Origin of the sequence: Paenibacillus athensensis (assembly GCF_004514475.2) — a bacterium.
In the GTDB taxonomy this organism is placed as follows: Bacteria; Bacillota; Bacilli; order Paenibacillales; family NBRC-103111; genus Paenibacillus_AL; species Paenibacillus_AL athensensis.
Map to the genome: position 1 here is coordinate 288,358 of NZ_MYFO02000005.1, position 57,671 is coordinate 346,028.

The window sequence follows — 57,671 nt, forward strand, 5'->3', positions numbered from 1 at the left end:
CATAAACAGGCGCAACAGCGACAAATTCCTGAACATCCATATTTTTGAGCGTCATATTGTCCACAAACAGATAATCTCTTGCATACGACGTTGCATCCGTATTGCTTCCTTTGATCATGTGAATGCGAACATAAGCGGTATCCGCTGTAGTTGTAAAAGAGATCGTTTTGTGCTGCACACTGTTGCTGGTATTCACGTCTGACGACCCGAACCCTCCGCCTTGCCAGCCATAGCCGCTGCTGTATAAGTCAAGAGAGAAATAACCCGCACATCGATGACAGCTCATATCCGCTTCAAACTTATAGTGCGTGTTGGGCTTCACCGGAATGTCCTTCCAGTATCCACCCGTTGTTCCAGAGCTGGCCAAGCTGGTCACTTCAAATGAATATACGCCCGAAATGACCCACATATCTTTCGTTCTTGAGGTGAATATCATATTGGAAGAAGTACCGGACTGCACCCAAGTATTCCACCCCGCTACTGTTGTATCTTCATTGACAATCTCGGCGTCGGGATTGGGAATAATATTTTGCCTGTATGCGGGATCAAGGACTCTCTCATACTCAGCCACACCCTCTTGCCGATTCCCTCCAATGAACTTCGTTTCCGGCGTTCGCTGATCCAACTGACCGGGAAGTGAAATCACCATCGCATTTTCAACTGAGACCGGATCATGAATCACGATATCGTTGACTTTGTTGTGCAGCGGAGAATAGGTGCTGGTGAAAGATTGACCGACTTGTTGGTACTCAGGATCAACTGCCGTTGAATAGGGAAAAGGATCGCCATTTTTATTAACGGGAGTAAACATCAGTTTGTAAAATACACTGGATACTCCGGTTTGATATTGTCCGTTCTTGAGATTGTCCGGTATGTCTTTTCCCGTTTCTTGGAGCCTGAAGGCTAAAGACGGTCTGGGCGTTCGATTCAACCCTGCGGGCTTACTGTCAAATATCGTCGATACGGTGCCGCCCCCAGCCCCCGAATATTTGATTGCGGGAGAGCTATATTGGCCATTATAGGAACCGACCTTAATGGTTTCCCGCTGATCCCATTTTGCAGCAGACAGCGGATTGTTGGTCCACATCGTATTAAAGTCAGATACCGGAACATCCAGTTGATCCGTCGTTTTGGCCGTATTCGACGGTTTCTCAAAATACATCACGGACTGATCGCCAGATGACGTTTGCAGAATCAGAAAGTCAGATACTGCCGTCACATTGCCTGTCGTTTCACGTCTTTGTTTGAAGATTTCTTTCTCCTTGACCGTACCGCTGACGTCGGAATTCGTATGACAGTTGTCCGAATCGCCTTCCTTCCAATAAACAGCATCGTGCTGATCAGGCTCTACCGAATACCGCAAACGGCCGGCGGCACTCGTATCGGCCCCTGCCACATTCATAAAATAAGTAGGGTCTCCCTGCGTGATGGAAGCGGTAATTTCATCAGTGCCCACAAGCCTTTGCATGCCGTTTACTTTGGACTTCTCCAATTTCCAGACCGCTACCTTATTAATCTTCATATAGTCAAATGTCACAGTCTGGGTCCAACTATCCGAATATCCGCCTACGGGACCATCAGAATGTCCTTCTTGCTTCCATCCATACCTGGTTTCATAAATGGTATTGCCGTTCTTGTCCGTACCAATGGCATATTGCCCGCTGGTTGAAGATACGTTTTCTGTATATGTTGCCCCGCAAGCGTCTGTCACTTTACGGGCTGCAGGCTTTGGAGGCGCTGTTTTGGACTGGGGTCCATCAATGACAGGTAGCGCCCATCCGTCTTTAACGGAAAAAAATTCCGATTTATAGGTTCGCGTTTGTGTAACCTTGGGCACATATTCTACTTGAATATCGACAATAAACTCCGAGCCGCCGGAAGCGAAATATAAATTACGGGTAGTCGGCATACCCGACATAGCGTCGAAGGTTTCATTCGAGCTGGTTCCAAACGGCTGCGGCGAGCCTTCTTTAATTTCTGAAAAATACTTAGGAATACTAAAAAAGCTGCCTACATCTTTTTTGGGTTTCTTGGGCCGAAACCACTTCAGCTCCGTGGATGCTGTATCCGACGAACACTGTACAGTTACCCAGTTTCCAGTGCTATCCTTAGCTCGTATCCAAACGGAAGCGTTGTATCGGAAACTAACCTTCCCCCCTTCCGGAATCGGATATCCCATTAGATTGTCATTATAAAGCGCTTTGCTTGGTGAGCCGCCATCCAGCATATCGATAAGCTGTCCAGAGTCGGTCAGATCATTCCAAACCTCGGGCGAATCCCCGCCTTGTGGTGATGGAGCTTTCCCCACCGCTTCCCAAATGGCCGGCTGGCCGGTATTGTTCAGCCCTGTATCTGTTCGCCATAACCTGATCCTCATTTGGAAATTGCTCTTGCCCTTCACCCATTTTTTCCAGTTGTTCACCTCGGGATCTGACTGCTGTAGATCCACTTGTACTGGAACCTTCTTCCCTATCTTGGTGTTATCGACGGGAACTTCTCCCTCGTAATCAGACTTGTTCGGTACGGTTGCCGCCTGCTTGCAATGACATTCTATTTTATCTACTGGCGTGTATAGTGCAATGACATAGGTTCCCCCTATGTAGACCTGCGGGTTGCGTATCGGAAAATTATCGAATTTCACCCATTCCGGTCCCTCAGTTTCTGAAGAACAATCTTTGGCTACAGGGTCCGTTACTCTTGTTATGTAAGAGCACTTCAGAATAAAAGTTTTCCCGCCGCTTACGATCTCTGGGTCAAGGACAATGCCCGTCCCTCCTTGGGTGTTTGCTTTATCATACTTACCGGCAGGCCATTTCCCATTTTCATAGTCAGGGTCGGGTTTAGTATTGATAATTTCCCTGGTAGCAGGAGAACCAATTCCTGTCCTTGTATCTTCTCGAAGCGTTTGTACATAGATCGGATATGAGCCTTTGAATACGATAGGCATGTCATACCTGGAGAGAAAATTGCAAGGAGCCCTACCTGAATTTTTACATCCCCACGTTTCCGCATCATATATGCCCTTTTTTCCATCAGCGCTGTCAAGATGCTGATAATACTTTTTTCCGTTATTAGCTGTACTACCATATACTTCGTAGATCGCACTAAGGTAAACTATGTCTCCATCTTTGTAATTCTTAAATGTAGGGTTACCGCTCATCAAGGTGGTGATAGTACTCTTTTTAGCCTCATATTTAGATACTAAAACTTCATCGGGATCTCCAGGTAGCGTACAGCGGGTTTCTTTCGCAATATCAGGCAAACTCTTTGAATTATATTTGTGATTGTTATTTTGGATATATAAGCATTCGTTTACGCTATCTAAAGCTTCGATCCCATTAGACCCTTTCTCAATAAACATGTAATCATTTGGCGTCCCTTTCAAAGGAGTACACTGATTCCCCTCACAAGTCGGGTCTTGTCTCATAATAAATCCAGCTGTTCGATACTTAATGCCTGTAGTAGCTTTCTTGTCCCAAGTAACAAAAACATACTTACCATCCGAAAACCATGAACCTGTTTCGTAAGCTTTATCACTTATTGTCGATGTAAAAGCATCTGCGTGCTGAATTGGAATATATATAGGAATTCCCATTACCAGCAATATGAAAGCTAAAACAATTCTAAAAAGTTGTTTCACGTAGATACCTCCTTCGTCTGCAGTTGATTATTCATCCAAATATATTTTGAAAAATAGACAGGCAAGCACCTGTTAGATCCTTACCTGCCTTTATATTATTTGCTAGTTACAATATTGTAAAAATACTCACCTGATCTAAACATATTCTCCGGATGACGAATACCATAGGAAGTGCCATATATACTATTTGCCACGTTGGTATTCATACTAATGGAAGAATATCCTTCGTACCACACTCCCTTTTGGAGCTTGAAAGAATCAGCAGCTGGAGATACCTCCCAATTATCTAGGAACGTTTGTGCAGTATCTTCAGCAGAAAGGATCATAAACTTAAAATGAGTAGGTACCCAGTTCATGTCTCCTCCTCTATAGACTGTAGAAAGCTCTGGGTCCGCATAGCCTTTTGCGATAACTTTATTTTCTTTAACCCAAGCTACATATTTTTTTAAACCTTCCGTCATTTGTGCTTTCTCGTACCATTGTTGAACGGCGCCATTCGCATTATCCATAAAAGCCTTGACGAAAACATCTTCATTAATGGTTCTGTAATCGACATTTAATTGTGCGGCATACCAGTTACGAATCTTGCTCCCCCAGGCATCGGCCAGAAATTTATAGTCATACTGAGAAGCAGCTGTCTCTATGAAATTCCTGCTTTGAGTGGTCCCGTAAAACTCATAAAACCCCGTACCCTCCAAATCCGTCAACTTCATCCAATCCGCATCCCAATTCTTGCTGTACTCCCGTCCCCAAGGGTCCAGCGCCACCTCGCCGGCGTCGATCTTGGCCTGATATTGCGCATCGGTCACCTTGACCGAATGGGCTTCGTCGTCCCATTCCACCTTCGATGCCAGCACCTCGCTGACAAAACGCAGCGGCACCATTGTACGGCCGTCCGTAAATTCCGCCGCGGTATCCAGTTCCGTCGCCTTGCCGTCCACCGTCACCGTACGCGAGCCAATCGGCATGCGAATCGATTTGCTTCCATAGGTAATGACCGCTGTCTTCGTATCGGCTTCCCAAGCGACATTCGCTCCCAGCTTCTCCGAAACAAACCGGACCGGCACCATCGTTCGGCCGTCTGTGTTGATATACGGCTCCGTATCCGGAAATTTGACCTTCTGGCCGTTCACGATCACCGGCACCATTCGCAAATCGCTGCCCGGAGCGGCATCCGCTTTTGTGAAGCTCAATCCGGTTAACGCTACCGCTGCTGCCGCCGACACGGCGAGAGCTTTCCTAAACACAACTGACCATCTCCCTTATATGCCCCGCAGGGCTATTTCACCATGCATGGATACGAATTCCCGGCTAACGTGCACTTGCAGCAGCAGAGGCGCAGCTACGATCCCAAACATTCTGCTGTAATCGTTATACGACACCTCTGCAGCCTGAACAACTGCACATACGCGAACCCGCCCAAAGAACAATATTTTTGACACGCAACCGATTCTTACATTGTACCTGAATTTGTAAAAAAAGAGAAGTCTTTTCCGCAAACGATCTCCCGCATTTCCTTCCGGAATTGTACGGATTATTGGGCCTGTGGACAAGTCCATGTCGAATCATTTTTACTTACAAAAGATGCGGGCTGCACGCATATCGTTGTTTTTTCGGGCTGACCTGTGACTAGCCGCCACATTCTCCGACCGTTCGACGCGCTTTGCAAAAGCAATTCCGACAACGGCCCCGACGCTTGTTGAAAAGGCTTTCTAACATTTTTTTTATACACAGCTTTATCCACATACTAACGCAGCAGTATTGGCCCTGTTATCAACGGGTTTACCGTTTTTCCACAAACTTGCCCACAATGTCCACAATACGCTGTGAAAAAGTTATCCTGTTTTCTCCAGTTCGATAACTGCACGCCTATCAGGCTTTTCAGGGTTTATACACATTGTACACAGGATATGTGGATAACTTTACTCACAGCGCTGGTTCCCCCTCCAAAATGCGGCAAAATGTCGCAACGCAGCTCCGTTTTTCGACACGATCGCCCTAGCTCCTTCCCTCATTCGCCAAGAAGCAGCGTTATCCATGCCTTCGAGCTATTGTCTGCAGCAGCGTGATAGACAGCGGATGGCACGGCCATGTGGATAAAAGAAAGCCGGCGGATATCTACGCCTCCACCGGCTTATTGCTTGCTGCCCGTTTGTCATTTTGCGGCCTATCGGGCCGACTCGGCTTGCAACTGAGTGCGCGCTCCGCCGTTTGTCTTTATCGGAGTGACAGCTGCTCTGGATCCATCACCCCATTGTCTATTGAAAGCCCTGCTCCTACACGCGTGCCCGCATCTGCTCCGACTCCCGCGCTGCCGCGTGTTTCGACGCCTCCGGCTCGCCCGGCACAGCTACTGAAGAATCTGTATGGAAGCGGCGCGCTGCCTGATTGCAAGCTGACATATAGGCTTTGGCCACGGCGACCAGCACATCCTGATCCATGCCGGCATTTTTGAACGTTTCGCCGTTCACGGCAATCGTGACCTCGGCTTCGCCGGTCGCTTTGGCTCCCATTGCCAGCGAATGCAGCTCCAGATCAACAAACTCCACTTCCATCGGCACGGCCTGCTTCAAACCATTGACGATCGCTTCGATCGGTCCTTCGCCTGTGCCCGAGTAGACACGCTCGATTCCGCTGCGATTATCGCGAACCGCTACCGAGGCCATACGGCTGCGGTCGCTGCTGCTCACTGCTTGCACATGGGTCAGCGTAAACGGCTCGCTTGGCCCGTCGACGGTGGCTCCGACCAGCCCCATCAGCTGATCGTCGGTGACGACCTTCAGCTCGTCGGCTTTTTCCTTGAAGCGCGTGTACACCGATTCCAGTTCCTCGGCATTCAGCTGCACGCCGAACTGGCCAATCCGATGCTTCAGCGCATGACGGCCGGAGTGTTTGCCCAGAATAATCATGGAGCGCGGAATGCCCAGCTTGTCGGGGTCCATGATTTCGTAGGTGCTGCGGTTTTTCAGCAGACCGTCCTGATGGATGCCAGCCTCGTGCTGAAAGGCGTTGCGGCCGACGATCGGCTTGTTGTAGGCAATCGGGAAACCCATGATGCGGCTGACCATTTTGCTCGTGTTATACACCTCGCCGGTCACAATGCCGGTTTCGACGCCCATCGTCGCCTTGCGCGTTTCAATCGCCATGACCAGCTCCTCCAGCGAGCAGTTGCCGGCCCGTTCCCCGACGCCGTTCACAGTTACCTCCACGTGCGTAACACCGGCAGCAATCGCCGCCAGGCTGTTGGCGACCGCCAGCCCCAGATCGTTATGACAGTGCGCGCTGTACTCGACGGTATCGCCGCCGCGCACGCTTTGCCGCACCCGCCGGAACATAGCCCCGTACTCTTCCGGCAGCGCATAGCCGACGGTATCCGGGATGTTCAGGATCGTGGCGCCTTCGGCAATGACCGCTTCCAGCACCTCGAACAGAAATTCATCTCCCGTGCGCGTCGCATCCATCGGTGAGAATTCAACGCGATCGACGAACCGCTTGGCGTAAGCTACCATCGAGCGGGCCATCTCCACAACCTGTTGACGCGATTTGCGCAGCTGGAAGTCCAGATGAATGTCGGACGAAGAGAGAAACATGTGAATCCGCCGGAAAGCCGCGTCCTGCGTCGCTTGGACGGCAGCGTCGATATCTTCCCGGACCGCGCGGGCGAAGCCGCAAATCTCAATCCCTTGCAGCTCGCGGGAAATGTGCTGAACCGCTTGAAAATCGCCAGGGCTGGAGATCGGAAAGCCCGGCTCAATCGTATCGACGCCCATGCGGGCCAGTTGGCGGGCAATGCGGATTTTTTCCTCGGGATACAGCGAAGCGCCGGGCGCTTGCTCGCCATCGCGCAGGGTTGTGTCAAAAATACGGATACGGCGATTCGATGTGCTATTGTTCATGGTCATGGAAATAACCTCCTGAAAGTGAATTTTGGGATAAAAAGCAGCTGCAGCTCCGGCGCATAAGGGCGCGGTGCGTGCGTTGCGGGTACAGGCTGCGGCAGCAGGCGGACGCTTTTAGCGGATCAAGCACGCTGCGCGAACGCGCGGCAACAACAAAAAACCCGCCGTCTCGCTAAGAGACGACGGGTTTAAGCCATCGCGGTACCACTCTTGTTGGCTCCCGCAGGAGCCCACCTTGAGGCGCGGCCGATTGAATCCGACCGACGCCGCCCGATCACGGGGGCTACCCGTCGCTGCCTATCGGCCCGTTCAGGCCGCTCAGCTTCGCCGCTTCCAAGCGAGTTCGGGGCAGGTTACGGTCTGCGTCGCATCGTCCCGCAGCTTTCTGTACCGGCTGTTGCCCTTACTACTCTTGTTCATCGCGTTTGCTCTATAAATTTCGCTTGTCAAATGTACGTCGTACATGGATAGAAGTGTCAGTCGGACCGGGAAGCTGTTTGGTATCGGCATGCGCGTTTTGGCGCCTTACGACGCGCACGATCCGCCCAATCATCAAAAAAAGCCCGCCGTCTCTGCAAATAAGAGACGACAGGCTGTAGCCTTCCGCGGTACCACTCTTGTTGATCCGAGCCAACGCCCGAATCCCCTCAACACCCGATCACGGTGGTGAACCGTCAAAGCCTGCTGCCTGCTGCCGCAAAAATGCGAACTGCTGCGATCGGCTTCGCCGCTCCCGGGTGAGTTCAGGCGTCCTTTCGGCTGCGTCGCACCAACCCGCAGCTCTCTGAGCGAAATGGATCTTCCTTACTGGTCCCGTTCATTGCGTTTGAGATATTGATGCTGATTATAATATGCGCTTCAAGCGAAGTCAATGCATGTTGGAGAAAATTTTTTTGCGTTATGCATCACTTCCATATGGCGCATAACCGGCAATCCGCGGCAGCAGACGTGCGGCTTTCCGCACTGCGCGCGACTCCCGGAGCGCGGTGCCGGACGTACGGCGGTTGTCAGACCCGTGCGCTTACCATTCCTCCAGCTTGAGCAGCGGCTCGGCCTTCAGGTCCAAATCGGCAAATTCCCGCTTGTCCCACTTGAGAAAGGCAGCGGCCGCAATCATTGCCGCATTGTCCGTACACAAGCTCAGCGGCGGCACGAGCAGCGGCACGCCCAGCTCCTGACAACGCGCGGCCAGACGGCTGCGCAGACCGCGGTTGGCGGCAACGCCGCCGGCCAGCAGCAGCTGCTTTGCACCGAATTCACGAACGGCGCGGCTGGCTTTTTCAACGAGCACATCGATGACCGACTCTTGAAAGCCTTTGGCGATTTGAGCGGTTTGCAGCGCTTCGCCGCGCATTTTGGACTGGTTGACGACGTTCAGCACAGCAGACTTCAGCCCGCTGAAGCTGAAATCGTAAGAATCGGGCTCCAGCCACGCCCGGGGCATGACGATTTCGTGCTCCGCCTCCTGCGCCAATCGGTCGACATGCGGACCGCCCGGATAAGGCAGGCCCATCGCGCGCGCCACCTTATCATAGGCTTCGCCGGCAGCGTCGTCACGGGTACGTCCGATGATGCGAAAAGAACCCGGGCCCTCCATATGCACAAGCTCGGTATGGCCGCCGGATACGACGAGCGCGATCAGCGGGTATTCGAGCGGATGCTCCAGCTGATTGGCATAAATATGCCCGGCAATGTGGTGTACGCCGATCAGCGGCAGCTCCAGCGCGCACGCCAGCGCTTTGCCGGCAACGACGCCGACGAGCAGCGAGCCGACCAGACCCGGCCCTTGCGTCACAGCGACGGCAGACAGCTCACCCAAGCCGATCCCCGCCTCCTCTACAGCCTCCTGCAGTATCCAGGTGATCGACTCCACATGCTTGCGCGATGCGACCTCCGGTACAACGCCGCCGAAGCGCTGATGCGTTTCGATCTGGCTGGAGACGACATTGGCGCGGATCGCTCCGCCGTTCTCGACAATCGCCACCGACGTTTCGTCGCAGCTGGTTTCAATCGCCATTATATAAATCGGCCGATCGCCGGCCGGAAGGTGATGCGCTTCAAGATCATGTAACGGTTTGGTCATGGCGTCTTTCACGTCACGAAGATTCGTGACTGCTCCTTGTTCGTTTCGGCAGCTCGGCCCACATAATGATTGCATCCTCGCGGTTATCGGTATAATAGCCGCGGCGCACGCCGACCGAGCGGAAGCCCATTTTTTCATACAGGTTTTGCGCGATATAGTTAGAGGCCCGTACCTCCAGTGTCATGCGGATTGCGCCCAAAAATACCGCGGTGCGCATCAGCTCGCGTATCAGCCGCTCGCCAAGCTTGCGGCCGCGATAAGGAGCGCGAATGGCAATATTCGTCACATGCGCCTCTTCCATGATCAGCCACATGCCGCCGTATCCGGCAATGCTGCTGCCGCTTTCCAGCACGATGTAGTGGGCAAACTGGTTGTTCGTCAATTCATTGCGAAAAGCGCCTTCGGTCCAAGGCGTCGTGAAGGCTTCTTCTTCGATTTCGCATATCGCCGGGATGTCGTCGAGCCGCATCGAACGAAATTCCATCGGGGGCTCGTCCTGTGGCAAAGCTTGCTGCCGATTGTCCACGGTTCAGTCGTCCCCCTTTTGCGCCTTGGCCAGCAGCTTGACCTCGGCTTCTGGCAGCTGCGCGTAGTTCGGCACGAAGCCGTGCACGTCCTCGCGCTCGCCGCCGGCGAGGCGCGGCCAGGCGAACAGGCCGAGGGCGCTCGCCTGCAGCGCATGCGGCAGCGCGACTACGGCGCAGCCCGCCTGCGCGGCGACGCGGGCGATCGGCTCGGCAAAGCCGGCCGTCTCGCCCGCGAAGACGATGCGGCGCGGCCGCGCCGCATCGGCGGCATCCGCGAGGGCGTCCGGGGCCGCGAGCTGCGCCAGCAGCTCGTCGGCCCAGTCGCCCATCAGGCGGATGCCGTCAGCGCGCACACGCCGCCAGGCCGGCGGCGTGGTGCCGGTACCGGCCGCGGCGAAGACGGCCGTGAAGGCCTGCGTGCGCCGGGCGTCCATCAGCGGCACGATCCACGTCGTGCCGCTGTCGCCTGCGTGCGGCACCGCCAGGGCGCCGGCTGCGCTGCCGCTGCCGGATTCCGCCCGGCCGCCGTGCGGCCCTTCCGCGGCTGCGCCTGCGCTCGCTGCCTCAAGCGCTGCACGCGCCGAGCCCTCTGCGGCGGATGCCCCCGTCGAGCCTGCTCCCGCAGCAGCTTGCGCCGCCGACGCAGCGACACTCCCGCCCGCCTCGGCGCGTGCCGCCGCGCGATCAGCCAGCGCAGCGCCATACGCCAGCGCCTCCAGGCTCGATACGCCCAGCAGCGGAATGCCCAGCGCCCACGCAAACGTCTTGGCCGTCGACACGCCGATGCGGACTCCCGTATAGGAGCCCGGTCCTTGCCCGACAGCAACGGCCTCCAGATCGCGCGGCTTCAGGCCCAGCTCGCCGAGCAGTTGGCGAATATTCGGCAGCAGCCCGATCGAATGGTTGCGCTCCGCCACCGTATTCAGCTCGCCGAGCACGCGTCCCTGCTCCAGCACGGCAATCGTCAGCGACGCCGTTGAGGTATCCAAGGCCAGAAAACGGCCCGTTTGTATGTCTGCACTACCTGATCTCGAATCCGTCATGATAAGCTCCCGTTCTCTTTCATCGTCAGACAGCCGCGCTCATAGACGGCTCCCTGCGGCGTCAGCCGAAACAGCCGCCCGCTTCCGCCCGCTATTTCAATCGCGATGCCGAGCCGCTCCGGCGGCAGCAAATCGCCAATCAGCGACGCCCACTCCACGAGCGTAACGCCGCTGCCGTAAAAATATTCGTCCAGCCCCAGCTCGTCCGCTTCCTCCTGCGAAATGCGGTACATGTCCATATGATAAAAGGGCAGACGTTCCCCTTCGTATTCCTTGACAATCGTAAACGTCGGGCTGTTGACCACCTCGGTCACGCCCAGCGCGCGCGCGAATCCTTGGGAAAAGCGGGTTTTGCCCGCTCCGAGGTCACCGTCCAGCGTCAGCACCGCGCCTGCAGGCAGCCACGCCGCCAGCGCCGCGGCCAGCGCGTCGGTTTCCTTTTCGCTTTCTGATCGATATGTATAAACCGCTTGCTGCACAAGCGTCCACCTTTCTTGCGCCGGGATGGCAGTATGCTGCCTTTTATTATAGCCCTGCCCATCTATAAAGAAAAGCCCGCTCCGCAAAATCGGAGGGGCTTGCAAGGACCGGCACCGCGCTCCGGGAGTCCCGCACGGTGCAGGAAAGATGGCTGACGGCGTGCCCGCAGTCCAACTGCGACCGCACGATGGAGCGCGCCGTCTTGGCGATTTTTTTTGCCGGACGGTTCTGCCACAAGGTCTTGCTTACATCATGGCGGCCCTCGAAAGCTTCCGCCTTACTTCACTTCCTGCAGCTCTTGCGCCTCGACTGTGCGCGTATCGGCCGGATTGTCTTCGGCATGCACCTTGACCTGCTGGCTGTCGGTATCGACACTGTCGATCCATACCGCTACGCCGTTCAGCTCGACGTTGATTTTGCGCTCATCGGCCAAAATTTCCTGCGCCCGAAACAGCTCCATAACGCTTCCTCCTCTCTTTGCCTGATCCCGCCGCGAACGGTCCTTCAGCCGTTGCCGAGGCCCGCTTGCAGCCAGGTGGCCGGACGGCGCCTACTCCTGCACCGATTCCGGATGATCCATCGTATCGGTCGTCGATTCTTCAATCAGGCCGTTGTGCAGGGTCACGTTGCCGCCGCCCAGGCCCTCATTGATCATGCGGTCGATATCCATGAAATATTCTTTTTTCCCCTGATGGTCGGTGTCCTTTTCATGTGCGCTCATCACACAGCCTCCTTTTTTTCAGCTACAAAAATACGAGATTAGGTTGCCCCGAAGCGCAGCGGGACATGCCTTGCCCGGCGCTGCCGTATAAAGGATTTGCCGCCGGACCATACTGGTAGAATCGGCCATATTTTTGGAGAAAGGGCGGATGCCTGATGCATACGGTGTGGAAAGGCGCGATCAGCTTCGGACTGGTGCACGTGCCGGTCAAAATGTTTTCGGCCACCGAGGACAAGGATATTGCGATGCGTTATATTCATAAAACCTGCATTACGCCGTTATCCTATGTGCGCAAGTGCGCGACCTGCGAGACGGAAGTAGACTGGGAGGAAATCGCCAAGGGCTACGAATACGAGCCGGGGCGTTTTGTGCTGTTCGACAAGGAGGAGCTGGAGGAGCTTTCGGGAGAAGCAAGCAAGGAAATCAAGATTCTCGATTTCGTCGATTTGACGGACATTGATCCGGTTTATTTTCAAAAAACGTACTATCTCGCCCCGGCTGAAACCGGCGCTGGCGCTTATACGCTGCTGCTGGAATCGATGCTGCAAACGGGCAAAATCGGCGTAGCCAAGGTTTCAATTCGCTCCAAAAGCTCGCTCGCGGCGATCCGCGTGATCGATCGTTGTTTGGCGATGGAGACGATTTTTTATCCGGACGAGATCCGGCCGATCAGCCAGGTGCCGAATTTGCCGGAGGGCAGGGAAGTCAACGAACGCGAGCTGGAGATGGCGAAAATGCTGATCGGCCAGCTATCGGGCCCCTTCGAGCCGGCGAAGTACAAGGACGAGCACCGCAGCAGGGTGCTGGAAGCGATTGAGCGCAAGGTGGCCGGCGAAGAGGTGCAGGCTGCGCCGGAGCCCAAGCGGGCGAGCGTCGTCGATTTGATGGCGGCGCTGCAAGCGAGCCTGGACGCGATGAAGCCGCTGGAGGTGGACGCGCAGGCGGAGGTGAAGCCGCCCAAGGCGCGCGGGCGCAAGAGCGCCGCGCAGGCGGCTGCGCAGGCAGGCGCGGGTGCGGGCGCAGCGACGTCGGGCGCGCTTGCTAGCGGTGCGGCTGAGGCGGCACGGGCGGGCGGCGCGGAGGCGGCGGATGAGCAGGCGCAGCCCGCAAGCGGCCAGCGGAGCCGCAGCAGCGGAAGCGCGGCCAAGAGCGGCGTTGCGGGAGCAGGCCGCACGGCGAAGGCCCGCGGACGCACAGCCGCTTCCGGCGCAGCCGCTCCCGCGACCGGCGAGAGCGCTCTCCCTCCCGCAGCAGGAGCAACGTCCCCGTCGGAACCCGCGCTATCCGCAGGCGCACGCAAAAAAGAAAACGCCGGCGAACCGGCAAACCAATAACAGCCGGCCCGAAGATTTGTGCACACCGCGAATAGTTCGCAAAGCGTCCCGCTTCGCACAGCCGGAAGCAAAGAAAACGGAGCCGCATCAAGCTGTCGGAGTTAGATCACCGGCAGCTTTTTCATGCTTGATGGTCCGGATTGCAACCAATCAATCCAATAAGCATCCATTAATCTTGGAAATTTAATGAGATTAACTTTCGTGTCCATTGATCATTCAGGCGATTTATGAAATCTGCATCAGGTTCATGCTGTTAATCCATCATCACTCTCGAAAGTCAATTAACTTGACTAAATAAAAAGGCGGCTTTATACTCGTGTATATAGTCAATTAAATTGACTAATTACCCGTATATTTGAAGGAGGATTTTCCATGTCCATGCATTCATCCGCTTCTCAGCCTGCCGTGACAGATCCGAAGCGTCTCGTTGCCGATTTTATCGAAAGCTTTTGGAACGGCCGCGATATATCCTGCACAGAACATTTTCTTCATGCCGATTATATCGACCACGCCTATCAGCCTGCCACTGCCGAAGGTCTGAAGACCATGCTGGGCCAACTTAGCTCCGCTTTTCCCGATCATCGGCAAACCGTAGAGCAGCTTGTTTGCGAGGGCGATTTCGTTATGGCGCGACTTACGCTGCACGGAACGCATCAAGGTGAATTCCGCGGCACCTCGCCGACCGGGCTCGCCGTAACGGCTCCGATGTATCGCACCTTCCGCCTGGCCGACGGCCGAATCGCCGAGCATTGGGCTTTGTTCGACTTGGCCGGATTGCTGCGGCAAATCGGCGGCACGCTCGACGATCACACCGCTTGCCGCATCCGGTAACAACGCTCGAACACCGCACGGCCTCTCAGCCGCCGTACGGCCGGCACCGCGCTCCGGGAGTCGCGCGGTGCGGAACGATTTTCTCGCTCCCGTATCCTTTTCCGCACTGGTGTCTGTCCGCTTTCGCACCGGAGCCCATTTCTGCCCTGGCATTCACAACGGCCCCAACCGGCTTTCTATCCGCCTTCTGTCAAGCGTTCCCGGCGTTGTACCGCCCGCTCCGCTACCAGACCGGCCGGAAGGAAGCCGGTTTGCCGTCGTTCAGCATTTGCAGAATACGCCGCTGGTCCAGCTGCAGCTCCCCGGCCCGCTGCGCGCCCAGCAGCTCAACGATCTGCCGCTGGATCTCATGGAAATGCCGCTCCGTCTCACGTATGCAGCCCCAGCCCCGCTCAGACAGCTCCACCAGTTTGGCCCGGCTGTCGGCTGGATGAGGACGGCGGGTGACGTAGCCTTTGGCCGTCAGCTCCTCGATCATTTGACTGGCCGCTTGCTTGGTCACCGACAGATGCTCGGCGATTTCGTTGCCCGTTGCGCCGCCAAAGGATAACCGTTGAAACACAAAGCCGTGCGCCGGGCGCACATCGTCGTAGCCGCACGCCGCCAGCTGCTCGTGGAGCCGATCAACAATCAGCCTGAACGACATCGCCATTGTCATGACCAGCTCGTAGCTGAGCGGCATCTGTTCATTTCCATTCATCCGCGGCACCTCCCTCTTTGTGACCGATTATACCTTAATTCCTCCCGTCTTGAAACACGCAGCTGCGCGGAGGAAGATCGGTCAGAGCCAGCAGCAACGGCTGACGCAGCGTCCGTCCCTCCTCGGGCCGCCAGTCGGCAAATTGCAGCTTTGCTGTATACTGCGGCGTGACCCAGATCGGCTGACGCATATCGGGACGAAGCCGGACGAACGGACAATCCGCAGTCGCTGTCGGCAGCAGCAGCTCGCTTAATCCGCGCCACTGCTCGCGATTAAGCCGGCCCGGTCCGACATGGCCGATGAAATGCAGCCCGCCCGCAACATCGTAGAGCCCGATCAGCAGCGCATTCATCTGCCCTCCATTCAGCGTATATCCGCCGATAACGCCGATCAGATCGCGATAATGCTTGATTTTTAACCAGTCCGCCGACTTGCCGCCCGGCTTGTACACGCTGTCGCGTTTTTTGCTGACCACGCCTTCCATGCCCGTCTGCCGCATAAGCGCCATCAGCGCCGCTCCGTCGTCATAAGCGGCAACAGGCTGCACAAGCTCGCTCGGAATCAGCGTCCGTTCAAGCTGCTGCTGCCGTTCGGCCAACGGCTTGTCCAGCAGCCAATCGCCATCGGCATACAGCAAATCGAATGCCATATACGCAACCTTCACCTGACGCCGCGCCGCTTCCACCCGATCGGCCCGCCGCACGCCGTCGCGGCGCATCACTTCATGGAACGACGGCTTGCCGTCGCCCCCCAGCGCAATGATTTCCCCGTCGAGAATAAAGGAACCGGCCCGACAGTAGCTCTGCGGCTGGACCAGCTCCGGGTAATTGAGCGTCCGCTCCCCGCCCCTGCGGTTGAATAGCCGGCAGACGCCGCCATTACCATAGACGAGCATGCGCACGCCGTCCCATTTGATTTGATGCTGCCATCCGTCTCCTGCGGGTACGTCGTCCGCGGGCTGCGGCTCCATCGGAGCCAGCGGTTCGAAGCCGATCTGCATGCCCGGCTCGCCTCCTTTTCCTGTCTTCTCAGTGTATCCTGCCTGCGCCGGGGCCATAATAGGGGAAGACAGGAATTTGCGGGATTCGATTCAAGGAGGCGCGCGTATGGCTGTAGCGAGTAAAGGCACGTTAATCATCGAAGGTCACGAGCTGACAATTACCAATCCGGAAAAGCCGCTTTGGCCCGAAGCGGGCATCACCAAGCTCTTGTATTTGCAAAAGCTGCTGGAGCTCGCTCCGTATTTGCTGCCCTATTGCCGCAATCGCCATTTGACGACGATTCGGTTCCCGCACGGCTGGGCAGGCAAATCGTTTTATCAAAAAAACGCCTCGACGCCCCTCCCCTCCTTTGTGCGGCTGGCCCCGCTGGACGGTATCGATTACGTCAATCTTGATTCCCTGGCCACGCTTGTCTGGCTCGGCAATCTGGCTGCGCTGGAATTTCATCCTTCCTTTCATCGGATTGGCGACCCGCTGCCCGCGGAGTGGATTATCGATCTGGATCCGAGCCGCGAGGAAGAACCGCGTATCATGGAAGCCGCGCACCTGATCGGCGAAGCGCTCGACGCGTTGCGCATCCGCTCCGTGCCCAAGACGTCCGGGGCTACCGGCGTACAGATCTATATTCCGATCGAGCCTGGCTGCACATTCGACCAATTGCGCCGGCTGGGCCGATTTATCGGCGAATATGCGGTCCACAAACATCCCAAGCTGTTCACCATCGAACGGCTGAAAAAAAACCGCGGCGATCTCATCTACGTCGACTATCTCCAGCATTGGCCGGGTAAAACCTTATCCGCCCCTTATACTCCGCGCGCCAAGCCCGGCGCAACCGTCTCGACGCCGCTGCTATGGAGCGAGGTCGAGTTGCGCCCGAGCCCACGCGAATTTACCTTGCATACCGTTCCCGACCGGCTGCGCCGCATGGGCGACCTGATCGCTGCCACACCCCGGCAAAATCTGATGCCGCTGCTGGCGAGATTGTAAACGATTACCGGCAGGATTTTCTCCTTACGACGTCAAATTCATTATACAGGGAGGAATGGTTGTAATCCGAAAGGGGGACAAACCATGAAGCTACGCATCACCTACCGGGAAGTCTCCCGGCTTTCGCCCGAGCAGGTTTCTACGCTGCGCAGCTGGTGGCAACCGCAGGAAGGCGATTATTTATCCTTGGACGAGCATGAAGAAATGGTTTATTTTTTAAACGGCATTAACCGCACGAAAGCGATTCCGCTGCTCAATCTCGGACAGATGGTGCAGTTTCTTGACGAGCGAAAGCTTCTGCACACGATCGAGCAGCGCGACGGCCTGTGGACCGTAAACAACCAATTCTCCGATAGCGAGCTGTGCAACGCATTATGGCAAGCTGTTGAGGCGGCCCTGTAAGCCGCCTGTCCTCCCTATTCCCTCAAAACAGCGGCGACAGCAGCCGCGCCAATACCTCCTTGCCCTTCTCCACCCGCGAGCGGCGCTCGAACTGCTCCAGCCGTAGCTCCTCGCATTCCTGTAAATCCGTCAAAAAATCCGCTTCCAGCCGGGCAATCGTCCGGGAATCGAACATCACCGCATTCAGCTCGAAATTGCTGAAGAAGCTCCGCATGTCCATATTCGCCGTTCCGACGGTGGCCATCACCTGATCGATGATCAGCACCTTGGCATGGATAAACCCTTTCCGGTACAAAAAAAACCGCACTCCCGCCTGCATCAGCTCATGCAAAAACGAACGCGTCGCATATTGTACCAAGCGCGAATCGGCTTTATAAGGCAAAATAATCCGCACGTCAACCCCACTGACCGCCGCCGTTTTCAGCGCCATCGCAATGCTGGGATCGGGAATAAAATATGGTGTCGTCATCAATACCCGGCGATGAGCCGCAGCGATACCGCTAAAGAACATTTCCTGAATCGCGTCCCGGCACGCATCCGGCCCGCTGGCAATCATCTGCACCGGAGAACCCACAGGCAAGCTGTGCGCGGGAAACAAGCTCTCCTGCTCCAGTTTGGAGCCGCTGACAAACATCCAATCTCTCAGAAATGTCGCTTGCAGCACATAGACCGCATCGCCGGCAAGCCGCACATGCGTATCGCGCCAGAAGCCGAGCTTGGGATCAAGCCCCAAATATTCGTCCCCGATATTGATGCCCCCGACAAACCCCGACAAACCGTCGACCACGATGATTTTACGATGGTTGCGGTAGTTCATCCGCTTGTCGAACCAGGCAATGAGCGGCGGCAAAAAGCGATACAGCTCAATACCCGCTTCTTGCAGCTCGCGTATGTAATCGCCGGAGAGCCCGTGGCTGCCGATGCCATCGCAAATAACGCGCACCTGCACCCCTTGCCGTGCCTTGCGCATCAGCACCTCGCCGAATTTGCGCCCGGCCCCGTCGTCGCGGAACGTGTAGAACTCAAAATGAATATGACGCTCGGCACGTTCAAGCGCCTCCAGCATGGCTGTATAGGCTGTCTCGGCATTTGTCAGAATCTCAACCTCGTTGCGGCTGGTCAGCGGCGCTCCGGGGATATGCTGCAGCAGCCCCCACAGCCGCGGCACCTGACGAAGCTCGCTCAGCAGATCGTCCGCTCCGGTGTCAGGCGCTCCTTGCACCAGCCGCTGCTGCTGCTCAGCAGGAGGGTGAAGGCCGCGGCGGCGCACCTTGCTGCGCTGCGAATACTCCTTGGCCAGAAAATAGTACATAACGAATCCGATGATGGGAAAAATAAACAGCACGAGCAGCCAGGCCACCGCCTTGGACGGTCGGCGAAATTCGCCAATTACGATGGTTGCCGTCTGAAAAATAAACAGCAGCAGGATGATGACAAGCGTGAGCAAACCAATCCCTCCTCGTCCCCTCGATGGCGGTCGCCGCCCGTCTGGCGAGCGTTGGCCCGCGTTGTCCCGCTATTGTTCACCGTAGGCGGATTCCGTATGCGCAGCGTGCCGTTTCAACGTTTTGGTAATAAAAAACGGCGTTTGGAGAAAAATAACCCGGAAACGGTAACGGCGCTCAAGCTACGTCATTAAGGGGGGTACGATGCGATGAGCAGCTTTCTCAAGCGCATGCTGCGCCGGCATCCCGACGCCAAAGGCGGGGCCGGCAGCCGGACGAACAACGACGGCAAAGATGCCGCGACGGACTACCATTTCATCCAGGAGCTAAAGCAAAAGCCGATCGACCGCTGTCTGGAACAAAATTGCCAAACACTTACAGTTATGTTTACGGATTGCTCGGACATCGTGATCCGGCAATTTGCCATCTATCCCGGCATACCGGCGCTGCTGCTGTTTGTTGACGGACTGGCGAACAGTCAGCTGCTCAACGATACGATGCGGGCGTTGATGCTGCCGGATAACGGCGCGGCTACCGTAGAGGCTATCGTGCAGTCCGTACTGCCGGTGTCGCAAACAACGCTCGTCGACAATTACGGTGATTTACTGGAAGCTGTGCTGGGCGGCGATACGGCGCTGTTTGTCGAAGACAATGACCGGGCTGCGCTACTGGGGGTACGCGGGCCGGAGAAACGCTCAATCAGCGAGCCGGAGACCGAAACGGTCGTCCGTGGGCCCAAGGAAGGCTTCACGGAAAGCTTGCGCACGAACACGTCGATGATTCGCCGCAAGATCAAGACGCCACATCTGAAAATGCAAGCCATGACGATTGGCCGCGAGAGCAGCACGAGCGTCGTCATTTGCTATATGGAAGATCTGGCCATGCCTTCGCTGATCGAGGAAGTCGTCAAGCGTTTGAAGCAAATCGATACGGATGCGATTCTGGAATCCGGCTTTATCGAAGAGCTGATTCAAGACGACGCCTATTCGCCTTTCCCGCAAATTCAATATACCGAACGGCCCGACGTTATCGCCGGCGCGCTGCTGCAGGGACGGGTCGCAATCGTGATCGACGGCACGCCGTTCGCGCTGATTGTGCCGTTCGTGTTCATGCAAATTCTGCAAGCCAGTGAGGACTATTACGAACGCTTTCAGATCGCTTCGCTGCTGCGCTGGCTCCGATACATATTCATGTTCCTGTCGTTGACAACGCCGGGGTTGTATGTCGCCATCACCACCTTCCATCAAGAGCTGCTGCCAACCACACTCATGCTCAGCGTCGCGGCGGCGCGCGAAGCCATTCCGTTTCCGGCCGTCATTGAAGCGTTCATTATGGAGATTACCTTCGAGGCGCTGCGGGAGGCCGGGATTCGCTTGCCCAAGGCCGTCGGCTCCGCCGTGAGTATCCTCGGCGCACTGGTCGTCGGACAAGCGGCCGTCCAAGCCGGCATCGTCTCCGCGCCAATGGTTATTGTCGTCTCGATTACAGGCATCGCCTCTTTCACCATTCCGCGCTTTAACGGAGCGATCGCGATCCGGATGCTGCGTTTTCCGATCCTGATCGGAGCTTCGCTGTTCGGCTTCTACGGCATCTTCATCTGCCTGATGATTCTGCTCGGTCATCTGGCCAGCCTGCGCTCTTTCGGCGTGCCCTACCTGTCCCCGCTCGGTCCGCTCTCCTATGGCGATCTCAAGGATGTGCTTATCCGCGCGCCGTGGTGGAAAATGCAAAAGCGGCCTGAGTTTATGGCCATTAAAGACACCCAGCGTATGGACAGCAAGCTGCCCGATCTGATTGCCCGCGATGGCGGGGTAAACGGCAGCAGCATCGAGCATACCTTCAAGTCTACAGAGGAGGGCAATGAGCATGGATCGGGGTAAGCGATACCGGCGCATCGGCAGCGTGCTGATCCTGCCCGTGCTGCTCCTGCTCGGAGGCTGCTGGGACCGCATTGAAACAAACGATATCGCCTTTGTCTTGATCTCCTCCGTCGATCTGGAGGACGACGGACAGGTGCGCGTCTCCTATCTGGTGCCGCTGCCGGGCCAACTGGGCGGATCAAGCGGCGGGGGCGGCGGGACATCGGGCACGCAAAGCTACTACATCGATTCCGATGTCGGACCTACGTACCTCAAAGCGACGGCCAAGGTCCAAAACCGGATGTCACGCAAGCTGATTTTGTCGCACCGCCGTACGCTTGTTATCGGCGAAGCGATGGCGCGGCGGGGCATTTCCGATTTGTTCGACGCTGTGCCTCGCGCCCCGGAAAGCCGGTTGACCACGTATCTGGTCGTCGCCAAGGGCAAGGGCTACGACCTGCTGAATACGAACCCGCGCTTTGAACGGTTTCCGGCCGAAGCGATTCGCGAGCTAACCAAAGGACCGCGTACGATGCCCCAGTCGACCAAGGACGTGGCGATGGCGTTAACTTTTCGCAGCGACCCGATTATGACCTATCTGGAGCCGGTCAGCAGCCAAATCGGCCTGAAAAAATCCACGGAGGTGCAGTTTACCGGCTATGCGCAATTTTTGCACGACCGGATGATCGGCGTCTACCGGGAGGAGGAAGCCGACGGGCTGATGTGGCTCAGCAACAATACCAAGCAATTCCTGCTGGATTTTCCGCTCAAGCCCGGCCAAGACATCAGCGTGCAAATCACCGAAGGACGGACGTCGATCAAGCCCGTTGTGAAAGATGGACAAGTCAGCTTTAACGTGGAGGTAGAAGCTGTGGGCATCGTGCGCGAGGACGAATCGCAGCAGGATTTGAACGAACCCAAACTGCTGCATAAGGTAGAGGACAAGCTGGCCGAGCAGATCAAAAAATCGGTGCAGGCGACGCTCAAGCAGATGCAGGCGAAAGGGACAGACTCCGCCCATCTGGGCATGATCGTCTGGCACAAATACCCGGCGCTATGGAAACAGGAGCTGGAACCGCGTTGGCGCGAGTTGTTCAGCCAGGCGGAAGTTCACATTAAAGTCCGGGCCTCCATCAGCGAAACCGGATTGATCAACCAGAATGTCACAAAGGACGGCGATTCGAATTGAGCGTCATCTTTCAATGTCTCATCCTCCTGCTGCTTGTGCTCGCCTTTATGGTGGACCGCTCGCTCCTACGGCAGATGTCCGCTGCTTGCAGCATGGTGTATTATGCTGCCGCAGCGCTCACACTGACGCTGCTGGCCGTCAAGCATTGGCATTGGAATTTGCCGATGCCTACCCGTTTTTTCATTCACACGATTTGCCCGTGGGTGACCCGGCTGGTCGGCCTGTAACGAATATACAGAAGGCGGTGACGCATGTGGACGACAAGCAAGTCATCAATCAGCGCCAGCTCGCCTGGCTAACCGCCTCCATTATTTCCAGCGGAGGCGTGCTGACGCTGCAAAACGTGCTGATTCGGATCAGCGAAATGGACGCTTGGTTCAGCTACCTGCTGCCGGTTGCGTATATTTTCGTGATCGCGGCGTTTTTTGCTTATCTCAGCATGCGCTTTCCGGGTAAAAACCTGTTTGAAATCGCCCAACTGCTGCTCGGACGCTGGGGAGGCGCAGCGGTGTCGCTGCTGCTGCTGTTCCATTTCTGGATGATCGTCGTGCGCGATGTCGCCAATCTGGCCAAATTCAGCTCGACGCTGCTCCTGCACGCGACGCCGCTGGAAGTGATCATCCTGCTGCCTGCGCTCATGCTGATGTACTACGGACAAACCAGCGTCGAGGTCGTCGCCAGAGTGAACGATCTGTTTTATCCGCTCTTCGTCATCACCGTATTGCTGATGCCGCTGCTGCTGGCCAACGAGATCGACGGCCGGCTGGCGATGCCGCTGCTAACCGCTGCGCCCGGCAATTTGTGGTCAAGCAGCATGCTGGCGCTGGGCGGCGCAGGCGATGTGTTCATTCTCGGCGCCTTCCTGCACACCATTTGCAATGCGAGCCATATTCGTTCAGCCATCCGCCACGGGGCGCTGCTCGGCTTTTTTCTGCTGACGCTGCTCCTGCTGCTGGTCATTCTGGTGTTGGGTCCCAAGATGCCGGGCAACTTTTTTTATCCGACCTACAACCTGGTGCAAATGGTGCATATCACTGATTTTCTGGACCGGCTCGACATTATCATTCTGACCATCTGGTTCCCGACGATTGCCTGCAAAATTATCGCCATCTACATGGCGCTGCTGATCGGACTCGGTTCGCTGCTGAAAAAACACGATTATACCGTGTTCAACAAGCCCGTTTCCCTGCTATTGACCATCACGTGCGTACTGTCCTTCAACAGCACGACGGAGCTGCTCAGCTTCTCCAATTTCGGCAGCATTTTCATCGTCCTGGCCTACCAGCCTCTGATCGTGCTGCTGCTGGCCGTAGCGGCCAAGCTGCGCAAGTCGGCTGCCACCGCTCCTAAGGCTTATCAAGCCTCTGAGCATCCGCCTTCACAGCGCTCCTCCACACTCGGCCGCAAGTTCACGTACAAGGGCTGGCTGTGGCTGGGCAACGGCTTTATGGCCGGCGGCCTGCTGTTTATCGTCGTGGGCTGCCTGCTCGGCAGACAGATGCCCGCTGCCGGAATTGCCGGCGGAGTCGGCTATGCCCTCTGTCTGACGATGACGGTGCTGACGACTTACATGGAGGTGAACCGTTTGAAGCAATCGCAAGCCGGTGGCTAATCCGCTTAGGACACGGTTTACATAACGACGCGACCTACAACTGACAGAAGGAGAACTCGACAACGCCATGAATTTGAAACGATCAACCCGCCAGCTGACGCTGCTGATTATTCCCGAGGCGAACCGCCCGGTGCTCAGCCTGCGCATTCCTCATGTCTCCGCTTACGCCGCGCTGCTTTCGCTCCTCTTGCTGCTGCTGGTCAGCGGCACGCTGCTAGCCGTTCATCGGCACAGCACCCAGACGGCAGTGAAGCTGCAGGCCGAGCTGAGCGGAGCCAATCTGGAGTGGAGGGAATCGCTGCAAAGCAAAGACGAGACGATCGAGGAGCTGCAAAATAAAGTGATTGCACTGTCCGCCCAAGCCGAAGCCGTCCAGCAGCAGCTGGCCGAGGTGAAGCGGCTGCGCAGCGAGCTCAAAAGCGCTGCGGACACTGATGCGCTAGGGCCGGCGGCGCAAAAGGCCGCCGACGCAGCGGCCCGCAGCGGCGCAGACGGCGTCGGCGGCGCGCCGCACCCCGTCTCGCAAGCGCAGATCAGCGAGCTCGGCGCCAAAACCGAAGCGGCCTTTACCGCCCTGCGCTCGGAGATGGACGGGCTCAAGACGACGCTCGAAGCGCGTCGGCAGGCCGAGCAGCGCAAGCAGCGGGCGCTGCGCGCCATCCCGTCGATTTGGCCAACCACGTCCCGGCTGGTGACGTCGTCTTACGGCTACCGCAAGGATCCGTTTACGCATAAGCCGAGCTTTCATTCCGGCATCGACTTCGGCGCTCGCGCCGGCGAGCCGGTGTACGCTGCCGCTGCCGGCACCGTCGTCAGCGCCGGAAAGGACCGTTTTCGCGGCAACAACGTGCTGCTGGAGCATACGACGGGCCTGCGAACCTGGTATATGCATCTGCAGCGTATTGCGGTCAAGCAAGGCGATGCCGTCGGCAAAGGCGACACCATCGGTCTTGTCGGCTCCACCGGCCGCAGCACCGGCCCGCACCTGCATTACGAAGTCATCAAAAACGGCAAAATTACCGATCCGCGGCCTTATTTGCCGCTTACAAGAAGGGATGTCCGCTAATGTTTACTGCAAAAAAATACGCCCCCGGCCGCAGCGCCACCGACACCTTGATCGGAGAAGGCAGCGTACTGGAGGGTAGCCTCATCTCCGCCGCCAGCCTGCGGCTTGAAGGCCGCATCACCGGCGATATCGAATGCGCGGGAGACGTCATCATCGGCGAGCGTGGATTCGCCACGTCCAACATCACGGCCCGCGAGGTGATACTCGCCGGACGCGTGCTGGGCAATATCGAAGCGGCCGGCAAGCTGACGATTACCGCGACCGGCTCGCTGCAAGGCAATATCCGCGCTGCTGCCATTTCGATTGAGGAGGGCGGCGTTTTCCAAGGCATGAGCCTGATGGAGCCCAAAGCACCAGCGGCGTCTGCGCGCACAGAGCAGCCGGAGGGCGGCAGCGCTACGGGCAAGGACAAGAAAGCGGCCAAAGCCAGGGAGGTCGCGTTGAACGGGCTTAACGGACCGGCTCCGGAGCCAAGCTGAGCGCTGTGGGAGCAGGCCCGGCAAAAGCCATAGGAGCGGCGCAGCCGTTTATGCTATAATGGATGCGGATTGCTTACAAGTCTGGCTGATGCAGGAGATTAACGAAATGATGAAGCAGCAAACGATTCTTTTTGATCTCGACGATACACTGGCGCACTGCAACAAATATTTTGACATCGTCATCGAACAGTTCATCGACTTGATGCTGACGTGGTATTCGGGTCACGAGCTGACCCCCGCCGACATTCGCGCCAAGCAGCTGGAGCTGGATTTGGCCGGCGTCCAGATTCATGGCTTTATGGCCGAGCGCTTCCCGCAATCGTTCGTGGAAACGTACCGCTGGTACGCCGAGCGATACGATCGGACCACGTCGTCCGATGAAGAAGAACGCCTGCTTGCGCTGGGCCACACGGTCTATGCCTTCACCGTCGAGCCGTATCCGCATATGTCCGAGACGCTGCACACGCTGCAAAACGATGGCCACAAGCTGTATCTTTACACCGGAGGCGATGCCGGCATTCAGATGAAAAAGGTGCGCGCGCTCGGGCTGGACGCTTTTTTTCAGGACCGGATTTTCGTCACGCTGCACAAAACGACGGAGTTTATGGAAACGCTGCTGCACGAGCTGGAGCTGGAGCGCTCCGCGACCTGGATGATCGGCAATTCGCTGCGCACCGATGTGCTCCCCGCTCTGCATGCCGGCATTCACGCCATTCATATTCCCGCCGAGCGGGAATGGCCGTACAATATCGTCGACATCGACGTTACGCCCAGAGGCGCTTTTTTGCAGCTTCGTTCCTTGCTGGACGTCCCGGCGGCAATCGCCGGCTTTGCGCGGAAGGCCGCGTTGTAAAAAGCTTTGTGCCGCATAGCGCTAAAAAACCTTGAGTTCCGCAGCATTTACTGCGGATTTCAAGGTTTTTTTATAATGTCAGACAGCCTCTATGCCGCCACATCCCGCCGGCGGAAAATTTCCCACGACAAGACATTGAACACGAGAAAATACAGCAGCAGCACCATGACGGAGAAGCCGGCGGTCATGCCGTCCGCGGGCGGCCGTCCCTCCAGATAAACGGTCAGGTCGGTATTCGCAAACAAAAAATATTTGCCCCAGCTGTAACGCAGCAGCAGGAACGAAAGAATTTGCCCCGCGAACATGATGAAAATACTCAAACCAATCGCCAGCGACGCGCTGCGAAACACCGTGGAAATCATAAAAGCCAACGTCACCACCATCACCAGCTCGATCAGCTTCAGCCCATAGGTCTGCAAGATATACAGCAGCATCGGGCTCTCACGCACCGCTCCCTCCGCCGTCGTCTTCAGATACGGCATCCCCGTCTGGGCAAAGCCGTAAAGAAAGCCATTGACGATCAGCGTCGTCAGCAGCAGCACAAGCAGCAGCGCAGCAGCAAACAGCAAAGTCGCCATATACTTGGCCAGTAAAATTTTCGAACGACTCGCCGGACGTATCAGCAGCAGCTTGATGGTCCCCCACGTGAACTCGCCCGCCACCATGTCCCCGGCGATAATAACCGTGAACAGCGTCACCAGCGGAATGAGCGCCGCACTGCTTTGCACGCCACCCCACAGCGTTGTTTCCATTGGCGGCACATTGTGCGCAAGCGAATATTCGCCGATGGCGATGTCGCTGCGCAGCTGCTTTTTGCGCGAATCCGGCACACCGGGATCCTCCAGGTCCTGCTTCGACGCTTCGATCGATTGGCGAACGGCAGCCTTCCAGCCCTGTCCTCCCGCCTGCTCCTCCGGGGCCGTGTGCAGGACCACCGCAGCGATGCCTGTAATCAGCATCAGCAAGCCTGTCAATATCCACGTTCGCGGCCGGATGTACACCTTCATCGTTTCGTTCCTCAGCAAATTAAGCAATCGGCTCATCTCCCGTCATCTCCAAAAATTGCTCCTCCAGCGACTTGCCCGCCAGCTGCAGGCCGTACACCTTGATGCCGCCTTCGACCAAGCAGCGGTTCACCTCCGCAGCGGCCTCCTTGTCCAGCGCCAGTGTCAGCTCGTTGCCGTCCAGCTCCACGTCCAGGCGGCTCCAACCCACCGAACCGCTCCCGTTCCCAGCGCCGGACGACGCGCGCTCCAGCAGCGCTTTGGCCGCTTCGCCGCGGTCGACCTCGATGCGCACCTGCCGGACATCGGTCGTATCGGCAAAGTCTTTGACCGGCCGCACCGCGACCAGGCGCCCGTGTTGAATGATCGCCACGCGGTCGCACATCAGCTCCATCTCGGCCAGCAGATGGCTCGAAACGATAACCGACAGCCCCTGTTCGCGCGTCAGCACGCGCAAATGGTCGCGCAGCTCGCGGATACCGGCCGGATCAAGCCCGTTCGTCGGCTCGTCGAGAATCAGCACCGCAGGACGGTGCAGCAGCGCCTGCGCAATGCCCAGCCGCTGGCGCATACCCAGCGAATACGTTTTGACCCGATCCTGAATCCGGTTTTCGAGTCCGACCCGCTCGACGACCTCGCGAATGCGCGCTTCGCCGATGCCGGGCATCATCCGGGCATAATGCAGCAGGTTGCGGTAGCCGCTCATGAACTTGTACATTTCCGGGTTTTCTACAATGGCCCCGACGTGGCGGATGGCCCGTTCAAAATCAGTGCGGATTGAGCAGCCGCCAATGCGGATATCACCGCCGCTCATGGCCATCAAGCCGACCATCATGCGGATCGTCGTGGTCTTGCCCGCGCCGTTCGGACCCAAGAAGCCGAACACCTCTCCCCGCGGCACCTCAAAGCTCAGCCGGTCGATAATCGTTTTGCCGCCAATGGTTTTGCTCACCTCGCGCAGCTCCACGATCGGAGCCGTTTCCGGTGTAGTCTTCATTTTCGTCTCTCCTTTGCTTGCCAAGCCGGACGCCAGCAGACGTCATAACCCTCTGTCGCGAAGTCATATGAGCCCTATGACCGCGGTTGTGACCGGCTTCACTTCTCCAGAATCATTTTTTTAGGTAGAATGGTAAGGTATCTAATGAACGTATTATCCATCAAGGAGACTGCCTATGAGCCAAAAAAGGCAATGGCACGGCGTCGAATGGTCGATGTTCATCGTCCTGTCCGGCGCAACGCTGCTCGGCTTTCTGAATGTGACGCTGCACGCCGGCGAATTCGGCAATGTGCCCATCATGATTATGTACGGCGGCTTGCTGCTGGCGTACGGCTTGCCGCTTTTGTTCTGGCGGCCCTCCTACGTCAATGCCATGCTGTTCCCGCTGGCCGTGCTGGCAACGAACGCGCCGCTGCAAATCTATCTATCGTGGATGAAGCAGGAGCCTTTTACTATCATTAATGCCCCGATCATGATCATCGGATTCCTCACCGACCGAAAAAATGCGTGGTGGACCGCTCCGGTGTTCACCTTGATCGTGCCGTTGGCCTATCTGCTCGTCCTGCACGTCCCGTCGGCCGGCGATCTGTTCGGCGAAGTGCTCAACGCCATGCTGCTGTTCGCCATCGGTCTGAGCCTGCAGCGCGTCGTAACGTCCAACGTACAAACCGAAAAGCTGCTGGCCGAGAATCAACGGCAGTACCAGCTGATTCACGAGCAAAACAACGTGCTGGAGCAATACGCCAATCAGATCGAGCAGCTGACGCTGGCCGAGGAACGCAGCAGGCTGGCTCGCGAGCTGCACGACACCGTTGGCCATACGTTCACCTCCGTCATCATGGGCATGGATGCAGTCGCCTATTTGATCGAGACCTCGCCGGACAAAGCGAAGGAGAAGCTCGACGTGCTGCGCAAGGTCACGCGAAGCGGGCTCGACGAGGTGCGTCGCAGCATCCATCAAATGGCGCCCAAGGGCGACGATCTGCTGCTGTCCGTACAGCTGTCGCGGCTCGCACAGGAATTCGCCGTGCATACCGGCACGCAGGTGCGCATGGAAACGCTCGGAACTGAATATGAGCTGCCTAAGATGACCAAGCTGACATTGATCCGCTGCCTGCAGGAGTCGCTGACCAACGCCAAGCGGCACGGGCAAGCCGCTGCCGTCGAGGTCGCGCTGACGTACCGTGAGCATGAGGTCAGTCTAACCATTGAGGATGACGGCGTCGGCACCGAGCAGCTGCAGATCGGCTTTGGGATCAGCGCCATGCAGGAGCGAATTGCAGCGCTGCAGGGTCAGCTGCACGTGCGTTCCTCACCCGCTGCCGGCACCACGGTCAGCTGCACGATTCCGGCGAAACGGCTGCCCGCCTTTTAGCCGCACCGACGACATGCTACAATACTACAAAAGGAACACGATAAACATAGGAAAGACGAGGGCCAAGCTATGAACCCGATCAAGCTGCTTCTGGCGGACGACCAGGATTTGATTCGTGAAAGCCTGCACATCGTATTGGATATGGACCCCGAGCTGGAGGTCGTCGGGCTTGCCGAAAACGGCCAGACGGCCGTTCGCTTGTGCGAAGAGCGCCAGCCGGATGTCGTGCTGATGGATATACACATGCCCGTGCTCGATGGCGTGGAAGCCACGCGGCAGATGAAAAGCCGCTGGCCGCACATTCGCGTCATCATCCTGACGACGTTCCAGGAGATTACCTATGTCGTCGACGCGCTTGGCGCTGGAGCTGAAGGCTACCTGCTCAAAGCGATTCATCCCAAGGATCTGGCGGCAGGCATCAAATGGGTGCATCGCGGCGGGACGCTCATCCCGCAGGACATCGCCCAAATGCTCGTCAAGGAAGCGCAAAACAGCGGCAAACCGGACAGCGGGACCGCAGAAGAAACAGCCCGCTCCGACGCCTACGGCTTGAGCGAGCGTGAGGCCCAGGTGCTGCAATGCATTGCCAATGGTCTCAGCAACAAAGAAATCGCCGAAAAGCTGTTTTTGTCAGAAGGCACCGTCAAAAACTACATTTCCAGCATTTATTCCAAAATGGACGTCAAGGACCGGATTCAAGCTTCGAAAAAGGCCCATCTGGAGGGGCTTCTGTAGGACGCCCCGCCGCGAAGCGCGTTACCCTGAAAACGGCGCGAGCCGTTAAGCGGCTGGCGAACCGGGCGGCCCACAGGCAAAAAAATAGCGATCGCCCTCCCGTTTACACGGGCGGACGATCGCTATTTGCTCAAGAAAACAACCGCTTGAAAAATGATTTTTTCTGCTTGCTATGCTTTTCCGTTCGCGTGTACCCGATCGCTGTCGCGGTATGTTCGATTCTAGCCAAAGGCGGCGCAGACGATGCCGGACGCATCGGCGGCAGCGCAATCGTCGAACGGTCCACGGGCGGAATCGGACGCTGTCGCGGCTGAGACGGCGACTCACTGCCGAAAGGCGCGAGCGTAACCGCTAGCGGCTCGGGAATCGCAGGCGGAGCCAGCGGGGCTGCTGCCACCGTCGCCCACTCCGACTGCAGCGTCGGCGAGCTGTACGGCCGCACACTTGTGCTTGCGCCATTGCCGGCAAGCGCATCCTCGCTAAGCGGCGTTGCTGCCGGCTCGCTCGGTTGCTCCGCAGCCTGCTCGCTCGACAGCTCCCACGTCGACTCCGATTGCTCCGCAGACAACTCACTCTCCAGCGCCAACGCCGATTCCGGTTGCTCCGCCGTCAACTCGCTCGCCAGCTCCCACGCCGCTTCCGGCTGCTCCGCCGACTGCTCGCTCGCCGACTCCGGTTGCTCCGTCGACTGCTCGCTCTCTAGCCCCCACGTCGATTCCGGCTGCCCGGCCTGCTCTTCAAACGAGCTGCCATCAAACGCACCGGCTCGTCCGGTTTCTTCCTGTCCGCTTTCATCCTGTTCGCTTTCATCCGCCGTTTCCGCTTGCACTGCCATCGTCTCAACCGCCCCGGCAGCTTCCTGCTCCTCGAGCTCCCGGCGAGTGATCCATCCGCTGTGCAGCTCGGCCCACACCGAAGCCTCCTCCAGCCATTCGCCGACAGTGTGCGCCTCGCGTTCCTCGAACGCTTCCGCCACCCAATGATGCGGCACGTCGGGCTCGTACTCCTCAGCAAAAGCTGCAGCGTCTTCCTCATCTTCAGCAGCGCCAACCCGCTCCAGCCCGCTTTCCTCACACGCTGCCTGATCCGCCGCACACGTCTGCGTGACCTCCGCGAGCAACGTAAGCGGCTCGTCCACCAAGCAGCTCACCGCCGCAGCAGCCTCTTCCGCCGCGCTGCACGCCCCAACCTCTGCAGCGTTTTTGCCCGCCACGCCAGCTTGAGGCATGCCGGCCAGCTGCTGCTCCAGCCAGTCCACGCGTGCCCTCAGCGCCGCCACCTGCTCCTGCAGCTCGCGAATCTGCTGCGCTCCCTCTCCGCTGGCCGAAGGCTGCTCAGTGGCCGTCTCTTCTCTGTCCTGCTCCAGCTTGTTTCCTCCCGACGTAAAAACCGCCTTCGCCCGGATCAGCCACTCGCCGTCGCGCGACAGCAGCGCTTTCAGCTCCGCCGGCGTTACAAAGTCTTCGCTGTTCATCCGTTCACCTCTTGGTATGCACGAACGGCCGCCTAACCGCCGTCGTGACGCTATGACTCTATTGTAACAGAAAGCGCAGCCATTTTTATAGTCATAGAAAAAGAAACCAGCAAAAAGACGCCCCCAACGGGAAGCGCCTGATTCCTGTAACCTCGAATGCCCGGTTCCTCTTTCGATGCAAACAACGGAAACGGGCGCAGCGCATGGCCTGTGTTTCATGCAAATCGACTCCGCCCACAACGACTCTCCTAAATTTCCTTGTTGCTCAACTCCATATATACGGCTCTAACATTCGGCATCGGAACCTCCGCCACCACGCCTTGCCACTCCTCAAACGTCATTTTCGTCAAATTCGCCGGATTCACACCGCATAAAGCCAGCTTCTCCCGCGAGCGCTTATGGTTCAGGAAATGCTGCAAAGCAATCGAAGTACCGCTGGTATATTTGTCAAAAATCTCATTTTGCATATTGTCAAAGAAATCGCGCTCAGCCTGCAACGCTTCTTGCTCCGCCAGTTCATTAGCTTCCTGTTTCTCGGCAATTCGCTTTTGAATCGCTTGCATATCTTCATCGGAAAGCTTGCTTTCGCCCATCGATTTGAAATTAATGCTCGGATACACCGATTCAGTAACAACCGGAATATGCACGTGATTGAGCCAGCTTCCCTTTTTATCCAAAATATGACCCGCACTATTACTGGCCGTAATGTCCACTAACGCAAATTGATCATCTGCCAGTTGAATCACCACATCCGGACGCGTGCCGTCCAGTAAATCGGTAACTTGCAGGTGAACGCCGTCCCAGCCGCCAATAACCGAGTTGACCATGCCTTCAATCACGTATCCCGCTGCCGTCGAAGGATGCATCGTCCACTTCCCGGAGTCGAATTCATACTTGCGCAGCTTGTACAAATCAATTTGCGCCTGACTGGCTCCATCATAATTGCCGCCCAGAAAACTGGAGTAGGCTTTTTCCACCTCAGCGTTCACTGCCTCTGCCTTCGCCAGCCCGTCCTGCACCAGCTTCTGCTCATCGGTCAGCTCGGCTTCTTCCTCTTCGTCGGCCCTGGCGTCCTCGACTTCCATCTTCGTATCCCCACCGCCTCCGCCACCACCGCCAGTCGGCTTATGGACAATGGTCCTCCGACGAATCACGTCGGCTGCTCCCCTCGAAACTGTCCGGCCTGCCTCTGTAGCGGCTGCTCCGCCCGAAACCGTCTGGCCCGTCGCTTCCGCTCCGCCTCCCGCTCCCTGCTGCAGCATTTGCCCGACCGCACGATTGCCAATCGTCCGCTGCAGCTGGACAATCCCTCCGGACAAGCTCGCAGCGCCCGAATGCGCATCCAAAGAAGCTTCTGTCGGCAATTCCTGCCGCTCCAACGAATGCTGTCCTTCCTTCGCGTTGATCTGCTTGCGTTCAAGAGCCTGTTTCGTCAGCTGAGCTCACCGCCGTTCCCCTTGTAAAATTGCACCGTCTGATTCTCTCTCTATTATCCCGACGATTCGTCAAAAAGTCTACAGCTCTAGCAGATTTTGGCGAAAATGATACGCTAACGCGATAGCAGCCACATTCCACGGCAAAAAGGCCCGCCGCCTGCTCCCCACGGAGCAAACGACGGACCTGATCCGGCGCGCGTTCAGCCGCACCGCATCTTATTTAGGCAGATTGGAGCTGCCCATCAAATACACATCAACCTCATGCGCTGCCGCACGGCCTTCATTAATCGCCCAGACGACCAAGCTTTGCCCGCGGCGCATGTCGCCGGCCGTATAAACGCCCGGTACGTTTGTCGCGAACTTGCCATATTCGGCCTTGGCGTTGGAACGCTCGTCTTTTTCGACGCCGAGCTGGTCCAGCACCGTATTTTCCGGTCCGGTGAAGCCCATTGCCAGCAGCACGAGCTGCGCCGGATACACCTTTTCGCTGCCCGGCACTTCAACCGGCACGAATTGGCCTTTGTCGTTTTTCTGCCATTCGATCAAGACGGTGTGCAGCTCTTTGACGTGGCCGTTTTCGTCGCCGACGAATTTCTTCGTCGAGATCAGGTACTGACGAGGGTCTTCGCCTTGCACCGCTGCCGCTTCCTGTTGACCGTAGTCGATTTTGTGCACCTTAGGCCATTCCGGCCACGGGTTGTTCGCCGGACGCGTATCCGGGGACTTGGGCATGATCTCAAATTGCGTCACGCTGTTGCATTTGTGACGAACCGAGGTGCCTACGCAGTCTGTGCCGGTATCGCCGCCGCCGATGACGACAACGTCTTTGCCTTCGGCCGAGATGTACTCGCCGTCGGCATGCTCGGAATCAAGCAGGCTTTTCGTGTTTTTGGACAGGAATTCCATCGCCAGATGGATGCCTTTCAGCTCGCGGCCTTCGATCGGCAGATCGCGGCCTTTCGTCGCACCGCCGCAAAGGACGATCGCGTCGAATTCCTCCTGCAGCTTTTCAACCGGATAGTTGACGCCGACATGCGCGTTCGTCACGAACGTCACGCCTTCGGCTTCCAGCAGATCGACACGGCGCTGCACGTATTTTTTGTCCAGCTTCATGTTCGGAATGCCGTACATCAAGAGACCGCCGATACGGTCGGCGCGCTCGTACACGGTCACCCAGTGACCGGCTTTGTTCAGCTGCGCGGCGCAGGCGAGTCCGGATGGACCGGACCCGATGACTGCCACCTTTTTGCCGGTGCGCGTTTCCGGAGGCTGAGGGGTGACCCAGCCCTCGGCGAAGCCTTTATCGATAATCGCTTTTTCAATGCTTTTGATTGTAACCGGCGTATCCTTCAAGCCGACCGTACAAGAGCCTTCGCACGGAGCCGGACATACGCGGCCTGTAAATTCAGGGAAGTTATTCGTCTTGTGAAGACGGTCCAGCGCCTCACGCCATTGTCCGCGGTACACCAGATCATTCCATTCCGGAATGAGGTTGTTTACCGGACAGCCGGCAGCCATACCGCTGATCAGCTTGCCCGTGTGGCAGAAAGGAATGCCGCAGTCCATGCAGCGCGCGCCCTGCGTTTGCAGCTTCTCGTCCGTCAGCGGCGTGGCGAATTCCTTCCAGTGAGTGATCCGCAGCAGCGGGGCGGCTTCGGACGCGACTTCACGACTATATTCCATAAAACCAGTAGGTTTACCCATTGCGCTTCCTCCAGTATGAATGTGGTATTAGTTTCCGCCTACGCGCGAAACGTCTTTCATGTTCGCCTCAAAAGCAACCATGACGGCTTCCTGTTGACTCAATCCGGAGCGCTTCACCTTCTCGATCGCTTCGAACATCCGCTTGTAGTCCTTAGGAATGACCTTGACGAACTTCCAGACATATTCATCCCAGTGGTTCAATACGCGATGAGCAACCGTGCTGTCTGTAAACGTCGCATGATGATGAATCATCGTTTTCAGCTCGTTCATTTCGTAGTTCTCTTCCAGCTGTTCCAGCAGGACCATTTCCTTGTTAACCTTGCTGGTGAACTCGCCGTGCTCATCGAGCACGTACGCGATGCCGCCGGACATCCCCGCCGCAAAGTTGCGGCCTGTCGGACCGAGCACGACTACCCGTCCGCCGGTCATATATTCGCAGCCGTGATCGCCCACGCCTTCGACAACGGCCCGCACGCCAGAGTTCCGCACGCAGAACCGCTCGCCCGCGATGCCCCGGATGTAGGCGTCGCCGTCCGTCGCACCGTAGAACGCCGTGTTGCCGATAATGATGTTGTCTTCAGGCACAAACGTCGATTTGCTCGACGGGAAAATCGCCAGCTTGCCGCCGGACAATCCTTTGCCGACGTAATCGTTGGCGTCGCCTTCCAGCGACAGCGTCATGCCCTTAGGCACGAAGGCGCCGAAGCTTTGGCCCGCGGAGCCGTTGAAATGCAGGCGGATCGTGTCGTGCGGCAGTCCTTCCGCTCCGTAGCGGCGCGTCACCTCGCTGCCGAGAATCGTGCCGACAACGCGGTTGACGTTGTGAATCGGCAGAATCGCGTGCACGTGCTCCTTGCGCTCCAACGCCGGCTCGGCGATTTGCAGCAGCTGCGTGACGTCGAGCGAACGCTCCAGACCGTGATCCTGCTCCATTTGGCAGTAGCGGCCCACGTCTTCGCCCATGTCCGGTTGATGCAGCAGCGGCGTCAGGTCGATGCCTTTGGCTTTCCAATGCGCTACGGCTTGCTTAGGCTCCAACGCATCGGTGCGGCCGACCATCTCTTCAATGGTGCGGAAGCCCAGCTGCGCCATCATTTCGCGCACTTCCTGCGCAATAAACGTCATGAAGTTAACGACATGCTGCGGATCGCCGGCAAATTTCTTGCGCAGCTCCGGATTTTGCGTCGCTACGCCGACCGGGCACGTATCCAGATGGCAGACGCGCATCATGATACAGCCAATCGTCATCAGCGGCGTCGTTGCGAAGCCGAACTCCTCGGCGCCGAGCAGTGCAGCAACGACAACGTCGCGGCCGGTCATCAGCTTGCCGTCGGTTTCTACGACGATCCGGCTGCGCAGGTTGTTCAGCACGAGCGTCTGATGCGTCTCGGCCAGACCCAGCTCCCACGGCAGACCGGCGTGACGGATGCTCGTTTGCGGCGATGCGCCGGTGCCGCCGTCATAACCGGAGATCAGCACGACATCCGCTTTGCCTTTGGCCACGCCGGCAGCAATCGTGCCGACTCCAACTTCGGATACGAGCTTGACGCTGATCCGGGCGCGCGGGTTGGCGTTCTTGAGATCGTGGATCAGCTCGGCCAAATCCTCGATCGAATAGATGTCATGGTGCGGCGGAGGCGAGATCAAGCCTACGCCCGGCGTTACGCCGCGCACTTCGGCTACCCACGGGTAAACCTTGGAGCCCGGCAGCTGGCCGCCTTCGCCCGGCTTGGCGCCCTGCGCCATTTTAATTTGGATTTCGTCGGCGTTCACCAGATAGTTGCTCGTGACGCCAAAACGTCCCGAAGCTACCTGCTTGATCGCGCTGCGGCGCAAATCGCCGTTTTCGTCCGGCGTGAAGCGCTCCGGATGCTCGCCGCCTTCGCCGGTGTTGCTTTTGCCGCCGATGCGGTTCATCGCAATGGCCAGCGTCTCGTGCGCTTCCTTGCTGATCGAGCCATAGGACATCGCGCCGGTTTTGAACCGTTTGAAAATGGCTTCAATCGGCTCCACCTCTTCAATCGGCACGGGCTGGCGATCACTTTTGAAGCTCAGCAGGCTGCGCAGCGCCATATATTTTTCGTCTTCCTTTTGCGACAGCTTGACGAAGTTTTTGTACATGGCATAGTTGTTGGTGCGGACAGCCGTTTGCAGCGCATGCACCGTTTCCGGCGTGTAGATGTGCTCTTCGCCATCTTTGCGCCATTGCAGATCGCCGCCTGTGTCGAGCACAAGGTCGCGGCCCTCCTGCGCAGAGAACGCGCGCTTGTGACGGATCAGCGCCTCTTCGGCGACCGTTTCGATGCCGATGCCGCCCACCGGCGTGAACGTCCATGTGAAATATTTGTCAACCAGCGCTTGGCTCAAACCAATCGCTTCGAAAATTTGCGCGCCCCGGTAGCTTTGAATGGTTGAGATGCCCATTTTGGCCAAAACCTTGACGACGCCCTTCGTACAAGCCTTGATGTAGTTGTATTCTGCCTTCTCCACATCGATACCGACCAGCTGATTGCGGCGGATCATGTCGTCAAGCGTCTCCAGTGCCAGATACGGGTTGATCGCGCCCGCGCCGTAGCCGAGCAGCAGCGCAAAATGATGCACCTCGCGCGGTTCGCCGGACTCGATCAGCAAGCTGACCTTCGTGCGCGTGCCTTCGCGAATCAGATGGTGGTGCAGGCCGGCCGTCGCCAGCAGCGCCGGAATCGGCGCGCGCTGCGCGTCCACGCCGCGGTCGGACAAAATCAGAAGCGAAGCTCCGCCTTCAATCGCTTGGTCAGCGGCTGCATACAATTGTTGCATCGCCGACTCCAGACCGGCTGTGCCTTCGGCTGCTTCGAACAACGTCGGCAGCGTCACGGTTTTGAAGCCGTCGCGCTGGATGTGGCGCAGCTTCGCCAGCTCGGCGTTCGTCAGGAACGGCGTCTTCAGGCGGATCTGGCGGCAGCTCTCCGGCTGCGGATCGATCAGATTGCGCTCTGCGCCGATTGTCGTCGCTTGCGCCGTAATAATTTCCTCAAAGTTCGCGTCAATCGGCGGATTCGTAACCTGGGCGAACAGTTGCTTGAAATAGTTGTAAAGCAGCTGCGGACGGTCCGACAAAACAGCCAGCGGCGCGTCGGTGCCCATCGAGCCGATCGGATCTACGCCGGTGCGGGCCATCGGCTCCAGCGTTTTGCGCATTTGCTCGAACGTGTAGCCAAAAGCGTGCTGACGCTGCAGCACTGTGTCGTGGTCGGAGCCAAGTACGATTTCCGCTTCCGGCAGCTCCTCCAGCGAAATCAGATGCTCCTTGACCCAATCCTGGTAAGGCTGCTCGCTGATAATGCGGCTTTTGATCTCCTCGTCGGAGACGATGCGGCCTTCCACAGTGTCCACCAGCAGCATCCGGCCCGGCGTCAAGCGGTCTTTGCGCAGAATACGCTCCGGCGAAATATCGAGCACGCCGACTTCGGACGCCAACACGATCAGATCGTCCTTGGTCACATAATAGCGGGAAGGACGCAGACCGTTACGGTCAAGCACCGCGCCGATAATGCTGCCGTCGGTGAAAGCAATCGCCGCCGGACCGTCCCACGGCTCCATCAAGGTGCTGTGATATTCGTAGAATGCGCGTTTCTCGGCATCCATCGTTTCGTGCTTGGACCAAGGCTCGGGAATCATCATCATGGCGGCATGCGGCAAGGAACGACCGGACAGCATCAGGAACTCCAGCGTGTTGTCAAACATCTGCGAGTCGGAGCCGTCGGTGTCAATAATCGGAAGCACACGCTTGAAATCATCGCCGAACACATCGGTGTCGCACATCGCCTGACGGGCGTGCATCCAGTTGACGTTGCCGCGCAGCGTATTGATTTCGCCGTTATGGATCAGGTAGCGGTAAGGATGGGCGCGTTCCCAGCTCGGGAACGTATTGGTGGAGAAACGGGAGTGGACGAGCGCCAGCGCCGTTTCCACGGCCGGATCCTGGAGCTCCAGATAATAGGCGTCGACCTGCTCGGGAGTGAGCATGCCTTTATAAACAATTGTTCTGCTGGACAAGCTGGAAAAATAAAATTGCGCCCCGCTATGCATGCTGCGGACAGCGTTTTCAATCAATTTGCGAATGACGTACAGCTTGCGTTCGAAATTGAGATTGCCCTCGACATCGGCGCTTTGTCCGATGAAGACTTGACGGATGAACGGCTCGGCCGACTTGGCCGAATCGCCGAGGCTGCTGTTATCGACAGGCACGGTTCTCCAGCCCAGAAGCTGCTGGCCTTCCCCGCGGATCATGTTTTCCACAATATCTTCGCAAGATTGGCGAATTGCCGCATCCTGCGGTAAATACAGCATCCCTACGCCGTAGCTGCCCGATGCCGGCAGATCAATGCCGAGCTCGCCGCAAGCGCTGCGCAGATAGCCGTCCGGAATTTGCATCAAAATGCCGGCGCCGTCGCCTGTATTCGTTTCACAGCCTTGGCCCCCGCGATGATCTAAATTGCAAAGCACGCGCAGTGCCTGCTTGACGATTTCATGCGATTTGACGCCCTTGATGTTGGCGACGAAGCCGATGCCGCAGGCGTCTCGTTCGAACTGAGGATCGTACAGCCCCTGTTTAGGAGGTAACCCGTTTCTTGTCATGTTGTGCAACCTTTCTCTACCGAATTTTGTCAGCTTGCATGCTTTGTCCGATGTACGCTTTAAAGTATTAAACCCAAAATCACGCAAAAAGCCGCTATTTCACCTGATTAGCCAAAAAAAGACAACTCTAGCGCCAGTGAAATAGTCTCAATATTTTTTATATTATATTAACACTTGAAGTAGTTTAGTTCAATTAAAAAAAATATATAATGAAGCGCTTTCCCTGCTTGCCAAACGGCCATAGATCGCGTAAATTAAAAGTGAATGGAGGTTCACTATTGTGCAGGTTTTAAAAGATGACATTCGCAGAGCGATCGTCCGCACCGCCCAGGCGGTTTTTCTGGAGCGCGGCTTCGAGGAAAGCTCTATGAAGGAAATCGCCTCCCGGGCCGGCGTGTCCGTAGGCAATCTTTACCGTTACTATCCGCAAAAGGAAGCATTGTTTGAAGCCGTCACTCTGCCGGCTTACGCCATGTTATCCGCGCTGATCGGCGAGCATGGCGCCGCAGACGCCCAACTGGCCGGGCTGCGCGAGCCCGGCGCCATGCTGGAGCAGCTGGGGACGCTGCTGGGCGGCGTGCTGGAGCAGTGCCGCGAGCCGCTGCTGATTCTGCTGTACGGCAGCCGGGGGACGAAGCAGGAAGGCGTGAAGGAGCAGCTCTTCGAGCAATTGGCGGCGCATGTGCTGGAGCACATGAAATCGGCGCGCCATATGACGGAGAACGGGAAGGATGCCGCTCAGCCAGCGGTGCAGTTCGATGCCGGAGCGGCCCGGCCGGTTGCCGTCGCCTTCCTGGAGGGCTATCTGGAAATCATTCGTCTGCACGCCGACCCGCAGCGCATTCAAAGCTTGACCCGCCAGTATATCAGCCTATGGTTTATGGGCCTGCGTCAGCTGCTTTAGCAGCCGGCCGGGCTGTTTTTCAGCATCAAAAGCGAACCGCAATTCATTTTTTAAGCATGAGAGTCACCAGGCAGTTGGAACAACGTCATTGGCCGCCTTTGCAGGCACATTTTTGCCCCTTATGGGTTTCTGCCATCAAGAACATCTGGCTGCAACAGCGAGTAAAAGCCGCTATCGACCGGGGATCGCTTGTTGTTCACCGGATTTTTAAAAAGGAGACGATTAACATGATCCATGTGGATAACTTGACTTACGCATATCCCAGGCAAGCGGAGCCTGCCCTGCACGAGCTTATCTTCACGATCGGCAGCGGAGAAATCTTCGGATTTCTCGGACCGTCCGGCGCCGGCAAAAGCACCACGCAGAAGCTGCTGACCGGACTGCTGCACAGCTACAGCGGCAGCGCCCGCGTGTTCGGCAGCGAGCTGCGCCGCAAGCCGCGCGACTTCTACGAGCGCATCGGCGTCGCTTTCGAGTTTCCTAACTTTTATCAAAAATTCACTGCGCTCGAAAATTTACAGCATTTTCGCTCGCTGTACAAGAGCAAGACGCTCGACCCGATGGAATGCCTTGCCCGGTTCGGGCTGGCAGACGCCGCCCATCTCAAGGTGGCGCAATTCTCCAAGGGTATGCGGATGCGTCTCAACGTCTGCCGGGCGCTGCTGCACGATCCCGAGCTGCTGTTTCTCGACGAGCCGACCTCGGGCCTTGATCCCGTTAATGCCGAGGCGATGAAACAGCAGTTCATGGAGCTGCGCGCCCAGGGCAAGACGATTGTGCTGAACACGCACAATATGCACGCCGCCGACGAGCTATGCGACCGCGTCGCGTTTCTCGTCGACGGGCGCATCCGGCTGATCGACTCGCCCCGCGAGCTGAAACTGCGCTTCGGCAACCGTAAGATTCGGGTCGAATATGTCGGCGAGGCCGGGAAAACCGGCTCGCGCGACTTCGACCTGCACGGCATCGGCCACAATCCGGATTTTACCGAGCTGCTGCGTACCCGCCCTATCGAAACGATTCATTCACAGGAAGCGACGCTGGAGCACATTTTCATTCAGGTTACGGGAAGGAGCTTGACGACATGAAAGATTGGATTGCTCCTGTTGGCGCGGAATCCGCTCTGCGGCGAACTGCGGCGGCTCTGCTGTTCGACCTCCGCTTCCAGTGGCGTCATGGCTTCTACTATGCCTACATGCTGCTGTGCGCGCTGTACATCGCCTTGCTGAATTTTGTGCCCGACGACTATCTTACGCGCACCATCATCCTGCTGACCTTCTCCGACCCGAGCGCGCTCGGCTTGCTGTTCGCCGGCGGCCTCCTGCTGCTGGAGCGAGGCCAGGGCCTTCACGACTGCCTGTTCATGACGCCCTTGCGCCTGAGCGAATATTTGCTCGGCAAAGCCCTCTCACTCGCGCTGCTGTCGGCAGCCGCCGCCTTCGCCGTTCACATCTGCAGCGCCGGCTGGCCCCCGCATCCCGAGCTGCTGGCTGCCGGCGTGATGCCGACCTCGGCCTTCTTCACGCTGATCGGCCTGACGCTCGCAGCGCACTGCCGCACGCTCAACGGCTTTATTCTGCTGACGCAAGCCGGCGCCCTGATCTTCGTCCTGCCGCTGCTCGGCTATCTGGGCCTCGCTCCTGACAGCCCGCTCTACGGGCTGCTGCCGACCCGGGCCACGCTGCTGCTGCTCGACGATGCATACCGGCAAACCCGTTCAACGGGCGATCTGGCCGTGTCGGCACTATCGCTGCTGCTGTGGCTGGCCGCCGCTTTCGCTCTGGCCCGGCGTACGCTGCGCGTTACAACGCGGGAGCATGCAGGACGAGGAGGACAGCCCGCATGAACAAATACGCTGCGTTGCTGCACCGCGATCTTCACGGATTGTATCGCGACCCGCTGCTGCTGACCGGGCTGCTCGGCCCACTGTCGCTGCTGCTGCTGGCCCGCTTCGGCTTCCCGGCGCTGAACGCCGCACTGGTGGCGCTGACGCCCGTACGTCTGGACGCATACGCGCCGTTTGCCGCCATGCTGCTCGTTTCTGTCATTCCGATGCTGATTGGGCTGATGAGCGGCTTATGCTGCTGGAGGAGCGCGACGAACGGATGCTGCTGTACTACACCGTCACGCCGCTGAAGCGCCGGGGCTACCTGCTGGCTCGCCTGCTGCTGCCGACGGGGCTGGCCGCTGTCTGGTCGGCACTGTTTCTTAACAGCTCCGGGCTCGCCGCTCCGACCGCGCAAACATGGCCGGCCCTGCCGCTGCTGGCGCTCGAAGCGCCGCTGTTCGCTCTGCTGCTCGCCGGGCTCGCCGCCAATAAGGTTGAGGGGCTGGCGCTCTCCAAGCTGGGCGGTCTCTTCATTGCCGCACCCGTTGTCTTCTACCTCCTCCCTCGTCCTTGGGCTTACGCGGCTGCGCTGCTGCCGAACTACTGGACCGCCCTCTGCTACGACATCGGCTCGCGCGCCAACGGCTTCCCGCCGCAGCTGGCGGCGGCGTTCACAGCAGGGCTGGTCTTGCACCTGCTTCCGCTCGCCCTGTTACTCGCGCGCTTTATCCGGCGGCCGGATTAATCCGGGGCTCGCGCCGCTTTGGCCTTTGGCCAGACGGCGCGAGCCCTTTTGCTGTGGCTGCACTCCTTCCCGCAGCCCCCTGAACCGGGCGGCATCCCGCCGTTTTTTCGTGTGGAAGCAATAGCGAAGCCGCCGCATTTCATGCTATGATAGCTAAAGCCCGCACGCACGCAACCAGAGAACGCATCAAGGAGGAACCTTGTTTGAGCTTACAGCATACGTTTCCTGCCGGCCGCATTTGGGAGCCCTTGTATCGCTGGGAAACGGAAGCGCATCCCGTCGAAATCGAATTGTTCCGCTGCAGGCCGGTCAGGCGCTTGAAATTTTTACATCATTTTGGAGCATCCGCGCTGTCATCGCCGATGAATCATTCGCGTCTGGAGCATACAGTCGGCGTCTGGTCGCTCATGGCGCGCATGCTGCCCGGCGAGCTGCATCTGCGCATTGCCGCCTTGCTGCACGATATCGGGCATCTGCCCTTCTCCCACGCCGTTGAACGGACGCTGGGCTTCAATCACCACGAACGCACGGCCGAGCTGATTGATAGCGGCGAAGTCGCGCTTATTTTACGCAAATACGGCATCAGCCCGGAAGCCATTCTGACGCTGCTGCGTCAGGACAGCCCGCTGAAGAACGGCTCCGCGCTGATGGGGCTGGATCATCTGGACAGCTTCCTGCGCGATACGGCCGCTGCCGGACGCGGTGCGCTTGCAACGTGCGAGCTGGTCCACGGCCTGAGGCTGCGAGGCGATTACGTTGAAGCCGACGCGGAGACGGCGCTGCCGCTGGTCTTGATCGTCGCCGAGCATCACAAGCTGGCGCTGGCGCCGGCCGTGCTGGCAATGGATGCGCTGCTGGCCAAAGCGGTCAGCAAGCACTGCGAAGCGGTCCCCGGCTTCAAAGGGCTCATTCCCGGCATGCTCGACCAAGAGCTGATATACGCGCTGCAAACCAGCGAAGCCGCCGAGGCGCGCGCGCTGATCGATCTGCTGCTGTATGAGCCGCACCGCATCGGCATTCATCACGAGCCGCAGCCCGGCAGCATCCAGGTCCGTATCGGCAGACTGCAGCCCAAGGAGCCGCTGGTCGCCGGGCTGCCGGCCGCCGAAGCAAGCGCCGAAGCCGCGCAGCTGCTGGCCGAGCTGGACAGCTTGACCCGCGACTATTTCATTACCTGTCCGTAACCTCAGGGAAAGGAAGAGCTGCTTTGGCCAAATTATATTTTCGCTACGGTACGATGAACAGCGGCAAGTCGATTGAGGTACTCCGCGTTGCCCACAACTACGAGGAGCAGGGCAAAAAAGCGCTGCTTCTGACCCCGGCCATCGACGACCGCTTTGGCATCGGCCGCGTCTCGTCGCGCATTGGCATGTACAAAAACGCCCTCGTCATCTCCGACGACCTTGATATGGTCGCGCTGGCCCGCGCCGAGCAGCCCAATTGCATCCTGATTGACGAAGCGCAGTTTCTGAACGGACAGCAGGTCGATCAGCTGATCGAGATCGTCGATGAATGGAATATTCCCGTCATCGCTTATGGCTTGCGCGCCGACTTCCTCGGACAGCTGTTCCCGGGCAGCAGCCGGCTGCTTGCTGTAGCCGACACGATTGAAGAGATCAAAACCGTCTGCTGGTACTGCGACAAAAAAGCGATCATGAATATGCGCTGCAAGGACGGTCAGCCTGTTTTTTCCGGAGAGCAGATTCAAATTGGCGGCAACGAAAGCTATGTGCCGGTCTGCCGCAAATGCTATCGCGCCCAGCGTCGGCAGAAGCAAGCAGCGCACACCGAATAAGCGGCGCCTGAACGCTGACGCGTCAGCGGCTTTTTGGGGTCCAGCGTTAGGTTTGTGAAGGGTTGCGGTTGGCAATAACGTCTAATAGGATAATTGAGAAGTTAACAGGGGGCCACGCTTGGCGCGCCCCCGCCAGGAAGGTGATTCCCTTGCGAAAAAAACGGGTTTTGCTGTTGTCCGAAGGCTTCGGCAAAGGTCATACGCAAGCTGCTCACGCCTTGTCAGCAGAGCTGCGGCAAGCCTCCGCAGACATCAATACGCGGGTTATGGAGCTTGGCTCTTTTTTGAATCCGACATTAGCTCCGCTGGTGCTGTCGGCTTTCCGGCACACCGTCACCTCACAGCCCAAGCTGTATGGCATGCTCTACCGCAAGCAGCATAAAAAATCATGGAACCGCGTCACCGGCATGGCGCTGCACCGCTTGTTCTATTCGCAAACCAAGGCAGTGATCGGCCAGCTCCGCCCCGATCTCGTCATTTGTACGCATCCCGTGCCGAATGTGATCGTTTCCCGCCTGAAACGCGCTGGCTTGAATGTGCCTTTATTCACCGTGATTACCGATTACGACGCCCACGGCTCCTGGATCGATCCGGCTGTGGACAAGTATCTGGTCTCTACGCCCGAGGTGCGCGAGCAGTTGATCGGCCGGGGCGTGCCGGAGGCGCATGTCGAAGTGACGGGAATCCCGGTGCATCCGGACTTTCGGCGCTCGCTCAGCCGCGAGCAGATCCGCAGCCAGTTCGGGCTCAGCGATTTGCCTACGGTGATGATGATGGGCGGCGGCTGGGGATTGTTGAAGGAAGAGAAAGCGGAGCTGCTGCATTATGTCGCCGGCTGGCGCGAGCATTTGCAGCTGGTCATTTGTCTGGGCACGAACGACAAGGCCCGGGCAAGGCTTCTGGAAGAAGATGCGTTCCGTCATCCCAACGTGCATCTGATCGGCTTTACGCGGGAAATCGACAAGCTGATGGAGGTTTCCGACCTGCTGATCACCAAGCCGGGCGGCATGACCTGCACCGAAGCGATGGCCAAAGGCATTCCGATGCTCTTCTACAGTCCGATTCCCGGGCAGGAAGAGCAGAACAGCCACTATTTCGAGGAAATGGGCTTCGGTCAGACGATTACCTCGCTGGAGATGGTCGATCACTGGTTCAAGCTGCTGCTGGAGCAATATCCGCTGCTGGCGAAGCGGCGCTCGGATATTCGCAGCCAGCAAAGCGTGCAGACGCAAATCTGCTCGCATACGATTATCCGCTATCTGCAGCTGACCGAAAACCGCTCATACATATCGTCATCATCCAAAACACCGCTCATACAATGGTATTAATCTATTGTAAGGGGGCGGTGTTTTCGCTATGCAGCCGCTTGGACCTGCGGGAAAAATTGCGATCTGGACGTATTTGCTGCTATGGTTCGTCGGCAGCCTATGGCTGATGGCGCTGCTCGGCAGCAGTACGATTGCGGGCAAATGGCTTGGCGTCAACTTCGACATGTACCGGGTATACGCGAGCTGCGGCTTTGCCGGAGCGCTCGGCGGCTCGCTCTACGCGCTGCGGATGTTTCACCAGCATTACGAAGCGCTAACCGGCAAATGGCTGTTCTGGTACGCCATGCGACCCATTCTCTGCTTCGGCTCGGCCATCGTTACGATTGTGCTGTTCGAGAGCGGCATTTTGCTGCTTCAGGTCGGCGACTCGATGGCTGCGCGCATCAGCGTGGCGTTCCTGACCGGCTACGGTTACGGGAAATTTATGGAAAAGCTGCGCGCGCTGACAGAAACGTTCTTTAATGGTGAAAGCTCTGGCAGCGGCGGCGGCAGCGACATGGACCGCAAATAGCCGGCCGTGCGTTCCCTTTAGCAACGTTCTCCCTCAGCAGCTTTACCTTCACATCGGCCCCGGAAAGCGGCGCCCGGATCGCCCGAACGGGCGGCTTCCTCCGAGGGCCGCTTTCAGTCTGATCTGTTTGGCCCCCTGCGACCCGGCCCGTTGCCCGGGACTTTGCGGGAGCTGCGGCCCGACCACCCCTTCCCTCCATTCTGCCCGGCCTGCCGATCCCGCAGCCCGCCACTCTCCCCGGTCCTCCAGGCCTCTCGTCCTGCCGTTCTCCCCCGTCCCTCTTGTCAGCTCTGCCTACCCGCTCCGGCCTGCCCAATAAAATTGGTATGCTTCGCGCCATTGACGAATACAATCGAATCAAAGGGGGACCAAGCTACGGAAAGGAAGGGGATCGCCTTGAAGCTCGTCTGGAAGAAGCAGGAGCTTACCTTGATGATCATCCCCGGCGCCAACCGTCGAACCGTTCGGCTCCAGCTTCCGCAAAGCAGCTTGTATGTGGTGCCGGGTACGCTGCTTTTGGTTGTGATCGGCTTTTTCGTCACGATTTTTGTCATGAATTCGCACTTCCACCATACGACGGACTCCATGCAATCTTCGTTCGACGGCCAAGAACGCCTGCTGGCCGATCAGATTACGCTCAAGGACAACGAACTCGAGCAGTTGCAGGGCGATTTGATCGACATGTCGCAGCAGGCCGCCGAATTTCGCGCCAAGCTGGAGGACATCAAGAAGCTGCAAAAAGTCGTGGAGCTGATGACCCACACGCAGGGGACAAGCAAAAGCAGCGCAGACCCGGCCATTCCGCCGGCTGCCGGTGTGGCCAAGGATGTCGGGGGCGCGGAGACAGCCGTCACGCCGGAGGAAGTCGCGCGAATGGTCAGCGAGACGAGACACGGACTCAGCGCCCTCGTTGCCGACGTGAACGATACGCTGGCCAGCCTGACCGACGCCGAGGCCAGATTGCAGGAAGCCGAGCGGCTACAGCGGATTACGCCGACGCTGTATCCGGCCGATTCGCGTACCGTGACGTCGGGCTTCGGCATTCGCCGCGACCCGTTCACGCAACGTCCGGCCATGCATGCCGGCATCGATTTCGACGGCGAGCTGAACGACCCGGTCTACGCCACGGCGGAAGGAACGGTCGTTGAGGCCGGCTTTGACAGCCTGCACGGCAATCACATCATCCTCGATCACACCCGCGGGCTGCAGACCGAATACATGCACATGACCAAGCTGCTGGTCAAAGCCGGTCAAGCCGTGGCCAAGGGCCAGCAAATCGGGCTGATCGGCTCGACGGGCCGCAGTACGGGGACTCATCTGCATTATGAGGTGCACCGGTACGGCGTCCAGATCGATCCCGCCCCCTTTCTCATTTCGGACAGAAAGGATGAACGCTAATGCTAGGTAATGCAAAACCCCGCCGCATCGACGCCCGCACGACCGACACCCTGATCGGCGAAAGCACAATTTTCGAAGGCAAAATCGTCTCGGAGGCCAGCTTGCGCGTCGAAGGACAGCTTGTCGGCGACATTGAATGCGCCGGAGACGTCACCATTGGCGAAAATGCCGTCTTGCAGTCCAACATTCACGGCCGTGACGTCATTATCGCCGGCAAGGTGCGCGGCAACGTGCATACGAAGGGCAAGCTGGTTGTCACCAGCTCCGGCCTGCTCGTCGGCAACATCGAGGTGCGCTCCTTTGTCATTGAAGAGGGTGGCGTTTTTCAAGGCATGAGCACGATGAGTCCGGCGGCGTCCGGCAACGAACGCGGCTCAGGCGCAGGTGGAGGCAAGGTTTACGAGGCGAAAGCTCACAAGCAGCAAAAAAGCGAGCAGCAGGCTGCCAGCGGCTAAGCCGCCCCCAAACAGACAGCAGTTCAAGACACCTTCCTTCACGGAGCATCGGGTCGTATCCGGCCGGCTTCGGGAGGAGGGTGTTTTTGTGTGGGCTGCCCTCCTTTCGCCGGTATCAATATGCTAACAAAAAATATTTTTGTTAGCATATTGATATGTATCATTAACTAATATTATTATATAAGTAAGCGCTTTCTTTACTAACGTTTGGATGATCCAAATTGAAATCCGATTTCACATGACAAAGGAGTGTACACGATGAACAAGATCTGGAGTCTTTTATTAACGTTCGCTCTCTTGGCTTCTTTGGCTCCCGCCGCATGGGCCCATACCGTCTCTCCAGCCAACGCCAACGCATCCCAGAAAACGAAGGATACCTTGAACTGGCTGGCCCATCTGCCCAATCGCGCCGATAACAAAGTCGTGTCCGGCTTTTTCGGCGGATACAGCAACAGCGGCTTTAGCACGACCCAGCTTGAATCGCTCAAATCGGCAACCGGCCAATATCCCGGCATCTTCGGCTGCGACTACGGCTCCGGCTGGGCGACAGCCAGCGATCCGACTACGCTGATCAACTACAACTGCAATTCAACGTTGAAGTCCTATGCAGCAAGCGGCGGTCTGGTCACCGTCAACGTCCATTATCCAAGCCCCGGCTATTCTACAGGCGGTAACCTGAACACCAAGCTGGGCAATTTCAGCGACCTGTTAAATACGAACACCGACACTGGAAAAAGATGGCGCGCTTACCTCGACAAAACCGCTGCCGGTCTGGCCGATCTGCAAAGCGCCGGCGTAACCGTTCTGTGGCGTCCGTTCCATGAAATGAACGGCGACTGGTTCTGGTGGGGCAATCAAGACGCCGCCACGTTCAAGAACGTCTGGATCAACATGTACAATTACTTCACGCAAACCAAAGGCCTGAACAACCTGATCTGGATTTACGCGCCGGACTTCAGCCGCGGCAACCGCACCGCCTACTATCCGGGCGGCAGCTATGTCGATATTGTCGGACTCGACGCCTACGACGACAATCCGGCCAATAACGTTACCGGCTACAGCGAGCTGACCGGACTCGGCAAACCGTTTGCTTTCGCAGAAATCGGTCCGGACTCGACAGGCTCCTTCGATTACACCAAATGGATCAATGCGATCAAAACGAAATTCCCGAATACCGTCTACTTCTACGCCTGGAATGACGGCTGGGCTCCGCAAAACAATTACAATGCCTCATCTCTGATGAACGATGCCTGGACCGTCAATCGCGGCGAAATCAATCTTGCTCAAATAACGGAATCGGGCGGCTCATCCGGAGGTTCTTCCGGCGGCTCAGCAACGACATTGTTCAATTTTGAGAACAGCACGCAAGGCTGGACAGGCAACAACGCGTCCGGCGGACCTTGGTCGGTTACCGAATGGGCGGCTAGCGGCTCGTATTCACTGAAAGCCGATATCAATCTTGGCGCAGCGACAAAAACGTATTACCTCTCCAACGCGTCCGCGCAAAATTTCAGCGGCAAAACGGCCCTGAAGGCCACCGTCAAAACCGCGACATGGGGCTCCTTCGGCAGCGGCATGACAGCCAAGCTGTATGTCAAAACCGGCAGCTCGTATCAATGGTATGACAGCGGCAGCGTCTCGATCAGCTCCTCGGCAGTCACGCTCAGCCTGCCGCTTTCGGGGATCGCAAATCTGGGAGATGTCCGCGAAGTCGGCGTACAGTTCCTTGGCGCTGCGAATGGCAGCGGCACCTCCAGTATCTATGTGGATAACGTTACGCTTCAATAAATAGCGTCCATGACAAAAGGCTCCGTTCCCTGATGTGGAAACGGAGCCTTTCTATATGAAGCCTGCGCGGCTGCGGCAAGCCGGACCGCTTTACGGCTTTTCGCTCTCCAGCTCCTGCAGCATGGACAAGTCGAAAAAGTCGCTTAAATTCAGCTCTTCCTTCTTCACACCCTTGATATAACGTGCGTCGATCGAAACCTTGGCCATTTGCTCCACGGCCTCGCGGCTGACGCTCGTCGTCAAATCGAGCCGGTTGATGGAAGCGCGGATCAGCGCTTTGTCCATCCCCTTGCCGCTCAGCTTTTTCAGCTGGCTGTTGATCAGATCGTACGCTTCATCGGGATGCGCATGAATAAAATCGATCGCTTGACGGTTCGCTTGGATCGCTCCCTTGACCAGCTCACGCTGACGCTCGATAAACGTGTCGCTGGCGACCATAATCACGGTCGGGTAATGGCCGTCATATGGCGGTATGCCCTGCCAGTCGACAACAATCCGGCCGAGTCCGGCCTTCTCCAGCTGCGTGCCCCACGGCTCGGGAACGAGCGTGGCATCCGCTTCCTTTTGCCGGAAGGAGATCAGCGTATCAGCCGGAGCGCGCACGATCAGGTGCGCTTCGCCCTGTTTTTTGCCGACGCCGATACCGGCCTGGGCCAGCAGCAGCCGCAGCGAAATTTCATTGGTGTTGCCCTTCGACGGAATGGCAATCGTTTTGTCCGCAAGATCCTTGACGCTGGCAATGCCGGCGTCGCTGCGGGCCACCAGTACCGCGCCGCCGTTATTGGAGCCGGAGACGATGCGGAAATTGCGGCTTTTCAAATAAAACGTCGTCGCCGGGCCGGGGCCGACAAAGCCGATATCGATGTCGCCCGTCGCCATAGCAATCGACAGATCCGAGCCGTTGTCGAACGCCGTCACTTCAATGTCCACATCATCGCCCCAGAGCTGCTGGAAGTAGCCTTTTTGCAGGGCGATGTAAGCGGCGGCGTGCGTCACATTTTTAAAAACGCCAAGACGTACCTTATGCGCTTTACTGCCTTCCGGCACGGCGCTGCCGCAAGCGGTCAAAAGCCCGCTGGCCAGCAGCATCAGCGCCAGCATCCATGCTATTTTTCTCATTCGTCGTTCTCCTGTCGTACCTTGATAGGCTCCGTTAGGATGGGCGCGCCTGGCACCGGGCATCGCCCGCCAAGCCGCTTTATTTCGCTTTCGAGCCGGCGAGACCGTAACGCTCCAGCACCTTGTCTTCCAGACGCTTGAAGCAGAAGTGGTCGGACAACGTGCCCAGCACTGCAATGATAATGACGATGCACAGCATCAGGGACGTGTCGCCGAGGTTGCGCCCCTCCTGCAGCAGCTGCCCCAGTCCCGTGCCCTTGGCGATCAGCTCGCCCGCAACGAGCGCCCGCCAGGCAAACGCCCAAGCGACGCGAACGCCGTTGATCAGATGCGGGAAGGCTGCGGGAATCATCACCTGCACGAACATCTTCAGCCCGTTGCCGGTGCCCATCGTCTGCGCGGCGCGCAAATAAATCGGCGGGATGTTCTTGATTCCCGTCCGGCTGGACAACGCCATTGTCCACGTCGCGCCCAGCGTCGTAATGAAAATAACCGCGGCTTCATTCAAGCCGAACCAGATAATCGCAAACGGCAGCCAAGCGATGCTCGGGATCGTCTGCAGAGCCACCACGACAAAGCCGATCGTATCGTCGAGCAGCTTAAAGCGCGCAAACAAAAAGCCGAGCGTCGTTCCCAGCGCAATGGAAATGATAAAGGACACAATCAGCCGGCGCATGCTGCTGAGCGAAGCCGCCAGCAAATCGCCGTGAACGAAGCCGTCGTAAAACGCCTGCAGCGTCTGCGTCACCGAAGGGAATTTCCAGCCCCAATCAAAAAGTCTAAATCCCGCCTCCCAAGCTATCAGCAGCAGTACCAGGAAAATCGTTCTTCTTAATGCTGTACTCATCGCCGGTCTCCTCTCTTACAACCTTCTCCAGCTCGTCGGCAAGCGCCGCCATGATGGAATTTTCCACATGATGCAGCACGGAATCCGCGCTGTCCCGCGGCCGGGCGGCTTTGACGGCGAATTCCTTTTTGATCTTGCCGGGACGGGTGGACATGACGACAACCCGATCGGAGAGGATGACGGCTTCGCGAATATTGTGGGTAATAAATAAAATCGTTTTGCGCGTGCGCATCCAGATTTCTTCCAGTTCCTTGTGCAAAATCAGGCGCGTCTGCTCATCGAGCGCAGCAAACGGCTCATCCATGAGCAGAATCTCCGGGTCCATCGCCAGCGCCCGGGCAATCGCCGCCCGCTGCCGCATGCCGCCGGACAGCTCATGGGGATAACGGTCGGCAAACCGGCTGAGATGCACGGATTTGATTTGCTCCATCGCCATTTCGTGGCGTTGCTTCTTGCCGATGCCCTTCTGCTTCAAGCCGAAGGCTACGTTATCGAGCACGGTCAGCCACGGGAACAGGCCGTGCTCCTGGAACACGACGACGCGGTCGGCTCCGGGTCCGTTGACCTTTTTACCGTTAATTTCAATGATGCCTTCGCTGTGGTCCTCAAGTCCCGCCACGAGATTCAGCACGGTCGATTTGCCGCAGCCCGAAGGACCGAGCAAGGAGACAAATTCGCCGCGGCCGATCGTCAAGGAAATGTCGTCAAGCGCTTTATAGCTGCCGCCGATGCGCTGCTCAAACGTTTTGCTGACCTGATGAATACGAATCAAGGACGCTCCTCCTCAAGCGGCAATGGGCTCAAGCCCTGCTCCGCTTATACCATACCAATTTTATCGGAATTAGTTTGTTTGTCAATCGTTATGTGGCTCCTATCTGAACGTCCGGTGAACATGTGGTCGGAGGGTCGATAGCGAGTTGGAACAGCGACAGCAGCCGCCTTTGTGATCGGATTTCACCTCATCTGATGCATCGATTCAAAAAATCCGGCTCAACAGCGCGTCGAAGCCGCTATCGACCGGAGGACATCGGCTGCTCACCCACCGAGTCGGCTAAAACAGCAGCTTCAGACCAGCCAGGCCCAGCCCGATCAAAAAGCCGCAAATCGCCCCGTTGACGCGAATCCATTGCAGGTCCTTGCCGACCCGATCCTCCATCATTTCAATCAGCTTGTCGTTATCGAGCTTGTCCAGGTTTTCCTTGACCAGTTGGCCGATTTTGCCGTGATTGTGCTCGACGTAATCGAGAATTTGCTCGCGCACCCAGCTTTCGCCGGCCTGCAGCCGCTCCTCGTTATCGCGCACAGAAGCCAACACCCGGCGCACGGCCGGCAGCGCATACCGCTCGGCAAACTCCGGGCTGTCGACGAACGCCTCGGCCTTATCCAGCAGCCGACGCAGCAGCGCCTCCAACTTCTCGTCAAGCGCCAGCATGTCCGGCAGCTTCTCCTTGAGTCGTTCCAGCTCGCTCAACAGCTGCGGCTGCTCGCCCAGCTTATCCAGCTCCTGGCGGATATACCCAAGCACTGCGGTACGGCGCGGATGACCGCTCGTGCGCAGCTGCTCTGTGTACGACAAAATAAAGTTTTGCAAAATCCCGCCGATTTTCTCCTCGCTGAGCATGCCGATGAACGCATTAACCGCGAACTGCATAAAGCCGCCCGCCTGCAGTCCCTCGAACGCCTTGATCGCCATGCCGCCAAGCTGATCGCGCGTCTCGCGCTTGAGCGCCCAGCCGTCTACCTTGTCCAGCACAAAATCAAACGCCTTGGCGTCATAAGCCTGCTCCTGCACCTGGGCGACAACGCCTTGGAGCAGCCTTTCGGTATCCAGCTCCTGCAAGCCGGAGCGCGCTGCTTCGGCCAGCCACGGGGCCAGCTGCTGCGGATCGACCGCCTTCAGCGCCTGCTTCGCAGCAAACACCAGCGCGCTGCGCACCGCCTGCGATTCCAGATGCGCTTCGGCCAGCTCCAGCGCCTTGGACAGAAACGGAATTTGCTCCAGCCGCATGCGAATGGTCGCTTTGGACAGCAGCTCATTTTCCACGGTATGGACGAGCGCGCGGGTGATTTTCTCCCGGTTGCGCGGCAGCAATGCCGTATGGGGAATCGGAATGCCGAGCGGATGACGGAACAGCGCGCTGACAGCAAACCAGTCGGCCAGCCCGCCAACGACACCCGCCTCAAAGCCGCCCTGCAGGAACGCGCCCCAGGCCGTTGCGGCTACAGGCAGCGTAGCGGCAAAGCCGACGCCCATTACGCCGAGCGATATGCCGGCAATATGTTTAGCTTCTTTTTTCATAAGCGCAGACACTCTTTCTCTCATTAGTTGAATTGCATCTCTTCTATTTTAACACAAATGTCGGCAATTTCAGTTCTCAACGCCGTCTATGTCGAATAAACATCGGGAAGAAGCGGAAAAAAGGGGGCGACCACGCTGTGATAGAGTGCTACATATCGCCTTGGCAGGAGCATTTGTTTTGGGTCAGCATTTCGCAGGATCACGCCATTTTTGTCGAGCAGGCGCTGGCACCGGGCGAAACGCCGCTGATTGAGACCGCGCGCGGGTACAAACGCGCCTTCGGCGAGCTGCTGGAACGCATACGCCATACCGATCCGGCGCTGCTGGAGACCAGTCCGGTCATGGTCGAGCTGTCGCAGGCGGTCTATCCGGTCATGCTCGGCTACTATCAGTTCGAGGGCGAGCTGCAGCGGCGGCGGATGAATAACGAGATCGTGCTGAGCCTGACGCCTTCTTTTTTTAACGGTACGGGATTGGAAAGCGAGGAATATTTGCGCATCCTAAGCTATTGGACGCGCGGCGTGCCTTACCCGCCGCTCACGCTGGTGCAGCTGATGGGGATGTGGCTGGAGGATCAGCTCGGCCATGCGGTTCTGCTCCGCGACCATCTGGACCCGGCCGAGATCCAATTGATTGTGCAATGCGACGCGTTCATCCGGCAGTTCGAGGGCTTTATTCTGCAAAATGAAGCGATCAAGCTGTTTCTGCACTACAATGCGCCGAATTTTCCCGCGCAGCGCAAATTTGCCAGACAGATCGCCCAGGTCGTCGCGGCATTCTATCGGTTTGTCGAAGGCGTCGTCGTTCAGTATAAAAACACCGAGCTGCTCAGCCGCCTGACGCTGCGCTTCCTTGAGCATCATTTGCCGGAGACGTGTTATTTCCTGAGCAAGCTGGCCTGCTTCAATATCGCCGTGCGCGAGATTGAGGATTGTCAGCTGTTGAAGCCGTCGTTTCCGTGGAACATCGGAATGAACGGCGTGGTGTGAGGAGTTAGGAACGGATGCCGGGACAAAAGACGGAGCGGGGCGCTGAAGAGGACGCTGGGCGTAGACTCGACGATCACGTTCCGATTGGCTGCGGAATGGTCCCGGCGCGCAGTAAAGGAGGGCCTACAGCTCGCCCTCCCACTCCCGCTCAAACTGCTGCAAATACAGCTCCATGAAACGATGCCGCCCGTCCGCCAGCGCGCGCGCCGCGTCCGTGTTCAGCAAATCGCGCAGCTTGAGCAGCTTCTCATGAAAATGATTGATCGCCGTGTCATTGCCGCTGCGATACTCCGCCTCCGTCATCCGCTCGCGCGGCGGCAGCGCCGGATCATGCATCGGGCGGCCCTGCCAGCCCGAATAGGCGAACGTGCGCGCAATGCCGATTGCGCCCAGCGCATCGAGCCGGTCGGCATCCTGCACGACGCGGCCCTCCGGCGTGCGCATCGGCGGCCGGTCGCCGCCCTTGAACGACATCGTGCCGATGATCTCCAGCACGTGTGCCGCAGCCGCATCGCCGGCTCCGCTCGCGGCCAGCCACTCGCGCAGCTCCAGCTCGGCAGCCGCCGGATCGGCGTGCAGCTTGTCGTCGGCAACGTCGTGCAGCCACGCGGCCAGCTCGCACACGAAGGCGTCGGCGCCCTCGGCAGCGGCCAGCCGCCGCGCGGTGGTCACGACGCGCCGCACGTGCCACCAGTCGTGGCCGCTGCTGTCGCCGGCCAGGCAGGCGCGCGCATACGCCTCGGCGGCAGCGAGCACGCCGCGCTGCGCGGCGCTCATCGGCGGCGCAGCGGCTGAGGCCGCAGCCGGGCGCTCCGCAGCGCAGCCGCTGCCTTCCGCTTCGCCGCGTTCCGCTCCGTCAGTGCTGCGTTCGGCTCGCTCGGGGGCCGTGAGCACGGCCTCTTCTCCGGCGCTGCGCCCGACTCTATCCGCAGCACATTGCTCCGCTCCCTCAGCCGCGCCGGCGCTCACAGCATGCCGGTCCGCGGCTGTGCCATCGTCCCCGCGGGCGGCTTTGCGCGTCAGCTCCTGCGGTTGTCCTCCGGACGAGCCGCTCATTTCTTTTTCTTCCGCTTTCCGCCATCGGCTTTGCCCTCACCTTTGCCCTCGGCCTTGCCGTCCGCCTTGCCCTCGCCCCTGCCCTCGGCCTTGCCTTCCGCCTTGCCCTCACCCTTGCCCTCGCCCCTGCCCTCGGCCTTGCCTTCCGCCTTGCCCTCGCCCCTGCCCTCGGCCTTGCCTTCCGCCTTGCTCTCGCCCTTGCCCTCCGCTTTGCCGTCCGCGCCCCTGGCTTCTGTATACTTCTGGATCAGCCGCTTGAAGTTTTTGCCATATTTGTCCTCCAGCTTAGGGCCCATATCCTTGTGCAGCTCGTACATCACCAGATCGTGGAAAAAGTTATTGAGCAAAAGCGCGGCCATCGCCGGATGCTCGGTCAGCATCGCCTTGGCCGGTTCGCCCCCGCCGCCGCGCGTGCCGATAATCGCCAGCCGCCGATCCAGCAGCAGCGTGAATTTCCGCCCGTGCTCCTGCCGCCACGACTCCTCACGGCCATGCGGCACGCATTCGATGCCGTCCAGCTCGGTCTCGCCAACGAGCGAGACCAACACGCGCGCTCCGCCCGCTTGCGCCAGCCGCAGCTCCGGAGCCAGCAGCCCGGCCTCCTCCGCCCACAAATCGCACAGCGCCTCCTCCCGCGTTTGGCGCAGCTCGGCCCGAATCCGCTCCAGCACCTTCTGGTCACCCTCCACGCTGAAATATTCCGTGCGCATAGCGTCGCGCTTGGGCAGATGCTCCTTCACGAACCGGATCGATGCCTGCAGCTCCGCCTCGACCCTGTCGCCGATCTCTTCAATCGGCACGCTCTGATAATGCGTCGGCTCGCCCTTGCTGGCCAGCGCTACGCCTTTTTCCACCAGCTTTTGCAGCGCGACATACACATTCGAACGCGATACGCCCAGCCGTTTGGCAATTTCGTACCCGGTCATCGCCCCCGTCTCCAAAAGCACATGCAGGCATTTGGCCTCCAGCTCGGTAAAACCGAGATTTTTCAAATGCAACACCACTTCTTCCATCGCCATTCCCCCTTCCGGCTCATGCCGCCCGTTTATACACTTTGAGCGTCCCGCTCCATGCCGAGCACTTCCGTCTCATACGCTTGAAAAGCATTTTCGA

General features: G+C 58.0%; 50 protein-coding genes, 1 pseudogene and 1 other annotated feature (2 of these 52 only partly in view). Of the genes and pseudogenes, 26 read left to right on the plus strand and 25 right to left on the minus strand.

Annotation, left to right across the window (positions count from 1 at the left end):
* The 9 genes from B5M42_RS25525 to B5M42_RS11995 form a co-directional block, all read right to left on the minus strand.
* A protein-coding gene (locus B5M42_RS25525; RefSeq protein ID WP_134751345.1) for a glycine-rich protein crosses the window boundary here: on the minus strand, nt 1-3,640 show its 5' portion. Its footprint begins 2,360 nt before the window's first position; 3,640 of the gene's 6,000 nt are visible here — the first part of the coding sequence; it begins with the start codon at nt 3,638-3,640; the stop codon falls past the left edge of the window.
* A gap of 95 nt (nt 3,641-3,735) precedes the next feature.
* Nucleotides 3,736-4,887, minus strand: a complete 1,152-nt coding sequence (locus B5M42_RS11960; RefSeq protein WP_134751343.1) for a copper amine oxidase N-terminal domain-containing protein — start codon at nt 4,885-4,887, stop codon at nt 3,736-3,738.
* A gap of 1,029 nt (nt 4,888-5,916) precedes the next feature.
* Nucleotides 5,917-7,542: a 2-isopropylmalate synthase gene (locus B5M42_RS11965; RefSeq protein WP_134751341.1), complete on the minus strand. Its 1,626-nt coding sequence runs from the start codon at nt 7,540-7,542 to the stop codon at nt 5,917-5,919.
* A gap of 575 nt (nt 7,543-8,117) precedes the next feature.
* Nucleotides 8,118-8,369 (minus strand) — a binding site (T-box leader).
* A gap of 191 nt (nt 8,370-8,560) precedes the next feature.
* Complete coding sequence (gene tsaD / locus B5M42_RS11970; RefSeq protein WP_134751337.1) at nt 8,561-9,622, minus strand: tRNA (adenosine(37)-N6)-threonylcarbamoyltransferase complex transferase subunit TsaD; 1,062 nt, start codon at nt 9,620-9,622, stop codon at nt 8,561-8,563.
* Nucleotides 9,623-9,635: 13 nt separating this feature from the next.
* Nucleotides 9,636-10,106 carry a ribosomal protein S18-alanine N-acetyltransferase gene (gene rimI, locus B5M42_RS11975; RefSeq protein WP_134751334.1) on the minus strand — a complete coding sequence of 157 codons (471 nt, stop codon included), beginning with the start codon at nt 10,104-10,106 and terminating at the stop codon, nt 9,636-9,638.
* A gap of 45 nt (nt 10,107-10,151) precedes the next feature.
* Entirely contained in the window at nt 10,152-11,192 is a 1,041-nt protein-coding gene (gene tsaB, locus B5M42_RS11980) for a tRNA (adenosine(37)-N6)-threonylcarbamoyltransferase complex dimerization subunit type 1 TsaB (RefSeq protein WP_134751332.1), read from the minus strand.
* Nucleotides 11,189-11,671: a tRNA (adenosine(37)-N6)-threonylcarbamoyltransferase complex ATPase subunit type 1 TsaE gene (tsaE, locus tag B5M42_RS11985; RefSeq protein ID WP_134751330.1), complete on the minus strand. Its 483-nt coding sequence runs from the start codon at nt 11,669-11,671 to the stop codon at nt 11,189-11,191. Before tsaE ends, tsaB begins: the two co-directional genes overlap by 4 nt.
* A gap of 278 nt (nt 11,672-11,949) precedes the next feature.
* A complete protein-coding gene (locus B5M42_RS11990; protein ID WP_134751328.1) occupies nt 11,950-12,132 on the minus strand; it encodes an H-type small acid-soluble spore protein in 183 nt (60 codons plus the stop codon).
* A 90-nt stretch (nt 12,133-12,222) separates the two neighbouring features.
* Nucleotides 12,223-12,393, minus strand: coding sequence for a hypothetical protein (locus tag B5M42_RS11995; RefSeq protein ID WP_167689749.1), 171 nt, complete (start codon nt 12,391-12,393; stop codon nt 12,223-12,225).
* A 155-nt stretch (nt 12,394-12,548) separates the two neighbouring features.
* Between B5M42_RS11995 and ku the strand changes: the two are divergent.
* Nucleotides 12,549-13,391, plus strand: a pseudogene (gene ku / locus B5M42_RS12000) (non-homologous end joining protein Ku); the annotation flags it as partial.
* A 708-nt stretch (nt 13,392-14,099) separates the two neighbouring features.
* Complete coding sequence (locus tag B5M42_RS12005; RefSeq protein ID WP_134751324.1) at nt 14,100-14,558, plus strand: ester cyclase; 459 nt, start codon at nt 14,100-14,102, stop codon at nt 14,556-14,558.
* 223 nt (nt 14,559-14,781) lie between these two features.
* On the opposite strand, the gene B5M42_RS12010 is transcribed toward B5M42_RS12005, so the two are convergent.
* Entirely contained in the window at nt 14,782-15,258 is a 477-nt protein-coding gene (locus B5M42_RS12010) for a MarR family winged helix-turn-helix transcriptional regulator (RefSeq protein ID WP_209280672.1), read from the minus strand.
* A gap of 34 nt (nt 15,259-15,292) precedes the next feature.
* Nucleotides 15,293-16,258: an ATP-dependent DNA ligase gene (locus B5M42_RS12015; protein ID WP_134751322.1), complete on the minus strand. Its 966-nt coding sequence runs from the start codon at nt 16,256-16,258 to the stop codon at nt 15,293-15,295.
* A 106-nt stretch (nt 16,259-16,364) separates the two neighbouring features.
* Here B5M42_RS12015 and ligD point away from each other — a divergent pair, with 106 nt between their 5' ends.
* Together ligD and B5M42_RS12025 are read left to right on the plus strand one after the other, a co-directional pair.
* Nucleotides 16,365-17,246 (plus strand): non-homologous end-joining DNA ligase, encoded by an 882-nt coding sequence (ligD, locus tag B5M42_RS12020; RefSeq protein WP_134751321.1) that lies wholly within the window; start codon nt 16,365-16,367, stop codon nt 17,244-17,246.
* 84 nt (nt 17,247-17,330) lie between these two features.
* Nucleotides 17,331-17,648 carry a hypothetical protein gene (locus B5M42_RS12025; protein WP_134751319.1) on the plus strand — a complete coding sequence of 106 codons (318 nt, stop codon included), beginning with the start codon at nt 17,331-17,333 and terminating at the stop codon, nt 17,646-17,648.
* Between the two features lie 22 nt (nt 17,649-17,670).
* On the opposite strand, the gene cls is transcribed toward B5M42_RS12025, so the two are convergent.
* Nucleotides 17,671-19,095, minus strand: coding sequence for a cardiolipin synthase (cls, locus tag B5M42_RS12030; protein ID WP_134751317.1), 1,425 nt, complete (start codon nt 19,093-19,095; stop codon nt 17,671-17,673).
* A gap of 207 nt (nt 19,096-19,302) precedes the next feature.
* On the opposite strand from cls, the gene B5M42_RS12035 reads away from it, so the two are divergent.
* The 7 genes from B5M42_RS12035 to B5M42_RS12065 all read left to right on the plus strand — a co-directional run bounded on the left by B5M42_RS12035 (nt 19,303) and on the right by B5M42_RS12065 (nt 26,151).
* Nucleotides 19,303-20,973, plus strand: coding sequence for a spore germination protein (locus B5M42_RS12035; protein WP_230632869.1), 1,671 nt, complete (start codon nt 19,303-19,305; stop codon nt 20,971-20,973).
* On the plus strand, nt 20,960-22,141 hold the full coding sequence (locus tag B5M42_RS12040) for a Ger(x)C family spore germination protein (RefSeq protein ID WP_167689747.1): 1,182 nt from the start codon (nt 20,960-20,962) through the stop codon (nt 22,139-22,141). The genes B5M42_RS12035 and B5M42_RS12040 overlap by 14 nt, the downstream gene beginning before the upstream one ends.
* Complete coding sequence (locus tag B5M42_RS12045; RefSeq protein ID WP_167689745.1) at nt 22,138-22,368, plus strand: hypothetical protein; 231 nt, start codon at nt 22,138-22,140, stop codon at nt 22,366-22,368. The genes B5M42_RS12040 and B5M42_RS12045 overlap by 4 nt, the downstream gene beginning before the upstream one ends.
* Nucleotides 22,369-22,394: 26 nt before the next feature.
* On the plus strand, nt 22,395-23,753 hold the full coding sequence (locus B5M42_RS12050; protein ID WP_167689743.1) for a GerAB/ArcD/ProY family transporter: 1,359 nt from the start codon (nt 22,395-22,397) through the stop codon (nt 23,751-23,753).
* A 67-nt stretch (nt 23,754-23,820) separates the two neighbouring features.
* Nucleotides 23,821-24,819, plus strand: a complete 999-nt coding sequence (locus B5M42_RS12055) for a M23 family metallopeptidase (protein WP_134751311.1) — start codon at nt 23,821-23,823, stop codon at nt 24,817-24,819.
* The gene (locus B5M42_RS12060) at nt 24,819-25,298 is read left to right on the plus strand and encodes a bactofilin family protein (protein WP_134751309.1); all 480 of its coding nucleotides are present in this window, start codon (nt 24,819-24,821) and stop codon (nt 25,296-25,298) included. The genes B5M42_RS12055 and B5M42_RS12060 overlap by 1 nt, the downstream gene beginning before the upstream one ends.
* Before the next feature lie 106 nt (nt 25,299-25,404).
* A complete protein-coding gene (locus tag B5M42_RS12065) occupies nt 25,405-26,151 on the plus strand; it encodes an HAD family hydrolase (RefSeq protein ID WP_329959297.1) in 747 nt (248 codons plus the stop codon).
* A gap of 89 nt (nt 26,152-26,240) precedes the next feature.
* On the opposite strand, the gene B5M42_RS12070 is transcribed toward B5M42_RS12065, so the two are convergent.
* Both B5M42_RS12070 and B5M42_RS12075 read right to left on the minus strand, forming a co-directional pair.
* Complete coding sequence (locus B5M42_RS12070; RefSeq protein WP_134751307.1) at nt 26,241-27,194, minus strand: ABC transporter permease; 954 nt, start codon at nt 27,192-27,194, stop codon at nt 26,241-26,243.
* Nucleotides 27,178-28,152 carry an ABC transporter ATP-binding protein gene (locus tag B5M42_RS12075; protein WP_134751305.1) on the minus strand — a complete coding sequence of 325 codons (975 nt, stop codon included), beginning with the start codon at nt 28,150-28,152 and terminating at the stop codon, nt 27,178-27,180. Before B5M42_RS12075 ends, B5M42_RS12070 begins: the two co-directional genes overlap by 17 nt.
* 175 nt (nt 28,153-28,327) lie before the next feature.
* On the opposite strand from B5M42_RS12075, the gene B5M42_RS12080 reads away from it, so the two are divergent.
* Both B5M42_RS12080 and B5M42_RS12085 read left to right on the plus strand, forming a co-directional pair.
* A complete protein-coding gene (locus tag B5M42_RS12080) occupies nt 28,328-29,527 on the plus strand; it encodes a sensor histidine kinase (protein ID WP_134751303.1) in 1,200 nt (399 codons plus the stop codon).
* A gap of 69 nt (nt 29,528-29,596) precedes the next feature.
* Nucleotides 29,597-30,262, plus strand: coding sequence for a response regulator transcription factor (locus tag B5M42_RS12085; RefSeq protein WP_134751301.1), 666 nt, complete (start codon nt 29,597-29,599; stop codon nt 30,260-30,262).
* Nucleotides 30,263-30,392: 130 nt separating this feature from the next.
* Here the strand turns inward: B5M42_RS12085 and B5M42_RS12090 are convergent, their stop codons facing one another.
* The 4 genes from B5M42_RS12090 to gltB form a co-directional block, all read right to left on the minus strand.
* The gene (locus B5M42_RS12090; RefSeq protein ID WP_134751299.1) at nt 30,393-31,736 is read right to left on the minus strand and encodes an ICP22 family protein; all 1,344 of its coding nucleotides are present in this window, start codon (nt 31,734-31,736) and stop codon (nt 30,393-30,395) included.
* Between the two features lie 248 nt (nt 31,737-31,984).
* The gene (locus B5M42_RS12095) at nt 31,985-33,115 is read right to left on the minus strand and encodes a hypothetical protein (protein ID WP_134751297.1); all 1,131 of its coding nucleotides are present in this window, start codon (nt 33,113-33,115) and stop codon (nt 31,985-31,987) included.
* 273 nt (nt 33,116-33,388) lie between these two features.
* Nucleotides 33,389-34,876 (minus strand): glutamate synthase subunit beta, encoded by a 1,488-nt coding sequence (locus B5M42_RS12100; protein WP_134751295.1) that lies wholly within the window; start codon nt 34,874-34,876, stop codon nt 33,389-33,391.
* Between the two features lie 27 nt (nt 34,877-34,903).
* Nucleotides 34,904-39,496 carry a glutamate synthase large subunit gene (gene gltB / locus B5M42_RS12105; RefSeq protein WP_134751293.1) on the minus strand — a complete coding sequence of 1,531 codons (4,593 nt, stop codon included), beginning with the start codon at nt 39,494-39,496 and terminating at the stop codon, nt 34,904-34,906.
* A gap of 280 nt (nt 39,497-39,776) precedes the next feature.
* On the opposite strand from gltB, the gene B5M42_RS12110 reads away from it, so the two are divergent.
* The 12 genes from B5M42_RS12110 (at nt 39,777) to B5M42_RS12165 (ending at nt 50,248) form a co-directional block, all read left to right on the plus strand.
* A complete protein-coding gene (locus B5M42_RS12110; RefSeq protein ID WP_167689741.1) occupies nt 39,777-40,400 on the plus strand; it encodes a TetR/AcrR family transcriptional regulator in 624 nt (207 codons plus the stop codon).
* Nucleotides 40,401-40,627: 227 nt separating this feature from the next.
* The gene (locus B5M42_RS12115) at nt 40,628-41,488 is read left to right on the plus strand and encodes an ABC transporter ATP-binding protein (RefSeq protein WP_134751289.1); all 861 of its coding nucleotides are present in this window, start codon (nt 40,628-40,630) and stop codon (nt 41,486-41,488) included.
* Nucleotides 41,485-42,246: a fluoroquinolone export ABC transporter permease subunit gene (locus B5M42_RS12120; RefSeq protein ID WP_134751287.1), complete on the plus strand. Its 762-nt coding sequence runs from the start codon at nt 41,485-41,487 to the stop codon at nt 42,244-42,246. The genes B5M42_RS12115 and B5M42_RS12120 overlap by 4 nt, the downstream gene beginning before the upstream one ends.
* Entirely contained in the window at nt 42,243-42,536 is a 294-nt protein-coding gene (locus B5M42_RS12125) for a hypothetical protein (RefSeq protein ID WP_134751285.1), read from the plus strand. Before B5M42_RS12120 ends, B5M42_RS12125 begins: the two co-directional genes overlap by 4 nt.
* Nucleotides 42,479-42,973 carry a hypothetical protein gene (locus B5M42_RS12130; protein WP_167689739.1) on the plus strand — a complete coding sequence of 165 codons (495 nt, stop codon included), beginning with the start codon at nt 42,479-42,481 and terminating at the stop codon, nt 42,971-42,973. The genes B5M42_RS12125 and B5M42_RS12130 overlap by 58 nt, the downstream gene beginning before the upstream one ends.
* A gap of 203 nt (nt 42,974-43,176) precedes the next feature.
* Complete coding sequence (locus B5M42_RS12135) at nt 43,177-44,157, plus strand: HD domain-containing protein (protein ID WP_167689737.1); 981 nt, start codon at nt 43,177-43,179, stop codon at nt 44,155-44,157.
* 23 nt (nt 44,158-44,180) lie between these two features.
* On the plus strand, nt 44,181-44,768 hold the full coding sequence (locus tag B5M42_RS12140) for a thymidine kinase (protein WP_134751279.1): 588 nt from the start codon (nt 44,181-44,183) through the stop codon (nt 44,766-44,768).
* A gap of 149 nt (nt 44,769-44,917) precedes the next feature.
* Nucleotides 44,918-46,096 (plus strand): MGDG synthase family glycosyltransferase, encoded by a 1,179-nt coding sequence (locus B5M42_RS12145; RefSeq protein ID WP_268999165.1) that lies wholly within the window; start codon nt 44,918-44,920, stop codon nt 46,094-46,096.
* 28 nt (nt 46,097-46,124) lie between these two features.
* The gene (locus B5M42_RS12150; protein WP_134751277.1) at nt 46,125-46,607 is read left to right on the plus strand and encodes a hypothetical protein; all 483 of its coding nucleotides are present in this window, start codon (nt 46,125-46,127) and stop codon (nt 46,605-46,607) included.
* Nucleotides 46,608-47,003: 396 nt separating this feature from the next.
* Nucleotides 47,004-48,005 carry a M23 family metallopeptidase gene (locus B5M42_RS12155; protein WP_230632870.1) on the plus strand — a complete coding sequence of 334 codons (1,002 nt, stop codon included), beginning with the start codon at nt 47,004-47,006 and terminating at the stop codon, nt 48,003-48,005.
* Nucleotides 48,005-48,460 (plus strand): bactofilin family protein, encoded by a 456-nt coding sequence (locus tag B5M42_RS12160; RefSeq protein WP_134751275.1) that lies wholly within the window; start codon nt 48,005-48,007, stop codon nt 48,458-48,460. Before B5M42_RS12155 ends, B5M42_RS12160 begins: the two co-directional genes overlap by 1 nt.
* A 258-nt stretch (nt 48,461-48,718) precedes the next feature.
* Nucleotides 48,719-50,248 carry a glycosyl hydrolase gene (locus B5M42_RS12165; RefSeq protein WP_134751273.1) on the plus strand — a complete coding sequence of 510 codons (1,530 nt, stop codon included), beginning with the start codon at nt 48,719-48,721 and terminating at the stop codon, nt 50,246-50,248.
* 90 nt (nt 50,249-50,338) lie between these two features.
* Here the strand turns inward: B5M42_RS12165 and B5M42_RS12170 are convergent, their stop codons facing one another.
* From B5M42_RS12170 to B5M42_RS12185, 4 genes are all read right to left on the minus strand, one after another.
* Nucleotides 50,339-51,367: an ABC transporter substrate-binding protein gene (locus tag B5M42_RS12170; RefSeq protein WP_134751271.1), complete on the minus strand. Its 1,029-nt coding sequence runs from the start codon at nt 51,365-51,367 to the stop codon at nt 50,339-50,341.
* Between the two features lie 79 nt (nt 51,368-51,446).
* A complete protein-coding gene (locus B5M42_RS12175) occupies nt 51,447-52,214 on the minus strand; it encodes an ABC transporter permease (RefSeq protein ID WP_134751269.1) in 768 nt (255 codons plus the stop codon).
* Nucleotides 52,147-52,986, minus strand: a complete 840-nt coding sequence (locus tag B5M42_RS12180; RefSeq protein WP_134751267.1) for an ABC transporter ATP-binding protein — start codon at nt 52,984-52,986, stop codon at nt 52,147-52,149. The genes B5M42_RS12175 and B5M42_RS12180 overlap by 68 nt, the downstream gene beginning before the upstream one ends.
* 279 nt (nt 52,987-53,265) lie before the next feature.
* On the minus strand, nt 53,266-54,513 hold the full coding sequence (locus B5M42_RS12185; RefSeq protein ID WP_167689735.1) for a DUF445 domain-containing protein: 1,248 nt from the start codon (nt 54,511-54,513) through the stop codon (nt 53,266-53,268).
* Nucleotides 54,514-54,650: 137 nt separating this feature from the next.
* Here B5M42_RS12185 and B5M42_RS12190 point away from each other — a divergent pair, with 137 nt between their 5' ends.
* Nucleotides 54,651-55,502 carry a DUF2935 domain-containing protein gene (locus tag B5M42_RS12190; protein ID WP_167689733.1) on the plus strand — a complete coding sequence of 284 codons (852 nt, stop codon included), beginning with the start codon at nt 54,651-54,653 and terminating at the stop codon, nt 55,500-55,502.
* Nucleotides 55,503-55,625: 123 nt separating this feature from the next.
* Here the strand turns inward: B5M42_RS12190 and B5M42_RS12195 are convergent, their stop codons facing one another.
* The 3 genes from B5M42_RS12195 to B5M42_RS12205 all read right to left on the minus strand — a co-directional run.
* Entirely contained in the window at nt 55,626-56,279 is a 654-nt protein-coding gene (locus tag B5M42_RS12195) for an HD domain-containing protein (protein ID WP_134751529.1), read from the minus strand.
* A gap of 275 nt (nt 56,280-56,554) precedes the next feature.
* Nucleotides 56,555-57,571, minus strand: coding sequence for a TrmB family transcriptional regulator (locus tag B5M42_RS12200; RefSeq protein ID WP_167689731.1), 1,017 nt, complete (start codon nt 57,569-57,571; stop codon nt 56,555-56,557).
* Between the two features lie 32 nt (nt 57,572-57,603).
* Nucleotides 57,604-57,671, minus strand: partial view of a darcynin family protein gene (locus B5M42_RS12205; RefSeq protein WP_134751260.1) — the 3' portion only. It continues 286 nt past the right edge of the window; the window shows 68 of its 354 coding nt (coding positions 287-354); its start codon lies off the right edge, out of view; it ends in the stop codon at nt 57,604-57,606.

What these genes read in the sequence shown, in the direction of transcription:
- B5M42_RS12185 (WP_167689735.1), bottom strand. Translation starts at nt 54,513, where the DNA reads ATGAAAAAAGAAGCTAAACATATTGCCGGCATATCGCTCGGCGTAATG.
- B5M42_RS12090 (WP_134751299.1), bottom strand. Translation starts at nt 31,736, where the DNA reads ATGAACAGCGAAGACTTTGTAACGCCGGCGGAGCTGAAAGCGCTGCTG.
- B5M42_RS12085 (WP_134751301.1), top strand. Translation starts at nt 29,597, where the DNA reads ATGAACCCGATCAAGCTGCTTCTGGCGGACGACCAGGATTTGATTCGT.
- B5M42_RS12120 (WP_134751287.1), top strand. Translation starts at nt 41,485, where the DNA reads ATGAAAGATTGGATTGCTCCTGTTGGCGCGGAATCCGCTCTGCGGCGA.
- tsaD (WP_134751337.1), bottom strand. Translation starts at nt 9,622, where the DNA reads ATGACCAAACCGTTACATGATCTTGAAGCGCATCACCTTCCGGCCGGC.
- B5M42_RS12195 (WP_134751529.1), bottom strand. Translation starts at nt 56,279, where the DNA reads ATGAGCGCCGCGCAGCGCGGCGTGCTCGCTGCCGCCGAGGCGTATGCG.
- B5M42_RS12125 (WP_134751285.1), top strand. Translation starts at nt 42,243, where the DNA reads ATGAACAAATACGCTGCGTTGCTGCACCGCGATCTTCACGGATTGTAT.
- B5M42_RS12170 (WP_134751271.1), bottom strand. Translation starts at nt 51,367, where the DNA reads ATGAGAAAAATAGCATGGATGCTGGCGCTGATGCTGCTGGCCAGCGGG.
- B5M42_RS12035 (WP_230632869.1), top strand. Translation starts at nt 19,303, where the DNA reads ATGAGCAGCTTTCTCAAGCGCATGCTGCGCCGGCATCCCGACGCCAAA.
- B5M42_RS12065 (WP_329959297.1), top strand. Translation starts at nt 25,405, where the DNA reads ATGATGAAGCAGCAAACGATTCTTTTTGATCTCGACGATACACTGGCG.
- B5M42_RS12005 (WP_134751324.1), top strand. Translation starts at nt 14,100, where the DNA reads ATGTCCATGCATTCATCCGCTTCTCAGCCTGCCGTGACAGATCCGAAG.
- B5M42_RS12200 (WP_167689731.1), bottom strand. Translation starts at nt 57,571, where the DNA reads ATGGAAGAAGTGGTGTTGCATTTGAAAAATCTCGGTTTTACCGAGCTG.
- B5M42_RS12165 (WP_134751273.1), top strand. Translation starts at nt 48,719, where the DNA reads ATGAACAAGATCTGGAGTCTTTTATTAACGTTCGCTCTCTTGGCTTCT.
- B5M42_RS12100 (WP_134751295.1), bottom strand. Translation starts at nt 34,876, where the DNA reads ATGGGTAAACCTACTGGTTTTATGGAATATAGTCGTGAAGTCGCGTCC.
- B5M42_RS11995 (WP_167689749.1), bottom strand. Translation starts at nt 12,393, where the DNA reads ATGAGCGCACATGAAAAGGACACCGACCATCAGGGGAAAAAAGAATAT.
- B5M42_RS12175 (WP_134751269.1), bottom strand. Translation starts at nt 52,214, where the DNA reads ATGAGTACAGCATTAAGAAGAACGATTTTCCTGGTACTGCTGCTGATA.
- B5M42_RS12070 (WP_134751307.1), bottom strand. Translation starts at nt 27,194, where the DNA reads ATGAGCCGATTGCTTAATTTGCTGAGGAACGAAACGATGAAGGTGTAC.
- B5M42_RS12075 (WP_134751305.1), bottom strand. Translation starts at nt 28,152, where the DNA reads ATGAAGACTACACCGGAAACGGCTCCGATCGTGGAGCTGCGCGAGGTG.
- B5M42_RS12040 (WP_167689747.1), top strand. Translation starts at nt 20,960, where the DNA reads ATGGATCGGGGTAAGCGATACCGGCGCATCGGCAGCGTGCTGATCCTG.
- B5M42_RS11965 (WP_134751341.1), bottom strand. Translation starts at nt 7,542, where the DNA reads ATGACCATGAACAATAGCACATCGAATCGCCGTATCCGTATTTTTGAC.
- tsaB (WP_134751332.1), bottom strand. Translation starts at nt 11,192, where the DNA reads ATGACGGATTCGAGATCAGGTAGTGCAGACATACAAACGGGCCGTTTT.
- B5M42_RS12130 (WP_167689739.1), top strand. Translation starts at nt 42,479, where the DNA reads ATGCTGCTGGAGGAGCGCGACGAACGGATGCTGCTGTACTACACCGTC.
- B5M42_RS12160 (WP_134751275.1), top strand. Translation starts at nt 48,005, where the DNA reads ATGCTAGGTAATGCAAAACCCCGCCGCATCGACGCCCGCACGACCGAC.
- gltB (WP_134751293.1), bottom strand. Translation starts at nt 39,496, where the DNA reads ATGACAAGAAACGGGTTACCTCCTAAACAGGGGCTGTACGATCCTCAG.
- B5M42_RS12025 (WP_134751319.1), top strand. Translation starts at nt 17,331, where the DNA reads ATGAAGCTACGCATCACCTACCGGGAAGTCTCCCGGCTTTCGCCCGAG.
- B5M42_RS12150 (WP_134751277.1), top strand. Translation starts at nt 46,125, where the DNA reads ATGCAGCCGCTTGGACCTGCGGGAAAAATTGCGATCTGGACGTATTTG.
- B5M42_RS12055 (WP_134751311.1), top strand. Translation starts at nt 23,821, where the DNA reads ATGAATTTGAAACGATCAACCCGCCAGCTGACGCTGCTGATTATTCCC.
- B5M42_RS11990 (WP_134751328.1), bottom strand. Translation starts at nt 12,132, where the DNA reads ATGGAGCTGTTTCGGGCGCAGGAAATTTTGGCCGATGAGCGCAAAATC.
- B5M42_RS12115 (WP_134751289.1), top strand. Translation starts at nt 40,628, where the DNA reads ATGATCCATGTGGATAACTTGACTTACGCATATCCCAGGCAAGCGGAG.
- rimI (WP_134751334.1), bottom strand. Translation starts at nt 10,106, where the DNA reads ATGGAATTTCGTTCGATGCGGCTCGACGACATCCCGGCGATATGCGAA.
- B5M42_RS12010 (WP_209280672.1), bottom strand. Translation starts at nt 15,258, where the DNA reads ATGAATGGAAATGAACAGATGCCGCTCAGCTACGAGCTGGTCATGACA.
- B5M42_RS12015 (WP_134751322.1), bottom strand. Translation starts at nt 16,258, where the DNA reads ATGCAGATCGGCTTCGAACCGCTGGCTCCGATGGAGCCGCAGCCCGCG.
- B5M42_RS12080 (WP_134751303.1), top strand. Translation starts at nt 28,328, where the DNA reads ATGAGCCAAAAAAGGCAATGGCACGGCGTCGAATGGTCGATGTTCATC.
- ligD (WP_134751321.1), top strand. Translation starts at nt 16,365, where the DNA reads ATGGCTGTAGCGAGTAAAGGCACGTTAATCATCGAAGGTCACGAGCTG.
- B5M42_RS12060 (WP_134751309.1), top strand. Translation starts at nt 24,819, where the DNA reads ATGTTTACTGCAAAAAAATACGCCCCCGGCCGCAGCGCCACCGACACC.